Consider the following 53,687-nt stretch of genomic DNA (forward strand, 5'->3'; position numbering starts at 1 on the left):
AGAGGAACTCAGAAAAAAAATTGGCCCTAAGACAGCGATGATTTATATTGACGCTGAGAAGGAATCATTTTTGCCCCTTGAGGTCATTTCAAAAATTGCCAAACCTTTAAATGTTCCGGTTTTTGTAGATGCTGCGGCACATATATTGACATTCCCCAATGATCATTTGTCAAGAGGGGCTGATGTTGTTGCTTTTAGCGGGGGAAAGGGTCTTAAGGCTCCCGGCAGTTGCGGACTTCTTTTGGGAAGAAAGGATCTTTTGATGTCGACATGGCAGGCAGCAGCCCCGCATCATGGGCCGGGTAGGGATAATAAGGTTGCCCGGGAAGAGCATATCGGAATGCTTGCTGCAGTTGAAACCTGGGTTGATATGGATCATAAGAATGAAATGCAAAACTGGGTTAACTGGTTGGAAAATATTGGTAAACAAGCAGCAACAGTGAAGGGTGTTAGTTATCGTATCAGAATGCCCGATCCGAAATTGATTCATCATGTTACACCTTATTTATTTATTACATGGAATCCTGATGAACTTCATGTAACAGGTCAGGAGGTTTCTGAAGAATTAGGAAATACCTTTCCACGAGTAGGTGTTGCCATTTATAGAGATGAACCAGGTTTGACCGGTATCAGTTTGGTAGGCTATATGATGGTTCCAGGAGATGATAAGATAGCGGCTTCGCGGATAAAGGAGGTAATTGCAAGGAAAAGAAGTCCGAAGCCTGCTGTAGCATTGAAAGCACCTTCTGTTAATATGCTGGGGCGCTGGGATTTAGAAGTTCAGTTTTATAACAGCACAGATAAACAACATCTGTTTATCGACCAGCAGGATGGAAATTATTTTTCAGGAGTACATATATCTGATTTTTCAGAGCGTGAAATAAATGGCACAATTGAAGGTAATGAGATTAAAATGCAAAGCACCTGGGTCGTGCCAGGTGATAGGATTCAAACCACATTTAAAGGGATAGTTAGTGCTGAAACAGTTTCCGGGGATATTGATATGCATGAATTTCTCTCAGCTAAGTTTAGCGCGAAAAGAACTAAATCTGAAATAATCAAAAAGCCTGTTATTTATCCAAAAGGAAGACCACAGGGTGGTAATTTTTTGATTTAGCTTTTATTTTTCCTGTATTCTGGTACTTCCCCTATAAAAAATCATGATTTTTTTTTGGAGTTTATGTAATTGAATTATTCTTATATTGGTCTTAGAATAATCCTGGGAATCTTGAACTATAAGTCTTCATCCGATAAAGAATTACTTGAATATTTAAAAGAAGGCAGTCAGGGAGCGTTTACAGAGATCTATGATAGATACTGGAAACAAATGCTTGCAATAGCCTACAATTTTAGTAAGGACAAATCTGTATCTCAGGATATAGTTCAGGAAATATTTGCCAAATTATGGGCCAGACAAGCTGAACTTAATATCGAATATCTAAATACCTATCTTGGTTCGGCAGTCAGATTTGCGGTTTTTAAGCTAATTTATAAACAGAAAAGGAGGCTGGAGATTGAATCCCAGAATGTTGTGGAGGAATTTTCTACCCTTACGGAGGAACAAATTGATACCAGATTCATTCAGGAGTATATAAATAAAGTAGTTGAAGACCTGCCTGAAAACTGCAGAATGGTATTTAATTACAGCCGGAATTATGGCTTGTCCACGACAGAAATTTCAACGGAACTTGGTATTTCCAAGAAAACAGTAGAAGGCTACCTCACAAAAGGCTTGAAAATTATTCGCCTGAATCTCAAAAATGCCATGAACATGTTCCTGTTTTAAGTTCATGTAAATTTTTCGTTAAATCTTTTTTTCATTTTTTCAAGGGTACTTGTCGGCTTATGGCACTATATACTATATAAGCCAAAATCGGTGATCTATGCAACAGGAAGAAATCCAAAAATTAGTTGAAAAGTATCTTCATAACACTGCTTCTACCGAAGAGATTGAAAAGTTGTTTCAGTGGTATCGCACTGAAATGAATACAGATTCAGAATGGAATTTTGACGATCAGGAGGATGAGGAAAATCTGAAATCATTTATTTTTTCAAAAATTGATGTCCCTGATCTGGTAGAAAGGCAAATACCGGTTTATCGCAGATATTATTCTCTGGCAGCCGCCGCCTCTGTCCTTATTTTTTTGGTAAGCGGATTATATTTTTATTTAAATAAGGATCAGATTCAAACTTCTCCGGTTCCTGTAAAGGTAGCTGTAAAGCAAAAAGTTAAAGATATTCAACCGGGTGGGATTAAAGCAATTCTCACTCTTTCTGATGGAAAAAAGATTGTATTGGATGATTCACAAAATGGAGTTGTAATTAATCAGGGAGGAATTAAGATTCATAAGAATTCGGAGGGTGTTATTGAATATACACTTATTAACTCCTCAAATGAACAAAAGGCAAGCCAGAGGAGAGAAAATCAATTAGTATATAATACCGTTCAAACACCTGTTGGCGGTAAATTCCAATTAAATCTGGCAGATGGTAGTAAGGTTTGGTTGAATTCAGCTTCTTCCCTACGTTTCCCGGTATTTTTTAGTGGAGATACACGCGAAGTCGAGTTAAAGGGAGAGGCCTATTTTGAAGTCTCCAAGAATGATGATAAAAAATTCTCGGTACGATCTGGAAATCAAACAGTAGAAGTGCTTGGCACTCATTTTAACATCAATGCCTATTCTGATGAACCTTCTATCACTACTACTTTGATTGAAGGGGCTGTCCGGGTAATAGAGCTAAATTCAAAGAAATCTCAAATACTCAAACCAGGTGAGCAATCAAAAGTTGACCGGGATATCAGAATACAAAAGAAGGATACTCAGGCTGAAGTGGCCTGGAAAGAAGGCTATTTCTATTTTGAAAATGCAAGTATTGAAACAGTTATGAGACAATTGGGAAGGTGGTACGGGATAACTGCCAGATATGAAGCGGCATTACCTGAACATCACTTTGAAGGTGCTATAGCCACAAATCTGACACTTTTGGAAGTGTTGGAAATATTGGAGAAAAGTAATATTCACTTTAGACTGGAAGGGAAGGAGGTTGTTGTTATGCCTTAAACTTAAACGGTAGAAGGCAGAAAAAAACCAGAAGCGTTGACGCGCTCCTGGCTAGAGTCTGGCCTTCGAATAAAAATATTGAGATAGATTATTGATCACCAAACCAAGCAAATTTATGAATTTATTTACTAAAACCGAGGGCTCTCTAAGTCATGTCACAACTTTAGACTTAAAGCCGACAATTACTGGCGGAATTCGATTCTTTACGTATAGTAACAGCCAGTGGATTTCATTTAATTCAATTCTCCTTGTGATGAAGCTGACATTCATTTTATTATTAGCCTTAATCTTAAATGTTCGTGCAGAAGGATACTCTCAAAAGGTTACCTATAGTGGCAAAAATGTTCCCATTGAAAAGGTATTTTCAACAATTAAGAAGCAGACGGGTTATGGATTTTTCTTTCAGAAGGAACTGATCAGTTTAGCGAAACCGGTAACCATCAATGCCGTTGATGAAGATCTTTCCGATGTTTTGGCTACTTTATTTAAAGACCAGCCATTAGAATTCAGTATTAAGAATAAAACAATACTGGTGTTAAAAAGGACGGCTTCAGTCATGATTCCTGAGAGCAATCTCATTAATATTTCAGACTTATTAGAAGTGAAGGACATTGTGGTTAAAGGTCAGATTACTGATGCCCAGGGTGTGACTTTACCGGGAGTAAGCATCAAACTTAAAGGCACAACAGTTGGTGCAACTACGGATATTGACGGACGGTTTACCATTAATGTTCCGGATAATAACAGTGTACTCGTTTTTACCTATATCGGTTACCAGACTCAGGAAGTAACAGTAGGCAGCAGAACAACTTTAAATATTAAACTGGAAGCTGCCAATACAGCGCTTACTGAAGTAGTAGTTACGGCATTGGGTATTTCGAGAGAGAAAAAAGCACTTGCGTATTCAGTAACAGAAGTAAAGGGTGAAGAGTTTACTCAGGCGAGGGAGAATAATATAGCAAATGCATTTACGGGTAAGATTGCCGGTGTAAACGTAACCGGTATGTCTTCAGGCCCGGGTGGTTCCAGTCGTGTCATTATCAGAGGTAACGGTTCATTGAGTGGTAACAACCAGCCATTGTATGTAATCAATGGTTTGCCGATGAACAATACCGCAAGGTCACAAGCTCAGGGTGAAGGTTCAACCATATTGGACCGTGGAGATGGTATCGCGGCAATTAACCCCGATGATATTGAAACAATTAACGTTTTAAAAGGTGGACCTGCTGCGGCACTTTACGGAAGCCAGGCATCCAATGGTGTAATTCTGATTACAACCAAAAGTGGTAAAGCTCAAAAAGGAATAGGAGTAGAATTCAATAGCAACTTCACGGTTGGAAGTCCGTCAATGTATCCTGATTTTCAGTATGAGTATGGACAGGGTCTGGATGGTGTAAAACCCACCACAAGAGCTCAGGCAATCAGTTCAGGTCGGTTATCTTTTGGTGCCAAAATGGATGGTCAGCCTTCTATTCAGTTTGATGGGGTGATGCGCCCTTATTCTCCGGTTAATGTTAAAGACAACTGGAAAAATTTCTACAGACCAAGTACAAACTTAACAAACACATTGGCATTTTCAGGTGGTAGCTCTCCTTCACTTACTTACAGATTGTCTATATCAGATCTGGAGGCTCAGGCGATGGAACCAAAATCAAGTTATAACAGACAAACAGGAAACCTGAGTTTACGATCAGTCCTTGGTAAAAGGATTATTGTTGAGTCTACATTACAGTATAATGTTGAAAATGGCAAGAACCGTCCGGGTAACGGATACGCTGATAACACTACCTCGTGGGCAACAAACCTTTTAGCCAATACTGTGGATATCCGCAATCTGGCTCCTGGTTATGATGCGAATTTCAATGAAGTTCAGTGGCAACAGGTTCCTGAAGCGCAAAACCCTTATTTCGTTATTAACCGTATGGGAAATACGGATACAAAGAACCGTTTCATGGGACAATCAAGTATCCAGTATAATATTCTGGATGAACTGTCACTTAAGTTGAGCGGAATGAGAGATATAGACCGTTTTGAGTCAATGGATTATATGCCGATAGGTACTGCAAAGAGACCAAGAGGATTGTTTAATTCAGGTACTTCTTTTGTTACTAAAACAACCGCACAGGCTTTATTGAATTACAATAAAACATTCTTTGAAGATTTTCAAATTAGTGCAATGGTAGGAGGGAATATTGAAAGAAACAAATCTGAATCAACTTCGAATACCGGAGCGGAATTCATTGTTCCGGATTTTATTAGTTTCTCAAACCTTGCATTACAGTCAGCAAGTGTCGGTTTAAGCCGATTCGGACAAAATTCAGTATTCGGATCTGCAGATATCGGTTACAAGAGCTTGCTTTATTTTACCTTTACCGGAAGACAGGATTGGTTCTCAACCTTGAATCCTGGTAATAACTCTATTTTTTATCCCTCATTTGGTACCAGTTTTATTCTATCGGATGCGATTAAATTACCTTCATTAATCAGTTTTGCTAAGATCAGGGCATCATGGGCTCAGGTTGGGGGTGCAACTGTAAATCCTTACCAGATCAATCAGCTGTATTACTTTGCACAGGGAGGGCATTTAGGCCGTCCGGTTCAGATGACCAACCCTAATCCAGCCAGTAGTGCATTTGCTTTATCCAATCCGGACCTGAGACCACTTACCTCAACTACCTACGAGGGAGGTATTGATATGCAATTCCTGAATAATCGTTTAGGTATAGATTTTACTTACTACAACCGTAAAACAACGGATGATATTCTGAGTACTTCAATTGCGGCATCTTCAGGTTATACTTCAGCACTTTTAAATGTTGGTGAGTTAAGTAACAAAGGGGTCGAGCTCCTCTTAACCGGTACTCCGATCAAGTCGAATAATTTTACCTGGGATGTGAGCTACAATGCAGCCTACAATAAAAGTGAAATTGAGAAGCTGGCACCGGGTCTTAGTACTGTAGGTGGTGCAGGTGTTGGAAGGCCTTACAATACTATCAGAGGAAGGACATACTTGACCAATGCAAGCGGAGTACGCGTATATAACAGGATTAGTGGTTACGAAGTTCAGGGGCCTGAAATTGAATATGGTCAGGGTGTTCCGCCATATACCATGGGATTGACCAATAATTTCAGGTACAAAAACTTCTCCCTGAATGTTCTTCTTGATGCCAAATTCGGAAATATCGTTCAATCCGGACTTAGCCGTTATATGTACCGCTTCGGATTATTGAAAAATACACTTCCGGGCAGAGAAAATGGTTTAACTGTAACAGGGGTTGATCAGGCAGGCCTGCCATTCACTAAAACCTGGCCGGTTGATCAGTTAGATACCTATTATAATAACCAGGCAAGTTTAAGTCCGCTGGAGACTTCTGTATTTGATGGAGATTTTATTAAACTTCGCAGCGCTGTACTGAGCTATAGATTGCCTGTAAATAAACTGCAATCCCTGAAGATTCAGTCAGCAGATATATCTCTCGTGGCCAGAAATCCGTTTATTCTTTTTTCACATATCACGGACTTCGATCCTGAATCTGCCTATACTATCGGTAATAATCAGGGACAATCTTCAAATACAATTCCAAGAACCCGCGAGTTTGGGCTTAATTTAATTGTAAGGTTTTAATTAATGTTATCTAAAATTTTAAGATGAAAAAATCATGATTTTGCTATAACCCGCAGGGGCTAAGATGATTAAATCATGATTACTTCATCACCATTAAAAACCAAAAAAATAAAAAGATGAAAAATCTAAGTTTTAAACCTATATATACGGCTCTAATTTTAGCAATAACCTTATCATCATGTACCAAGGATCTTGCAGAGCTGAATAAGAATCCAAATGCTTACGAAAGTGTAAATGCTGATTTCCTATTTACCAGATCACAATTGACGGCTATCGGATTAAATCCTGGTGGAAATCGTTTTATGAATATGCAGGCATTGCAGCAGGAAGCTACATACAGTGAGGTAACAGCACCCGGTGATAAGTATTTTGCTGAGGGTGCTGTGAGAAATAACTGGACGGCTTATTCAACCTGTCTGAGTCAGATTCAGTTGGTAATCAACGACTCAAGGAAGGACCCTGCAAATATTAATAAACTGGCAGCTGCAAGGATCTGGAAAGTTTATATCATGCATCATCTCACGGATCTGTATGGAGATGTACCATATTCAGAAGCGTTGCAAGGCCTTGAAGGCAAGTATCAGCCCAAATATGATCTTCAGTCTGATATCTACAAAGATATGTTCAAAGAGTTGGAAGAGTCTATTGCGTCCTTTGATGCCTCCAAACCTACTTTTGGAGCTTCTGATCTGTTTTATGATGGTAATACCATAAAATGGAAAAAGTTTGCTTTTTCAATGATGCTGAGATTGGGAATGCGTTTGACAAAGATCGATGCAGCACTTGCGAAAACCTGGGTAGAAAAGGCGATTGCTGGTGGCCCCATTGTGGATGATGCTGACCTCGCAAGAGCGCCATATGCTGATGGTGGATTATTAAGTAACAGAAATCCTTTCTCTGAGCACCATAGAGTTTTGGATTATGTAGATGGTCAGAATCCTTTAAATGTTCAGGGCTCAAAAATTGCCCAGCGTTTTATTGACCATCTGAAGGGCAATTCAACAACTACAAAAGATCCGCGTTTGAATGTAATCGCAGTTTTATGGGTGAAACAGCCTTCTGGTGGCTATGTTGCTGATACCGCAACTGCTTTACAGAAAGGAATGAAAAATGCGCAGTATAACGGATACCCGGCTGATTTTGAAACTTATTCTGAGCCAAATCCAAACACTGTTATGAGATACGATGCTCCGGTTATCGTATTTGGTGCTGCAGAAACTCATTTCCTTATGTCTGAAGCTTCAATCAGAGGCTGGTATTCAGGAAATGCTGCAACATCTTATAACAATGGGGTCACTTCTGCGATGAAGCAATGGTCGCTTTACGGTGCGGGGGGCGCAATTTCTGCCATCCAGATCACTACTTACCTGAAATATAATCCGTTCCTTGCCGCAGGCACCTTTGAGCAAAAGCTTGAGCAAATATCTACTCAGCGCTGGGTATTGGGTTATCTGGACCAGATCGAAAACTTCTCAAACTGGAGGCGTACTGGATATCCGGTATTAATTCCAACAAACTATCCTGGGAATATCACAGGTGGAAGAATTCCACGCCGTTATATTGTGCCTGAATCGGAAGAAACCCTTAACAGGGAGAACTTCCTGGCTGCTAAAGCAAGACAAAGTGGTGATAATACACTATTAAGTCGTGTTTGGTGGGATAAAGAGTAATTTTTTATGATCAAAGAGGGGAAATTTATATCTTAGGATGTAAATTTTTCCTCTTTGTATTTTAAATTTAATTCATAGTCAAATATTCCTTTTTCAAAAGAAATGAAGCGCAGAGAACTTATTAAATACCTCTCAGTTTTACCGGTAAGCGGTGCTGTTGCGGGTGCAGTTTTACCTTTCCAGTCGCTTAAGGCTGAAGAAACGCCGGATTTTAAGGCTGCAGTTCAATCAGGGCCTAAGCGCCTTGCAGCTATTATAACTGAATATCGTCCCAATTCACATGCCGATGTGATTATCGGAAAGTATCTTGAAGGTTTTAATCAGGATCAAATGGCCCCTTATCCGGATTCAAAGATCGTTTCGATCTTTACCGAACAGGTCCCTGATAACGATATGAGTCGCCCATTAGCAAAGAAATACAATGTTCCAATCTTTAGAACTGTAGCAGATGCATTGACTTTGGGTGGTGATCAGCTTGCTGTTGATGGGGTCATCTTAATCGGTGAACATGGAGTATATCCGATGAATGATAAAGAGCAAAAATTATATCCAAGATTTGAAATGTTTCTGAAAATTACCGATGTATTCAGACAGTATAAAAAATCGGTTCCGGTATTCAATGATAAACATCTTTCATGGAGCTGGCGTCAGGCCAAGCGTATGGTTGAGATTTCCAAAGAATTGAAATTTCCAATGCTCGCCGGATCTACTATTCCTGTTTCCTGGCGTATTCCGGCAATAGATACTCCTTATGGTGTCAGGCAAAAATATGCGGTAGGAATTTCATTCAGCGGACTTGACATCTATGGCTTTCACTTATTAGATGGCCTACAGGCCGTTGTTGAAAGAAGGAAAGGTGGTGAAACAGGTGTGCGTGCAGTTCAGTGTCTCGAAGGACAGGATTGCTGGAACTACATAGATCAGAATGAATGGGTAAAACGGCTTTTTGATCAGGCAATTTCTCATAGTGAAACAAGGGTAGCAGGGGATATGAGGGAGCTTGTTAAAAAGCCAGCAGTATTTATTGTCGATTATAATGATGGGTTGAAGGCTGCAGCATTTCTGCTTACCGGCCTGGTTCAGGATTTCACCTATGCTATTGATCTTGAAGGTCAGCAAAAACCATTTTCTACACTCATGAAATTGCAATCCGGGAAACCGCATTATCATTTCGGATGCCTTGTTAAAAATATGGAAATCATGTTCAAAACAGGCAAAGCTCCTTATCCGGTTGAGCGTACAATGCTCAGTAGTGGTATCTTGGATTTTGCGCTTGAATCTCGTATCTTGGGATACAAAATATTGGAAACACCTGAATTGTCACGGGTGCGATACCACAGCTCTCCTGAGTCATATTTTTTTACAAAAGGATGGGACAAAAATGGGAAGCGAATAGACTGATTATCATTCAGGTCTTCTGTTAACTGGCATTATTAAATTTATTCAATTATCATTCTTAAACATTTAGAATCAACATTAAAATGAGGAAGTTCAGTATTTTCTTTGTAAGTATCCTATTACCAATTGCGCTTTTTGCTCAAACAAAACCTTACAACATTATTATCAAGGGGGGGCATGTTATTGATCCAAAAAATAACATAAACCGTGTTATGGATGTTGCCATTAAGGATGGTAAGATCGCAAAAGTAGCTTTAAGCATAAATGCTTCTGAGGCAAGTAGTGTGGTGAATGCTGCAGGAATGTATGTAACTCCTGGTCTGATTGATATTCACGGACATGTTTTTGCAGGAACAGAGCCAAACCATATGTATAGCAATGGATTCAATAGTGTAATGCCTGACGGTTTTTATCAGCGCGTTGGTGTAACCACTGTTGTGGATGCCGGAGGCTCAGGCTGGAGAGATTTCCGCACTTTTAAAACGAATATTATTGATAATTCTCAAACGCGGGTTCTGGCATTCCTGAATATCGTAGGCAATGGTATGCGCGGCGGCATTATTGAGCAGAATACGACTGATATGGATCCGCAAATAGCCGCTAAAGCGGCCCTTGCTTATAAGGAACATGTTGTGGGAATCAAGGTAGCTCATTTTACGAGCCCTGATTTTACGAATGTGGATCGTGGTGTGGAAGCAGGAAAATTGGCCAATATGCCTGTAATGATTGATTTTGGTGGCACAAAACCACGTCTTTCATTATATTCACTCTTAATGGAACGCCTGCGTCCCGGTGATATCTTTACCCATACTTTTGGCGAATTACTTGATACAAAAGAAGCGATTGTGGATACAGCAAAACAAACTTTAAAGCCATATGTATTGGCCGCTCAGAAAAGAGGGGTCATTTTTGATGTGGGTTATGGTGGCTCCAGCTTCAGATATTCCCAGGCAATTCCTGCAGCAAAAGCCGGTTTCCACCCGAATACAATCAGTACAGATCTACACATCAGCAGTATGAAGGGTTCAATGAAGGATATGCTTTTGGTTATGTCTAAATTCCTGAAATTGGGGATGGATCTTCCTGCAGTGATCAATGCGAGTACCTGGGCGCCGGCTAAGGCAATTAACCGTCCTCAATTAGGCCATCTTACTGAAGGTGCTATCGCAGATGTCGCCATTCTTGGTATGAGAAAAGGAAAATTTGGTTTTTACGATATGCAGGGATATAAAATGGACAGTGATGAAAAGCTTGAATGTGAAATGACCATATTTGGAGGTAAAATTGTTTATGACCTAAATGGTCTCGTAAACCCACTTCCCGACCTAACTAAATAATGAGTATTTATATATTGGATAAATGAAGCGCAGGGAAATTCTCAAAACCTTAAGCATATTGCCGCTTGCAGGCGCGATAGGGAATTCCGGTTCATTGGTAACTACCGCTCAGGCGGCACCTGCAGCAAAACGTGATTTGTTCAAGGAGTTTGGAATACACACATTCATCAATGCTTCAGGATATTTTACTAGCCTCAGCGGTTCTCTGATGCAGCATGATGCTGCTGATGCTATACGTGAAACTGCTACATCTTTTTGCAGGCTCGAAGAAGTTCAGGATAAAGTTGGAGAGAGGATTGCAAGTCTGTTACATGCAGAATCGGCAATGGTTACTGCGGGTGCATTTTCTGCTCTGATGCTTGGGATGGCAGGAGTACTTAGTGGAACTGATCAAAAAAGGGTTTCTCAAATCCCCAGGCTTGAAGGTACAGGAATGAAAACAGAAGTGATCCTGCAAAAGGCTCATAATGATGGTTATGCTCATGCACTTAGCAATTGTGGTGTAAAGTTAATCACGGTAGAAACAGTCGAAGAATTAGAGAATGCAATCAGCGAAAAGACTGCCATGATGTATTTTATTAATTATCAGTCTTCTTTGGGTAAAATACAGCATAAAGAATGGCTCGATATTGCCAGAAAGCATCAGATACCTACTATGATTGATATGGCTGCTGATCTTCCACCTAAAGAAAATTTATGGAAGTTTCATGATCTTGGCTTTGATTTGGTTTGTGTTTCAGGAGGTAAATTTATGAGAGGCCCCCAAAGTACAGGGATCCTCAGTGGAAAGAAAGAACTTATTGCAGCGGCAAGAATGAGCGCCCCTCCACGGGGATCAAATATTGGCCGTGGCATGAAAGTTAATAAAGAAGAAATATTTGGTTTATATATCGCTTTAGAGCATTTTATTAAAACGGATCAGGATAAGGAATGGAAAATGCTTGAGGACAGAATAGCTGTTATTGCAAAGGAAGCTGCTTCAGTTCCCGGAGTAAAAGCAGGATTACTTCCTCTGCCATTGATAAATCGTGTTCCAACCCTGAATATTTCATGGGATAAATCAAAGATCAAATTGGAAAATCTGGCTGCCAGCCTGAGGAATGGTAACCCTTCTATTGAAGTTATGGGTGGTCCGGGAGGAAGTATAAATGTAACTTCACATATGCTGAAAAAGGATGAAGTAAAAATTGTAGCATCAAGGATAAAAGAGGAGCTTTTCAAAGCACAGGTTTAGGCAATAATCCAGATAAATTGGTTTTCTATATTTCGTATTTCTATAGCAAACTGAGCCTAAAATTATATAAGCCTCCTGTATCAGGAATATTAAATAATTAACAGTAAATAATTACAATAATGAAACGCAGAGAAATTTTAAAATCCCTGACCCTGCTTCCGCTGGCTGGCGGGATTACAGCAACTGCTGCACCATTGAACAATATGCTTTCGGCACCGGCGGCTGGCCGCGATTTATTTAAGGAGTTGGGTATCAGAACCTTTATAAATGCAGCAGGTAATTACACGGTTATGTCGGGTTGTCTGATGCCACCGGAAGTAATGGATGCAATCAATGCAGCCTCTAAGAAGTTTGCACTGATTGATGATGTACAGGAGAAGGTTGGTGAACGTATTGCACAAATTTGTCATGCCGAAGCTGCATTGGTATCTGCAGGTTGCTGGTCAGCATTGATGCTTGGAATGGCAGGAGTTCTCACCGGAATGGATACAAAACGGGTTAGTCAGGTTCCAAATCTTGCAGGAACCGGCATGAAATCAGAAGTGATCCTACAAAAGAGTCATTCAATGGGCTACGATCATTCACTTACTCAGGCTGGAGTAAAGCTTATTAAAGTTGAAACCAGAGCAGAAGTTGAAGCTGCAATTAATGAAAATACAGCCATGTTATGGTTCCTTAACAGGGAAGTACATGTCGGCCAGATCAAGCATGCAGAATGGCTTGAACTGGGTAAAAAGTATAATCTTCCAACAATGATTGATATTGCTGCTGATGTACCTCCGGTTGAGAACCTGTGGAAATTCAATGATATGGGCTTCGATTTAGTTGTGATCTCTGGTGGAAAAGCTATGCGTGGTCCTCAGAGTGCCGGTATATTAATGGGTAAAAAGAAGTATGTTGATGCTGCCCGTCTCAGTAATAACCCAAGAGGTGGTATCGGCCGAGGCCAAAAGGTTAATAAGGAAGAAGTATTTGGAATGTTGGCTGCTCTTGAGCGTTTTATCAATCTGGATCATAAGAAGGAATGGGAGATGTGGGAAAGAAAAATAGCCTTTATCGCAAGCGCAATTAAATCTATTCCCGGGGTCACTACCGGAACCCATATTCCATCAACAGAAGATAATAAAATGCCTACTCTTAAAGTTACCTGGGATCCAAATAGAATTAAACTAACTAATACAGAAATGGGGGAACGTCTTCGTAATGGGAACCCATCTGTCGAAGTAATATCCTGGGAAGCCCCTAATACTCTCCGCTGTGGAATGCATGTTCTTGAAGCTGGAGAAGAAAAAATTGTCGCAAGTCGCTTGAGGGAAGAACTCTTGAAGGCTTCAGTTTAAATTAATAATCATAAATCAATAAAAATGCAAAAACGTTTTTTCTTATTAGCAGCACTTTTTTTACTGGCTAATTTTTCAGTTCAGGCCCAAACTTATCAAACCCTGCTGAAAGGCGGGCACCTCATTGATGCAAAGAACAATATTAATAAAGTAATGGATGTTGCTATTCAGGATGGTAAAATAGCAGCAATTGCAGTCAATATTGATCCTAAATTAGCTAAACAGGTGATTGATATCTCCGGAAAATATGTGACACCCGGATTAATTGATATTCATGGGCACGTTTTTGCAGGCACTGACCCTGAGGGCCAGCTTGAGAATGGATTTTCATCACTTCCTGCTGACGGATTTACTTTCCGTGTGGGTGTGACAACACTCGTGGATTGTGGTGATTCAGGAGCCGAAACATTTGAATTGTTTAAGAAAAATGTAATAGATAAATCTCAAACCCGTATTCTGGCATTTTTGAATATCTCTAAAAAGGGAATGTATGGTGATGAAAATTCATTGGAGCAGCAAAATAACAGCTTCTTTGATCCAGTAATGGCGGCAGATGTGGCCAAACATTACAGTGAGTATATCGTAGGTTTTAAGGTAGCACACTACCACAAATCTGATTGGGTTGCTGTTGATAGAACTATCGAAGCAGGCAAAATTGCAAATAAGCCAATCATGGTCGATTTTGGGGGAGCAATCCCGAGACTATCCCTCGAAGAGCTTTTCCTTAGAAAAATGCGTCCGGGTGATATTTTTACACATACCTACGGACAGTTAATTAAAACAAAAGAGACAATTGTAGATCTGGAAACAAAAAAATTATATCCTCATGTTATTGAAGCTAGAAAACGAGGGATCATTTTTGACGTAGGCCATGGTGGTGGAAGTTTTACCTTTTCACAAGCTATTCCGGCCACCCAGCAGGGCTTTTTCCCTGAAACAATTAGTACCGATTTGCATACTGGCAGCATGAATTCTGCCATGAAGGATCAATTGAATGTGATGTCTAAATTTATGGCGATTAACATGCCATTGGCAGACGTTGTAAAAGCCAGTACCTGGGCAGCAGCAAAAGCGATTAAACGTGAAGAACTTGGGCATCTTTCTGTTGGTGCAATTGCCGATGTTACTGTATTAAATCTACGGGAAGGTAAATTCGGATTCTATGACGTTGCCAGATTTAAGAAGGAAGGAAAAAATCTACTGGAATGTGAAATGACAATTAAGGGAGGAAGGGTTGTTTATGACCTGAATGCTATGTCGATTCCGCTCACTAACTAATCAAACACAAGAAAACTCAATAATTAAAAAAATAAACTATTTTAAATAACATGAAAAAGCAAATCATATTTATCCTTTTTATACTCTTAAGTATCTCTTTTGTATCCAATTCTGCAAATGCTCAATCTGTTGCTAAAGATCCGGAAACAAGGATCAGAGAACTTGGAATTAAATTAAGGACTCCTGGGCCGCCTTCAGCGAATTTTTTGGGGGCAGTAAGAGTTGGTAATCTGGTATATCTTTCTGGGCAGGGTCCATTAAAAGAGGATGGGACATTTATGATCGGAAAGGTTGGTAAAGAGTTCAACTTTGAAGAGGCAAAATATGCTGCACGTTTAACAGGAATTAACTTATTGGAATCATTGAAAGCTGAAGTAGGTAATCTGAATAATGTAAAGCGCATTGTAAAGGTGTTGGGTATGGTGAATGCAGTACCTGAATTCGATAATCACTCTCAGGTAATCAACGGATTTTCTGATTTAATGGTTGAAGTATTTGGAGAAAATGGCAAGCATGCACGCTCAGCAATTGGGCTTGGATCTTTACCGAGAAATATTCCGGTTGAGATTGAGATGATCGTTGAAATGAAAGACTAATTTTTCTTTGTTATAAATTATGATCAATTGAAAAAACAAATCACATTTATCCTAGTATTATTATCCTTAAGTGTTTTAGGGCTTAATTCTGTTCAGGCACAAGCTATTGCAAAAGATCCTGAAACAAGAATTCAGGAACTGGGTATCAAATTAAGGTCTCGTGGGGGGACTTCTACCGGGAGTTTTATTGGAGCTGTCAGGGTGGGTAATTTGGTATATCTTTCCGGTCAGGGTCCATTAATAGAGAATGGTAAATATATAATTGGTAAAGTTGGTAAGGATCTCAATTTTGAAGAAGCTAAAAATGCTGCCCGTTTAACCGGTATTAGTATGTTGGAAGCATTGAAAGCCAGTGTTGGAAATCTGAATAATGTAAAGAGAATTGTAAAAGTTTTGGGTATGGTGAATGCTGTTCCAGAATTTGATAATCACTCTCAGGTAATCAATGGATTTTCTGATCTGATGGTTGAGGTATTTGGAGAGAATGGCAAACATGCACGTTCAGCAATTGGACTGGGATCATTACCTAGAAATATCCCGGTAGAGGTTGAGATGATCGTAGAAATGAAGGACTGATTTTTTTAATATTTAAAAATTATAAATATGAAACGTAGAGACGTCATTAAATTTTTATCCGCTGCCCCACTGGCAGGTGGAATTATTGGTACCGGTTTAACAGTTCAGCCGGCAGCTGCCGAAGAAGCAACATCCGCTATTGCTGGACGAGACCTTTTCAAAGAGCTTGGACTCAAAACATTTATAAATGCATCATGCGTTTGTACAACTTTGACAGCTTCTTTGATGCCACCAGAAGTTACCCAGGCTATTGCAAAAGGGGCCGAAGAGTTTGTTTTGCTGAATGAGGTTCAGGATAAAGTTGGCGCTAAGATAGCTGAGCTTTGTCATGCAGAGGCAGCTACAGTTACTGCAGGTTGCTGGTCGGCATTGGTGCAGGGTCTTGCCGGTGCGATGACTGGCATGGACCGTAAAAAGGTTATGCAGCTTCCAAATGTAGAAGGTATGAAGTCCGAAGTAATACTTCAGAAGTCTCATGCCAATGGATACCATCAGGCATTGACTAATACAGGGGCTAAGCTTATAATCGTAGAAACATTGGAAGAAGTTGAAGCAGCGATTAATGAAAAGACTGCAATGCTTTGGTTTTTGAACAGGGAATTAAACAAAGGTAAATTGAACTATGAGCAATGGCTTGCCCTGGGTAAAAAGCATAATATACCAACTATGATTGATATTGCTTCGGATGCACATCCTGTAGATAATCTCTGGAAATTCAATGATATGGGCTTCGATCTTGTTGCAATTTCGGGAGGAAAGGCGATGAGGGGACCTCAAAGTACCGGGATACTCATGGGTAAAAAGAATTTGATTGATGCATCACGTTTAAGTGCTCCACCAAACAGTGGAATATGCCGGGGTCATAAAGTGAATAAGGAAGAAATCCTGGCCATGTATGTTGCATTGGAAAGACATATCAAAATGGATCATGTGAAGGAATGGAAAATGTGGGAAGCCAGCATGGCAGTGGTAGTGAATACCATCAAAAGTATAAACGGAGTAGCCACCGAAGTTTTCATTCCTGAGATCGCCAATAATACCCCAACCTTACACCTATCCTGGGATGATACTAAGATAAAAATGACCGGCCGGCAACTTAAAGAGCGTTTATGGAATGGTAATCCAGGCATTGAAGTAATGGGCGGTGGTACAATGGGCGGAAAGCGGGATGGGATTGAACTTTCTGTATGGCAATTAAAACCGGGTCAGGAGAAAATCGTTGCTAACAGAGTTAAAGAAGAGTTATTAAAAGCATCTGTTTAATCTTTTTATACACTAATTTTTTATCCGATCCGATTTAATGAATAAGAATTCTGTTCCCAGGCTCCTGATGGGCATTTCAATACTATGTCTGTTGATCGCCATGTACATGGCTTTCAATGGTAATATAGCAGATGCAGGGCCATTTGTTATTGCTTTTTTATTATTACTCGCCATTAGTTTCAGGGGTTTTCCTGTTCTGCGAGGTCTTACATTTACTACCTCAATCCTTGCGGTGGTTGCAACCTCATTGTATTATCCTCAATATTTCAAAGAATATAATGGGTTTGAATTTGCAACTTTAATTACTCCACTGATCCAGGTGATTATGTTTGGAATGGGTTGTTCGATGGGTCTGAAGGATTTTATTGCATTGGCAAAATCTCCTAAATCGGTTATCGTCGGTGTAATTAGCCAGTATACAATTATGCCATTACTTGGCTTTACACTAGCTACTTTCACTAATTTTCCGGCCGAAATCTCAGCTGGTATCATATTACTGGGATGTGCTCCAACATCTGTTACTGCAAGTGTAATGTGTTATCTGGCAAAAGCAAATGTAGTGCTTGCCATTACAATTACTGCCATTACAACCTTACTTGCTCCTTTTCTAATTCCCCTGTTGATGAAAGTACTGGCCGGTGGATTCATAGAAATAAATGTAATGGAAATGATGTGGGGTATCGTTAAAATGGTGTTCATACCTATTGGTGCCGGACTTATTTTCAATAAGTTCCTGCATGGGAAAGCAAAGTGGCTTGATGATTCGATGCCACTTGTATCAATGATTGGTGTTGCATTTATTGTGGCTATAATTATGGCAGCCGGCAGGGATAGTATTCTGAATATTGGACTCGAATTGATCATCGTAGTTTTTCTGATGATTCTTTTTGGTTTTTTCTTTGGTTACTGGCTGGCAAGACTTTTCAAATTATCTGAATTTGATTGCCGTACAATTTCAATTACAACCGGAACCCAGAATGCAGGCCTGGTTTCAGGGATTGCAAAAGTTATGGGTAAGATTGCAACTGTAGGACTTGCAACAGCTGTTTGCGGGCCGATTATGGGTTTTTCATCATCAATCCTGGCTTCATACTGGAATAGTAATCCACCAAAAGCGGAGGCTTCAGCCGGTATGGGAGAAGCTTAAATTTTGAATTTTATTATTAGAATACAATATCATGTCTTTTAGAATAGCCCTAATGGGGATCTACCACGAGTCAAATACCTTTGTTCCACAGGCAACAACTACTGCCGACTTCAGGAACGGAAAATATTTTACGGGTGAAGCAATCAGAAAAGAGTATCAAACCGCCCATAATGAAGTAGGCGGGATGCTCGAAGTAATGGACAGGGAAGGAATGGAAGTTATTCCAATCTTGTTTGCATCTGCAACCCCCGGTGGTGCTCTTTCTGCAAATACATATAATGGATTGTTAAAAAATATGATGGATGAACTTGAAAAAGTTCTGCCTGTTGATGCATGTCTGGTTATACCTCATGGTGCCGGAGTTTCAGAAGAATTTCCTGATATGGACGGGCATTGGTTAAGTCTGCTGAGAAAGAAAGTAGGGGATAAAGTGCCCATTTTCGGAACACTTGATTTACATGCCAATGTCAGTCCGCTCATGGTGTCATCCACCAATGCATTGGTGGCCTATAAAGAGAATCCGCATATTGATATGAGGCAGCGGGGTATCGAAGCAGCTAATTTGCTGGTAGATTTTTTAAAGGGAAAAACTAATCCGGTACAGGTATTGGTGCAGGTTCCACTTGCCATCAGTATTGAACAGCAGTTAACTGCCAATGAGCCCTGCAAAAGTCTTTATTCTTATGCCAATGAATTAAGCCATGATCCGGAGATATTATCCCTCAGTATTCAGCATGGCTTTCCTTATGCAGATGTTGAAGAAATGGGAACCTCGATTATCGTGGTAGCTGATGGAAACCAGGAAAAAGCGCTTGAAACGGCTAAGAAATTAGAGAGCTATATTCTCGAAAGAAGGGATAGCTTCCTAGGTGTTAAAAACGATATTCAAACTTCTCAGGATCTGATTGATTTAAGTGAAAAGCCGGTTTTACTGTTAGATATGGGGGATAATGTTGGTGGAGGAGGTCCTGCAAATAATTGCTGCATTCTGGAAGCTTTCGAAGAAAGTAAAAAGTATAAGTATTTCGTTTGTATCTATGATCCTGAAGCTGTACGAATGGCCGATAACCATCAGCCGGGAGAGTGGTTTGAACTGATTTTAGTTGGAACAGGTAAGGATGGTATAAGAACCTATAGGATCAAGGTGAAACTGCTTCGCGTAACAAATGGTGAATTCCAGGAAAGCAATCCAAGGCATGGTGGACAGATCAATTTTAATATGGGTAAAACAGCAGTAGTTGCCACTGAACAAGGTAGTGTGATTATGCTGACCACCTTAAGAGTAATGCCCTTCAGCTTACAGCAATTAATTTCTCAGGGTGTTCAGCCTTCAGAATTTGATGCAATTGTTGCCAAAGGTGTAAATGCGCCGATTGCAGCTTATGCTCCGGTTTGTCCGACTGTTATTCAGGTGAATACACCCGGAGTGACCCAGGCCGATATGACCTTGTTTAAATTTGAACACAGGCGAAAACCTTTATTCCCATTCGAAAAATAATTAATCTTTAAAATAATATTTCAACTCCTAATAATATTTCTACCCTTCGGAAAAGTATAATTTAAACTAAAAAAAATGAATAGACAGAAAATTAGCACAAGCAGAACAGTAATTCTGGTCTTTGGAATGGCAACATTTCTTATCCTGCTGAACCTACAGGTATATGCTCAGGCAGCAAAAGATAATCTTCGTCCGGCAGCACTTGGAAAGAATGGTATGATTGCTACAGCGAATCCTCTGGCAACTCTTGCAGGTCAGAAAATTTTAGTTAAAGGAGGAAATGCTATTGACGCAATTGTTGCTGCCGCCGCTTCTCTTAATGCTGCAGAACCTTATATGTCTGGAACTGCAGGTGTAGGATATATGCTTTTCTACTCTGCTAAAGAAAACAGGGTAAGATCACTGGTTTTTGGAGGCTGGGTACCTGAAACCTTCAGAATCACAAAGTTTAAGATAGATGTTAAAGTTGCAGATGGTGCCGGGCACGGTGCAATGGAAAGTATTGGACCCAGAATTGCTTCAGTTCCGGGAAATCTTGCCGGTTGGGCAAAGGCATTGAAAGATTATGGAACAATGCCTCTTTCTGAAGTTTTTGAAAGCGCAATTGATTATCTTGAAAATGGGGTTCCAATCACTGAATTTGATCAGGCTATGTGGGCCGGAACGGTAAAGAGGATTGCTCCACATGCTGAATCAAGAAAGATTTTCTTTAAAAATGATAAAGATCCTTATGTTATAGGTGATTATTTTTCAAATAAGCCTTTGGCGAAAACGATGAGACGGATTGCTACCGAAGGTATTGACGTTTTTTACAAAGGTGAAATTGCAAAAGAAATGGCCGCAGCTTTTGCCCGTGATGGTGGCTTTATCACAGAAAAGGACCTTGCTTCTGTACCTGAAAAAGTTCAGTGGGTAGATCCAATCTCTATTAAATACCGTGATTATACAGTTTACAACAACCCTCCTCCCGGAATGGGGCTCCAGCAATTACAAACACTTAAAATCATGGAAGGGTTTGATCTGCAAAAGATGGGTCATAACAGCGTGGATTATCTCGCTCATTTACTGGAGGCGGTAAATCTGAGCAGAATAGATACGGATAAGTATATCGGTGATCCTAAATTCGTTACAGTTCCGGTTGATATGTTACTTTCTGATGCATATATAGCCAAACAACGAGAAAAGGTTATTGCTAAAGTAAAAGAAAGAAAGGCCGGGTTGAAGCCAGAGACCTCCCAAAACATTAGTCCGGACCCTGCTGACGATTCTAATGCGTCCAAATACAGATATGCAACTACAAGTCTTTCAGCAGTTGATAAATGGGGAAATGCAGTGGTAATTATTCAAACTCATGGCGGAGGTTTTGGTTCAGGCTATGTGGCCGGAAATACAGGTGTGGTGTTTAACAGTGCACTGGATTGGATGACACTTGAACCAGGTAAAGCAAATACTGTCGCTCCCGGCAAAGCTGTTGGCTGGTGTATAGGTGGAATGATGCAATTCCATAAGGATGGTAAACCTCAGTTGATTGTAGGTTCACCGGGTAGTTTTGGGATTTTACAATCTGTTCCCCAGGTAGCTATGAATAACATAGATTTTGGAATGAACATTCAGGATGCAATCAGTGCACCCCGCTTCAGATGGAAAGATGAGTTGGGCTCTGTACCAGCAAAGGAGATCATCATGGAAACCAGAGTGCAACCAGGCGTTATCAAAACATTAAGAGGGATGGGTTATGTGATAGACACGAGCCTTGGCGACTGGTCAATGACTGTAGGAGGAGCTCAGGGAATTACCATAGACCAGAAAACAGGCTGGCTGATGGGTGGTGCCGATCTGAGAAGAAATGGTTATGCCGTAGGTTGGTAATCCTTTTGAACGTTAATTTTTTTACATAAACATATTGAAATGAAAGTAAAAAGTACAAATCCCAGAAGGGACTTTATAAAAAAAACAGTTCTGACTGCGGCCGGTATGAGCATTGTTCCCGGGTTTGTGATGGGTGAAAATGGAAACATCACTTCTATAACTGAAGAGCTATCAAGAGCTCTTGCAGGTCAGGATGGGATTAAGAAAGTCGCGTTCATTACCCATATTTACAGAAATAGTGCACATGCCGATGTTATTGGTACCAAACTTTTTCTTGGTATTCCTACTGATGAGGGAATGGTGGCTCCTCAGATAAAAATTGCTTCAGTATATATCGAACAGGTGGGTGAAAATGACACAGGTATCAGAATCGCCAATATGAATAATACCCCGGTATATCCCACAGTTGAAGAAGCACTAACCCTTGGCGGTGATAAACTTGCTGTGGATGCAGTAATTTATGTCGGTGAACACGGTGAATATCCTTATAACAGACTGGGTATGAAATTATATCCCCGCATGAATTATCTCGAAAGAATATTCAGGGTTTTTGATGCATCTAAAAGATCGGTGCCTGTGTTTACAGATAAAGCGCTATCTTACAGTTGGTTAGATTCTAAATGGATATATGACCGCTCAAAAGAATTAGATGTTCCAATGATGGCCGGATCATCATTACCTTATTGCTGGAGAGATCCGAACCTGGTTCATCCTATAGGTGTCAAAATATCGGAAGCTGTGGCAATTGGTTATGCATCATTAGATGCTTACGGATTTCACGTAACTGAAATTCTACAATGTATGGTAGAACGGAGAGCAGGTGGTGAAACCGGTGTTAAAAATGTAGAGGGCTTAAAAGGAGATGACGTCTGGAAAGCGATTGACTCAGGCAAGATTTCACAGAAGTTGGTTGATGCAGCTTGTGATGCCATAAAGGATAAGATGAGCGGAAATATGCGTGAGATTGTTCCCATACCTTATGCTGTTATTGTTAATTATTCAGATGGAACTAAAGGTACAATCCTGATGCTCGACAAATATGTTAAGTCAGGCTGGGCTTATTCTGCAAAGACCTCAAAAGGAATTGTTGCGAGTGATTTTGTACTCGCTGGTGGTCCAAATTACTCTCATTTTAGTTATCTGACTTTAAACATTCAGAAATTTATTGTAAGCGGGCCTGTTGCACCGTTTGAACGAAACTTATTGACAAGTGGAATCATTGACATGGGAATACGTTCACTTGCTGAAGGTAAAGTGAAGCCGACGCCTTTTTTGAATATTAAATATTCTGCAGCCGGATATGATCCGATCAGGCCTACTGCACCTCGTCCAACCGGACAAAGTATTAGTCGTTTTCACCCTAAAGAATATGACTTTATGATTCCGGATGCTTTTAAGAATAAATGATACTCATTTCAAAAAAAATTATTTTAATAGCATATACTTTTTTTAAAATATACCAGAAATAATACGCGTTTAATTTGGAAAATCAGTAAAAAGTCAAGAATATGCACATTATTTAAACAACACCCAATTTAAAAGCAAAATTCGATAAAAATGAAAGTCAATTTTAAAATTTTATACCGGGCTAGTCTTCGCACAAAGCTAATTGCTTTTTCAGGTCTGGCATTTCTGGTCACAATCAGTTTTATTAATTCAGGAGGTAATGGAGGCCTTCCACAGGGCGATCCTGATAATGGCGGTCTTGCACTTCCCGGTGATTTTGAAGCAGTAGTCGTGGCTGATTCCATCGGCCGTGCCAGGCATCTTGCAGTCAATAAGAATGGAGATATTTATGTTAAATTAAGAGTGCCTGATGCCCAACAGCGTGGAAGCGTAGCCTTAAGAGATAATAATAATGATGGTAAGGCAGATATCATTGAATATTTCGGAAGTTATCCTGATACGGGAAACTACGGAACAGCTATGCGAATTCACAAGGGTTATCTGTATTTCAGTACTGCGGGTGAGGTATTAAGAACTAAACTGACTCGTGGAAAATTAGTGCCTCAGGGTAAAACAGAAACTATTGTTGTTGATAACTATAAAAGAGGAAAATATTCTCATATCGCTAAGCCCATTGCTTTTGATAATAAAGGAAACATGTACGTTCCTTTTGGTTCACCAAGTGATGTTTGCCAGATTGCCGACAGACAGCCGGGTTCTTTGGGTCAAACACCTTGCGCTGAATTGAAGGAGCATGGAGGTGTTTGGAAATTCAGTGAGAGTAAATTAAACCAGAAACAAAGTGACGGTACTATGTATGCCACAGGTATTCGCAGTATTGTAGGTATGGAATGGAATAAATTGGAAAATTCCTTATATGCAATGCAGCATGGACGTGATGATTTATCCAGAACATGGTCTGATCTCTATACGTCATGGCACAGTGCTTTATTGCCTGCTGAAGAGTTTTTGAAAGTGCCTGAAGGTTCTGATTCAGGATGGCCATACTATTACTATGACTTCATGCAGGGTAAGAAATTATTAAACCCTGAATACGGTGGTGATGGTAAAAAAGAAGGTGATGCGGCCAAATATAATATGCCTATCATTGGATTTCCAGGTCATTTCGCGCCAAACGATTTACTTTTCTATACTGGAAATCAATTTCCTGAACGTTATAAAAATGGAGCATTTGTTGCATTTCATGGTTCAACTATCCGCGCACCTTATCCTCAGGGAGGTTATTGTGTTGCCTTTGTTCCATATATTAATGGAAAGTTTTCAAGCGAGTGGGAATTATTTGCAGACGGATTTGGTGTTGTAGATACAATCGTTTATACTTCTGACGCTAAATACCGTCCGATGGGCCTTGCACAAGGTCCTGATGGCTCCCTTTATATGAATGATAGTGAAAAGGGAAAAATCTGGAGAGTGATGTTTAAAGGTGATAAGAAAAATTTTGGCACCAGTCAGCTTGCCGGAATGGCAGCCCGTAAATTAACTTCTCCAAACGTGAAGAATCCTGACTTCGATAAGGATAATTTGATGAAAGGTCAATTGGTTGCCGGTGCAAAATTATATAATACCTATTGTGCATCATGCCATCAGCAGAATGGTAAAGGTGATGGAACACGATTCCCGCCCGTTGCTGAATCTGAATGGGTAAATGGTGACAGGAGAAGATTAATTGAATTGGTACTTAATGGTCTTTCAGGTCCAATTACAGTTAAAGGGGTAGGATACAATGAAGCTATGCCTCCTCATAGTTATCTGAAGGATACAGAAATTGCACAGATTTTAACTTATGTCAGATCCAGCTTTGGAAATAATTCAAATGCTATTACTCCAAATGAAGTATCCAGATATCGCGCTGGACGACGATAGATAAAAAAGAGCATGAAATTTATCACCTATTTGTTATTTATATCTCTGCCTTTCTTAATGAAGGGCGGAGATATTCTATCTCCTGAGAGACCTAAGTCATCAACAGTTGGTAACTCTTTTAAGAATCCTGCAGATAAAAGCTATAAGGTCTCTAAATTAAAGAGTCCCCTAAAGATTAATGGGGATTGGAATAAGGCGCAGTGGAAGAATATAGAAACGATAAAAATCGAAAACTATATGGGACAAATTCCGCCTTTTAAACCGACCGTTGAAGCTAAAATGATGTACGATAATGATAATGTATATGTGATTTTTCGTGTAAAAGACCGTTTTGTTCGGAGTCTGGTTCAGGAATATAATGGAAATGTTTCAGGTGATTCCTGTGTTGAATTCTTCTTTGCTCCTGATTCAAACTTACCATTAAGTTATTTCAATCTGGAAATTAATGCCGGAGGTACACCTTTGATTTTTTATATTAAGCATCCTTATCCTGCGACTCCTTACGTAAAACTTCAGGCAAGTGAAATTAAAGAAATTGAAATAGCACATTCTTTGCCTTCAAAAGTTGATCCTGAGATTACGGAACCGGTTACCTGGACTATTGAATACAGAATCCCATTATCAATGTTAGCCAAGTTCTCAAATGTTAGCCGTCCGGCACCTGGTGTCATTTGGAAGGCCAATTTTTATAAAACAGGTAGTCAGACATCAAACCCCAATTATATTACCTGGAATTTTGTGGATAATCCCAGACCGAATTTTCATCTTCCCCAGTTTTTCGGAACGTTGATCTTCCAATAATTAAGTGATTGTGCCGGGTTCAAATGAGATGGAAAAACTGGCTATAATAGGCTTTGGTACCATGGGACATTCTATTGCTCTTAATGCTGCCTGGCTGGGCATGCAGGTGAAGATATATGGTGTTGATGAAAACGATATTAAGAAGGGACTGGCGGCCGTCACAGCCAAATTAAATACACTGCTTGAAAATGATCTGATTACCAGGGATCAGCAAAGTCATATTTTCGATAGGATTGCCGGAACAGATTCACTTTCTGAGACTGTTAATGGGGCAACTTTTATAATTGAGTGTATCCCTGAAGTTTTGGAGCTCAAAAACGATCTTTTTAGAAAACTTGACGAAATGTGCAGCAAGGAGGTTATTCTGGCAACAAATACTTCCGGACTAAGCCCAAGTCGTATCGCATCGAAATTAAAGCATCCCGAGAGGACATTAGCCACACATTTTTGGAATCCTGCTCATCTTATACCTCTAGTGGAAGTATTAAGATCAGAATTTACGGATGATAAAACCTTCAATCGGGCGATAGAGATGTTAAAGTTCATGAATAAAAAGCCGATTGAAGTGAAAAAGGAAGTACCCGGTTTGGTGGGTAACCGTCTTCAGTTTGCCCTTTTCAGAGAGGCTCAATATCTCCTGGAGCAAGGCATCGCAAGTAAGGAGGATATTGATGCTGCGGTGACCTACAGTATCGGTAGAAGGTTACCAGTAAGTGGCCCGCTGCTCTCTGCAGATATGGGTGGACTTGATGTTTTCGCTTCTATCTCTGATTACCTTTTCAAAGATCTGAGTAATGCTGATCAGTCATCTGAAAAATTGAAGGAGCTGGTTGCCCAGCGACATTTTGGCCAGAAAAATGGAGAAGGTTTTTATTCCTGGGATGAGAAGTTTTCGGAAGAGATGAATCACAAAAGGGAAGAACAGCTCATTCGATTTTTAAAAGAAGATATTAAATAACACAGAAACATATATTATTAGGTAATGTGAATCAGTGTATTCATATTCTGTAAATTAACATTAAAAGCTACATGAAAAGTTTAGACTATTCCAAATCGGCCGAATTACTTGGAAGGGCAAAGAAAGTACTTGCCGGGGGCGTTTCTTCAGAATTCAGAAAATACAATCATCCGCATGCGATATTTTATACCCATGGTAAAGGAAGCCACTTATTTGATGTGGATGGGAATGATTATCTGGATTTTACCTTAAGTCAGGGTCCACTGATTCTGGGTCACTCTAACCCTCATGTATTAAAGTCGGTAAATGAATATTCTGAGCTTGGACAGCTTTATGCGGGTCAGCATATCAAGGAAATTGAACTTGCTGAAAAAATTAATAAGCTGATTCCTTCTGCAGAATTAATGCGTTTTTGTCTCGATGGTTCTGAAGCAGTACAAACTGCATTCAGGGTTGCCAGAGCCAAAACAGGGAAGCAAAAATTTCTCCGCTTTGAAGGACATTATCATGGATGGCTGGATAATGTGGCCTGGGGAATCTCTACTCCATCTTCCGAAGCACTTGGAAGCAGAGAGAACCCGAATGTTTATCCCTGGTCGGCAGGAATACCAGAGCATTCTAAGGATGAGTTCATCATACTTCCCTGGAATGATATCGAACTGGTGAAGAAAACTCTTGCAGAGCGCCATGGGGAGATTGCAGCGATAATTACTGAGCCAATTATGTGTAATAATGGATGTATTATGCCTGAGGAAGGCTTTCATGCCGGTTTGCGCAGTTTATGTGATCAATATGGTATTGCACTTATCTTTGATGAGGTAATCACCGGTTTCAGAATGAGCCTTGGTGGTTCTCAGCAATATTTCGGTATTACTCCGGACATGTCAATTTTCGCGAAAGCAATGGGTAGCGGATACCCGATAAGTGCTATTGTCGGAAAAAGAGAATGGATGGGGCTAATCGAAGAGGGAAAAGTAATTCATGCAGGAACAATGAACTCAAGTAATCCAACAATCGCAGCCGCTCTGGCAACGATTGAGGTACTTGAGCAGGAAAATCCGTACGAGAGAATGTTCAGACTTGGGAACAAGCTAATCAATGGCCTCAGAGAGGCAGCTACAGGAAATAATCAAAATTTACTTGTTCAGGGTCCGGGCCCGATGTTCAATATCGGTTTTACTGATCTTAAGAAAGTAAAAGATTATCGCGATACCCTGACTTACGATAAAGCAAAGCTGGGCAAATTCATTTCTGCAATGCATGATGAGCGGATCAGAATAATCGGCAGAGGCTTATGGTATATCAGCACTGCCCATACTGAGGCTGATATTGATCATGCGATTGAGGTATCTCAGCGGGTTTTGAGTACTATTTAAAATAATAGCTTTTCTTAGGGATTTGTATTCCATTAGAAATTCTTCAACTTAGAGGTCTAAACGAAAAATATGGATATTGGTAAGCTTTTGGAAGCTATTCTGCCAAAAGAACGAATAAAATGCCGCTTAATCGACCTGGTGGCATATGCATCTGATGCGGGTTTTTACTATCTGAGGCCAAAAGCAGTTGTGCAGCCTGTTAGTGAAAAGGAAATTATCTCATTGCTTGAATTTTCTCACCGAAACAAAATTCCGATGACATTTCGGACAGGTGGTACAAGCTTATCCGGTCAATCAATAAGTGATGGTATTCTCGTAGATTTGAGCCAGTACTGGAATCATTTACTTATTGAAGACAATGGAGGCCTGGTACGGGTACAGCCCGGAATTACGGGTTCGATGGTTAATACCTACCTTAAAAAGCACAGGCGAAAAATCGGACCTGATCCATCCAGCATCGACTCAGCAATGATTGGTGGAATCTTGTCGAATAACTCGAGCGGGATGTGCTGCGGAGTTAGTCTCAACTCCTACCATACCACAAAACACATTCGTTTTATTCTGCCTTGTGGCAGGAGTTTTTCAACTGAGATCAAGGCAGACTACCTTCGCTTTAAGGAAGAATGTCCGGAAATCTATTCCACCCTGTTAAATTTAAAAAATCAGATAGCTGAGAATTCTGTTCTTTCGCAAAGAATCAGAACTAAATATCTCACAAAAAATACTGTCGGATATTCCCTGAATGCGTTTATTGATTACTCTGACCCTCTCGATATTCTTTCTCACCTTCTTATTGGTGCTGAGGGTACACTTGGCTTCATCGCAGAGGCGGTTATGGAGACCGTGCCCGATTATCCGTTTAAGTCTACTGCATTCATCTACTTTGAAACAATATACTCTGCCTGCCAGGCTATTGGCCCATTGACAGTTTCGGGAGCTGAAGCTGTTGAATTAATGGATAGGGCATCATTAAGGTCGATTGAGGATTTGAAGGGTGCCCCTAAGTTATTAAGAACATTACCAGAAACGGCTGCAGCACTATTGGTTGAATATCAGAGTAACAGCAAGGAAGAATTACAGGCTAAAATTGACAGCCTTCTGCCTCATACCAGTTCATTTTTACTGCTGGAACCTATTAGCTTTACTGAGGATCCCTATATTCAGGCCTTTTACTGGAAGCTTCGTAAAGGAATGTTTCCTGCGGTTGGTGCTGTCCGCGCCAGCGGGACTACCGTAATTCTTGAAGACATTGCCTTCCCGGTAGCTAAACTGGGCGATGCCATTCTCGATTTGCATGTGCTCTTCCAAAAGTATGAATATGAAAATGCGATCATTTTTGGCCATGCCAAGGATGGCAATATTCACTTCGTAGTAACACAATCCTTTAATTCTGCAGAGGAAGTTGTACGCTACGATAAGTTTTTAAGGGAAGTTGTTGAGCTGGTGGTCGATAAATATGATGGTACCCTGAAGGCTGAACATGGCACCGGTAGAAACATGTCGCCATTTGTCGAAACTGAATGGGGCGCTGAAGCTTATCAGATCATGAAGAGCCTGAAGCAGGTCGTAGATCCTCAGAACCTTCTGAACCCGGGAGTCATTATCAATGAACATAAAAATGCACATTTACACGATCTGAAATCCTTACCAAGTGTGGAACAGGAAGTCGACAGATGTATTGAGTGCGGCTATTGCGAGCATAAATGTCCGAGTCGAAACGTAACCCTTACGCCAAGGCAAAGGATAGTTGTCAGACGTGAGCTTGCCTTATTAAAAGCCAAAGGTGACCACGGTACGCATGCCGAACTTGTTCAGCAATTTCAATACGATGGACTTGATACCTGTGCTGTTGATGGCCTGTGTGCTACGAGCTGTCCGGTGGATATAAATACCGGCGACCTGGTTAAACGATTAAGAAGGGAAAGCCATTCGGGTTTTTCAAATCAGGTAGCACTTTTTGTCTCCAGGAATTTCCGTTTGGTTACTTACATTGTAAATTTTGCACTCGAGGCAGGTACATTTATCAATAAGGTCTTTGGCAAGAATTCGATGAACCTTATGACCAGGGGAATAAAAAAGATCATTCCTCCATTTCCACTATGGAGCAATCAATTAATTGTAAGTGGTTCTATTTTAGGAAAATATGATAAATTTGTTAATTCTGAAACCAATAATGGACCGGCTGTAGTTTATTTCCCAACCTGTATTTCAAGGGTAATGGGAGGGGCTATAGGTAAAAAGAATATCCCGGATACCTTCTTAAGCGTATCATCCAAATCAGGAATTCAGGTCATCATTCCTGAGGGAATTGAATCGCTTTGCTGCGGACAACTTTTTTCTTCAAAAGGATATAATCCCGCTTATACGGATAAGGTTAATGAGACCATTGAAAAACTTTGGACAATTACCAATGAAGGTATGTTGCCGGTAATTCTGGATGTAACATCCTGCTCCCATACACTACAACAATGTCGCCCGGTTTTGAATGATAGCAATAAGGAAAAGTATGATCGTCTGAGCATTTTGGATAGTATTGATTACCTCCATGATTATGTGATTCCGGCCTGCGGACCTGTTGAAAAGAAGGGAACTGTGGTACTTCATCCGGTTTGTTCATTACAGAAAATGGGACTTGAGAGGAAGTTTGTGGCAGTGGCATCTCATTTTAGTAATACTGCGGATGTTCCGGTGCATTTGGGATGCTGCGGAATGGCAGGAGACCGTGGTTTTATATATCCCGAACTCACTGCTTCGGCTACTGCTCCAGAGGCAATGGAAGTCAAAAAGGGTACTTATGAAGGCTACTATTCTTCAGGTAAGACCTGTGAGATTGCAATGTCTGAAGCTGTGGGTAAGAATTACGAGTCTGTTCTTTACCTTGCGGATGAATGCATAAAGGAATAATTCAGATATCCATATAAGAGGATTATATGAAAGTCAAGAATGTTTTAATCACCGGAAGTACCAGCGGTATCGGCCTGGCTATTGCTACCGCATTTGCAAAATCAGGATATAACCTTGTTTTTCATGGTTTGGAAAAGGATGGTGCTGAGCTTGCTGCTGAGATTGGAAAGCAAAATCGAATCAACACTTTTTTCTCCTCAGCAAACCTGCTTGATTCTGATGAGATCTCAGCAATGGTAAATGAGGCAACTGCCCACTTGGGGGATATAGATATTCTGGTGAATAATGCCGGGATTCAGTACGTATCGCCTGTTGAAGATTTCCCATTGAATAAATGGAACGATATCATTGCTGTGAATCTTACCGCTGCGTTTTGTACGTCTCAGGCTGTTTGGAAGGGTATGAAAGCCAAAAAATGGGGGAGGATCATTAATATCTCATCTGCCCATGGTTTAGTGGCATCAGAAAACAAATCTGCCTACGTAGCATCCAAACATGGTGTTGTTGGTTTGACCAAAGCACTGGCACTGGAAGGTTCAGGCTATGGAATTACAGTAAATGCCATTTGCCCGGGTTTTGTTAAAACCCCATTGGTAGAAAAGCAAATCAAAGATCTGGCTCAGCAGCAGGATATTACCGAAAGCGAAGTAATTCAGAATAATATATTGCAAAAACATGCGGTCAAGAACTTTGTCAGTCCTGAAGAGATCGCTGCCCTTGCCTTGTTTTTAGCGTCTGAAAGCGCTTCAATGATTACAGGTACTTCGATGCCTGTAGATGGGGGATGGACTGCGCAATAATCCCGTCCCGCACAGGATCAAGTCCGGTATGACGCGTGTTGTGTCATGTATTAATACCAGTACGTTTGCTCCTGAAAACCGCATCCTTACCCGGAGCTAAAGCACCGGGCTATTGAACGATACGATTATCCCAAGGCTCATTATTTTATTTAATCATGTATCATTATGGTTCTCTATAGGCCCCAGCTTTAGCTGGGGTTAATGAGATTGCTCGTTGTCGGGCCAGTCCGAACGGAGTTCATCCGGGCGGGCTTCAGCCCATAGACTACGCTAGTTGAAAGTTTTGGCATAATAAAAATTCGGGTTAGGGAATGGTAGATGTGGAATATTTATCGGCATTTTGGCGCTGAAGCACCAGTATTTGTACCGTTCTGGTCACTTAGGTTTTGGGCTGAAGCCCGCACTAAAAACCGTATCCTTACCCGGAGCTAAAGCACCGGGCTATTGAGTGATATGTCTGTCCCAAAAAAAGGCTCTCGCAAAGACGCAGAGACGCGAATTATCCCCTGTAATTGCGGATCCTGATCCGCAATTACAGGGGACTACGACCCTGTCATTTCGGGCAAGGCCCGCAACTACCTCAACCTTTCCGTCGATTTAATCAGTTTCTCATCATTTCTGATGCCCCTGAGCGCCAGAATAACGAACAATACACTCAATGATGGGAGTATGACACCAAGTCCGTAATTTTCTGTTTGCAAAGTGATATTTCCAAGTACCTGTTTTGCGGTTTGAACCATCCAGAAACTAAAACCCAGAATACCGGCGATGCAGATATAACAGAGCAGCATTTGCTTTTTCCTGTTTTTATAAAGAAAAATAGCCAGGAAAGGGATCAATCCAAGTATGACTGTTACTATGGTTAAGCCCATGAAAGGTTCCGTTTGAACAATATTGCCTGCTACGCTTTCATAGATGCCGGTTACTTTTACAGCCCTTGAAGTGCCATCAGGATTTATGACTTGCAGATATGGAAATAAAAACAGACTGAAAATAGCAGCGGTAGCAAAAAAAAGCCAGATGGTTTGTACTCGTTGTAGCATGGGTTGATAATTTGAAACAAATATAAATATTTTACACTTGTGATTATTCAATCGGGCAAGGTATTGAAGCAGCGGTTGAGTATCTTTGACATTTCAATATTAGCTTTAGAGATTGAACACAAGACAGAGATATTTCCTGGAACTGGCATACAATGGAACGGCCTATCATGGCTGGCAGATTCAGCAGAATGCCCTTTCGGTGCAGGAATTGATCAATAAGGCTTTGTCAACACTTTGCAGGCAGGAAATTGAAACTATTGGATGCGGACGCACCGATACCGGCGTACACGCCCGGCAGCTTTTTGCACATGCGGATATCCCTGCTGATATTGAAGTAGAAAATCCAAGGTTTTTGCTTAGTATAAATGCGATGCTTCCCTATGATATTGTGCTCAAAAGGTTCATCAAAGTTGCACCCGATGCTCATGCCCGTTTTGATGCAAGCTTACGTTCGTATGAGTATCACATACATTTTGCGAAAGACCCATTCCTTCATAATTTATCCTGGCTTTTGCGTGATAAACCTGATATGGTGTTGATGAATAAGGCTGCTGAATTGATGATGGAATATCGTGATTTCAGCTCTTTTAGCAAATCAAATACCCAAACATTTACCAATAACTGTATGATTAGCAGGGCGGAATGGCTTCCAACAGATAAGGGCATAGTTTTTCATATTTCTGCCGATCGCTTTCTTCGCAATATGGTTCGGGCAATTGTTGGCACTCTGGTTAGAATAGGGAAGAAGGAAATGAATGTGGAGGATATTCATGGTATTATTGAAAGTAAGGATCGCTCAAGTGCCGGCGAATCGGTTCCGGCTTGTGGCTTATTCCTCACCGAAGTGAAGTACCCCTATATTCCGGATGAATTTTAAATACCGGTTTTGTTTTAAAAAATTTGAGTAAAGATAAAAATGGCTAAGGTTAGCGGTAATGCAGTAGATATCAGCTTGTTGAGAAGGATATTCCGGTACGTTACTCCTTACCGTAATATATTTATCTGGTCAATAGTTTTAACTGTCTTGCTTGCCATTCTTGCTCCTCTTCGTCCATGGCTTGTTCAATTTACCCTCGACAGATATATACTTTTGAATGATAACAAGGGTTTAATTGACATGAGCCTCCTGATGCTTGGCTTGTTGTTAGTTCAAACAGTAGTTCAATATTTTCACACCTTTTTAACCAATATTTTAGGGCAATCGGTTATAAAGGATCTGCGGGTTAAAGTATTCAATCATATCAGCAGCCTTAGGCTTAAGTATTTTGACCGTACGCCTCTTGGTCAGTTGATTACCAGAACGGTTTCAGACCTCGAAACCATTGCAGATATATTTTCTGAGGGACTTATTGTAATTGTTGGGGATATTCTGCAGGTTATTGCCATCATTGCAGTGATGCTTTATGTCGACTGGGAACTGACCATGGTGGTATTGATTCCAATGCCTCTACTGATCATGGCTTCGCTGGTTTTTAAGGAAGCGATTAAATCGGCATTTCAGGATGTGCGCACACAGGTGGCTAATCTGAATACCTTTTTGCAGGAACATATTACCGGAATCAGAATCATTCAATATTTTGCCCGGGAAGATCAGGAGATGAAGAAATTCAAGCTGATCAACTCAAAGCACCGTGATGCCCATATCCGTTCTAACTGGTATTATTCCATTTTCTTTCCGGTAGTTGAGATTATTTCTGCAGTTTCTATCGGACTTCTGGTATGGTATGGATCGAAATCTATTCTTGCTGATGAGATCAGTCCGGGAGTGGTTGTTTCTTTCATCATGTATATCAACATGCTATTCAGGCCGATTCGCGAACTTGCTGATAAGTTCAATACACTGCAAATGGGTATGGTTGGTGCTGAGCGGATTTTCAATGTTCTTGATACTGATGAGCAAACTGTAGACAAAGGCACCTTGCATCCTGAAAAATTGACAGGCGAGATTGAATTTAAAAACGTTTGGTTTGCGTATAACGATGAGAACTGGGTATTGAAAGATATATCTTTTCATGTTAAACCGGGAGAAACGCTGGCACTTGTTGGGGCAACGGGAGCAGGTAAATCTTCCATAATTAATATTTTAAATCGTTTTTACGAGATTAACAAGGGTAGTATTCTTGTTGATGGAAATGATATCCGCGACTATAAGTTAAGTTATCTGAGGTCACATATTGCGACTGTTTTGCAGGATGTATTTCTTTTCTCAGATTCCATTGCCAATAATATCAATCTGAGTAATGAAGAGATTAGCAGGGAAAAGCTCATTCTGGCGGCAAAAGAGGTGGGGGCTTATGAATTCATTATGAAGCTTCCGGGAGGCTTCGATTATGATGTAATGGAAAGGGGAGCAACATTATCCGCCGGACAAGCACAGCTGATTTCATTTATTCGTGCAATGGTATATGATCCTCAGATCCTGGTACTGGATGAAGCCACGGCCTCGGTAGATACCGAAACGGAGGAGCTGATTCAGCATGCAATCAATAAACTGATGCAGGGCCGGACTTCGATTGTGATAGCGCATCGTCTTTCAACAATCCAAAATGCCGACCGGATAATTGTTCTGGATCATGGCGAAATCAAGGAAATGGGTTCCCATCAGCAACTTTTAAAATTAAATGGCTATTACAGGAAGTTGTATGAGCTTCAATTTAGTTCAGAAGGCATTGCAAAACCTTAATTTTTAGGTTTCTGATCCTGAAAAAAAATTTACCTTCGGTATAATGTTTATGTTCCCGATCTTATGAAGCGAGTTGTTTCCCATCTTACATTTCAGGTGCTTGTGGCAATCGTTATCGGCGTTCTCGTCGGTATGAATTTTCCAGCTTTTGCACCCACTGCCAAACTTATCAGTCAGACTTTCATCAATATGATCAGCATGCTGATCGCTCCGATCATATTTTTTACCATTGTACTTGGTATTGCCCAAATGGGGGATATGAAAAAAGTGGGAAGGGTAGGAGGCAAAGCACTACTCTATTTCGAACTGATTACTACTCTGGCAATCATCATAGGATTGCTGGTAGCTAATATATTTCAGCCTGGAAAAGGTGTTGATGTAAGTGCAACAAACGCTGATCCATCAAAGATTCAAACTTATCAGGATTCTGCTTCCGAAATGAACTGGCTGGAGTTCATCGCGCATATCGTTCCCAAAAATATTTTTGAGTCATTTGCCAAAGGCGATATTCTTCAGATTTTGTTCTTTGCTGTGCTTTTTGGTTTTGCCCTGAGCCGTATGGGATCAACAGGCAGCTCCCTGATTGTCACATTCGAAAAATTGTCGCAGGTGATATTCAATATCATGAAAATGATTATGAAGCTGGCTCCGTTTGGGGCGTTTGGGGGTATGGCATTTACTATCGGAACTTACGGATTATCAACACTTTATCCGCTTGGAAAGCTGATGATCGCTGTTTATATGACCATGGCACTGTTTATATTTGTGGTACTGAACCTGATCTGCTATCTGTACAAATTCAGTTTATGGCAGTTATTAAAATTTATCAGGCAGGAGATCGTAATTGTTGTGGGTACCTCATCTTCCGAGTCGGTGCTTCCAAGTATGATTGTGAAACTTGAAAAATTTGGCTGTTCAAAATCTGTTGTCGGACTTGTTGTTCCTACAGGCTATTCATTTAATCTGGATGGGACATCAATATATCTTTCGATGTCAGTTATCTTTTTATCACAGGTTTTTAATATTGACCTGAGTCTTGGCCAGCAGATAACCATAATTGGAGTTTTGATGGTCACTTCAAAAGGAGCAGCAGGCGTAACAGGAAGCGGGTTTATTGTATTGGCATCCACCCTTACAGCTTTAAAAGTAGTACCTATTGAGAGTATTGCCATTTTATTGGGAGTTGATCGCTTTATGTCTGAGGCCAGGGCTATCACCAATCTGATCGGAAATGGAGTTGCCTCAGTAGTGATTGCCAAAAGTGAAAATGAATTTGATCAGGAGGCTTATAAAAGAGCCATTAATCCCAAAACTGCCGATGATGTGATCAAGTCTTCTTATGAATAAATAACCATTGTTGTCCGGTTAAAATTAAACTTCTAGCTAAATGCCGTTAGCTACACTCGTAAAATTGGAATATATTCTCGTTTTTAAAAGCATGCCTCCTGTCTTATCAAAATTATAGAATCGGTAAAATGAGGTTTCAGCTTTCGCTCAATTTCATTATTTAAGGTGCAGAAGGTTCTGGCCTTCGCCAGAATGACAATGGATTTTTTTTAGTATTGAGGAGATCCTGAATTCGTCAGGATCGTAGTACTCCAAAAATCACCTTTAATGATAACACTCAGATTCCGGCGAAGGCCGGACTCTCCCTTTTCCCCCCTTCAGATTGTCATTCCAGCGAAAGCTGGAACCTCTTAAATTCATGAAATACTATTTCAAGCTTTTCCAAAACACTCGTGATAAAAAACAATAAAATCCTGTTAAAATTTGCATTGTAAAAATATTAGATGAATTTCAAACATGCTCTAAATCTTTTTCCTTTACTTTTTGACATTCTGAGCGATTCTCTTAGCTTTGCTGTACAAAAAAATATTCAATGAGTGTACTGGTTAATAAAGATTCAAAAGTAATAGTTCAGGGCTTTACAGGTAATGAGGGAACATATCATGCTTCCCAGATGATAGAGTATGGAACACAGGTTGTAGGTGGTGTAACTCCGGGAAAAGGAGGACAAAGTCATTTAGATCGCCCGGTTTTCAATACTGTTAAGGATGCCGTTGATAAAACAGGCGCCGATGTGTCAATTATTTTTGTGCCACCGGCTTTTGCTGCTGATGCAATCATGGAAGCTGCTGAGGCAGGTATAAAAGTTATTGTATGTATCACTGAAGGTATCCCTACAAAGGATATGATTATGGTGAAAGAATATATTTCAGATAGGGATTGCCGATTGATCGGTCCGAATTGCCCGGGTATCATCACTGCTGATGAAGCTAAGATTGGTATCATGCCAGGCTTCATCTTCAAAAAAGGTGGTGTAGGTATCGTTTCTAAATCAGGAACCTTAACCTATGAAGCTGTTGATCAGGTTGTTAAAGCCGGATTAGGAATCACTACCGCTATTGGTATCGGTGGAGATCCGATCATTGGTACACCAACCAGGGAAGCAGTAATGCTGTTAATGAATGATCCCGAGACTAAAGGTATTGTGATGATCGGTGAAATTGGTGGTGGAATGGAAGCTGAAGCGGCTTACTGGATCAAAGAAAATGGCACCAAACCGGTTGTAGGCTTTATCGCCGGACAAACAGCTCCTCCGGGACGCCGTATGGGTCATGCCGGAGCAATTGTAGGCGGTGCCGATGATACTGCAGCTGCAAAAATGAAGATCATGAGAGAATGTGGGATCCGCGTTGTTGAATCTCCCGCAGAGATCGGTGCAGCAATGGCTGAGGAATTGGCGAAATTGGGATAGGTAAGAGCCAGGAATCAAGAACCAGGAACCAAGACTCTGTTCTACTATGTAAAATATATACCGGCTGAGAGGCCGGTTTTTTTATGCCTTTTAGATAATGTTTGTCTTTTTCTGGCGCAATTTAAATTGAACCTTTGGTGTATAATTATTAATTTGGATTAGGGAATTGGGATTAGAATGGGGGTATTTAGTAAAGCGATTAAACTACCTAAACCCATCCTTATTGGATGACTTGTAGTGGTTTTGTAGCGGGCTAAATAAGTTAGCGGCAATTAAGAAAGAAAAAAGGTGAGTATACAACCCGATTGGTATCATTTTCAAGAAACGATTTGCAACCATTTCAATTCAATAGGTGCAAGGGCTCAAACTAACGTGACAGTTCAAGGCACAAGAACTTCTCATGACATTGATATTTTTGTAAAAACCAAATTTCTAGGACAAGACATTACTTGGGTTGTTGAAGCGAAAAAATGGAATCATAGAGTCAATAAACTTCATGTTTTAGCACTTCGAACAATAGTGTCGGATATAGGAGCAGATAAAGGTTTCATAATATCTGAAAAAGGGTTTCAATTGGGTGCAGTTGAAGCAGCAAGTGACTCCAACATATTATTGACAACTCTAAGCGACTTGAAAAGTCAAACTAAGCATTATATCCAAGATGAAATATTAAAAACGTATCAAAAGCGACTAATTCTATTAGAAAATAGGTATTGGTCACACTCCAAGAAAATCAGAAAACAATATGGCCTAAGGGGAGAGATTTGGGATTTTCCAGTCAATTTTTCCGGACACAATTTGCTCCAAACGGCTCATTGGGCAATAAATTCAGCTGTGAAGAATGATTATCCGATTGACTTGGAAACATATATGATTGAAAAGCAAGGTGAGCATACTGCTAATAACTTTCAGGAATTAACGAACTGGCTAAATCTCAACCTAAATTACATGGACGAAAAAATTCTTACTGCTGAAATGCAAATGATTAAAGATAAGAATTTTAACCCAGATTTATATCCCAGAGAAGATAATGAGTTGCCTATAAAAAACATGTTTACACATTTCGAAAAACCAAATGATGAATAATAAAAGCCGAAAACAGCACCTACCCAAAAGTGGCGGTTCAGTGGTTAAATCAAGCTTTGTGCTTCTATCAAAGTTTGTGCATGGTTGACAGTGAAGTGCTTCGAAATCGCCACCTTCGGGTAGCCGCAAACCGTTGCAGCTAGTGTACCCTCTCCTCCCACCCGCGAGACCTAGCGCACACGAGCGGACAACACACCTAAGTCTTTTTTTAACACTGAAAAGTATCCTATATTCAAAATTTTAATCAAATAAGGTTTTTTTAATAACCTTATTTGCTATATTTATTCCTGTTATGGCATTAAATCCTTTTTCAGAAGAACAAATTATAGCAAGGCTTCAATTTGAAAATCCCTGGTGGGCGACAGGTAGCTTGGATGGTTATTATCAATCGTTTAATCCCAGACTATATTTCAATCTGTTTTATCCATTGGTAAAAAGCACTACAGTACATAGAGCAGCTGTTTTAATGGGGCCAAGGCGTGTAGGAAAGACAGTAATGCTTTATCATACTATTCAACAATTAATTTCTGAAGGCGTCTCGCCACAAAAAATTTTGTATGCTTCAATTGAAACCCCTATATATAATAACATTCCATTAGACGAATTATTCACAATGGCCAAAAAAGCAACCGGAGACATGAGCTCAAATGGTTGGTACATCTTTTTTGACGAAATACAGTATCTAAAAGATTGGGAAGTCCACTTAAAAACATTAGTTGATGTTTATCATAACACAAAATTTATTGCCAGCGGTTCTGCTGCTGCTGCTTTAAAACTAAAAAGTAATGAAAGTGGGGCTGGTCGATTTACAGATTTTATGCTTCCGCCATTGACTTTTCATGAGTTTATTCACCTTAAAAATTTAGGAGTATTGATTAAGCCTGATACTATTAATTGGAAAGGAAATATTTCACTGTTTTCATCCACAACTAACATAACAGAATTAAACAAACACTTTATTAATTATGTAAACTTTGGCGGTTACCCGGAAGTCATATTTAACCAGGAAATACAAAGTAATCCGAGTAGATTTATGAGGGCTGATATAATTGACAAGGTATTACTTAGAGATTTGCCTGGATTATATGGAATTCAAGATGTTCAGGAGCTAAATTCCCTGTTTACTACAATAGCATGGAATAGTGGTCAGGAATGTAGCATAGATGAACTAAGCAAGAGTAGTGGCGTTAAAAAAACGACTCTAAGACAATATTTAGCTTATTTAGAAGCTGCATTTTTAGTTCATATTGTAAAACGAGTTGATCAAAAGGCTGGACGATTTCAACGAGAAAACTTCTTTAAAATCTTTTTAACTAATCCCAGTTTGCGAAGTGCACTGTTTGCTCCATTATCAGCGGAATCAGACGGAATGGGAGCTATTGTTGAGACAGCGATATTTAGTCAATGGATGCAACGAACCTCTTTTATACCATATTATGCAAGATGGAAAAATGGTGAAGTTGATCTGGTTAATATAAGTAGAAAAACTAACAGACCTGATTGGGCGGTAGAAATAAAATGGAGTAACAGGTACTTTGAAGCTCCAAATGAATTGAAAAGCCTTGCATCGTTTTGTGAAGAGAATAAACTTAAACAAGCACTTGTGACATCAATTGACAAATCAGGGATAAAGGAATATAATAATATTCAAATTCAATACCTACCAGCAGCAGTTTACGCTTACAATGTTGGAAAAAATACGCTAGAAAGCCAAAAATGATAATAATCCAATAGACAAGGAGCAAAAACACCAGCTATCTGCGGCTTCAAGATATAGCGGTCACAACTATTTGAAACTAACTGCTTTCTAACTAATTATATTTCCGGAGTTAGACCTGAACCTGAAATAAGAAATCAACTTGACCTGAACCAAAAAACCACTAAATTTGATAGGTAACATATAAAAATGAACAACACGATAACAGGCAACATTAAAGAAATTGCAGAGCGACTTGACTGTGGTTTTCGTGCTTTTATTCACATTAAAACAAGACAAATAATTTTCGTTCCAGACGACAACAACTTTTCAGACATTGACACAGAAGCGTGGGCTGAAGAATTTGAACAATTAGAAAACAACTTTACGGACTACTACGAAATAGACAAATGGACTTCGAGCGAAGCATTTGAAATCATGAGTGAATTTACTGACCAGTTAACAGACAATAACCTGCAAAGCCGACTCTTAGACGCATTAAGCAAGAAAAAGCCATTTAGAGAATTTAAGTTCGTAATTGACAACTCAGGCAACTTTAGACAACTGTGGTTTGACTTCAAAAATAAGTGGCAACAGGACTTTGTATCAAGACAGTTAAACCGAATAAAATCAATTGACGAATGAAAAGAACGGCAGCATCTAACAGCACCTACCCAAAAAGGCCGGCATTGTTGTTGCAAAGACAATTGAAAACAGAAAGTTTTGTCCTCCGAATGAACATTCATACTGAAAGTCCCACCCTTCGGGTAGCCGCAAAACGTTAGCTTCACTAAAAACCCAAAATGAATATCCTCAATTTCCACTCAGAAGTAATCAAAAACATCGAAAAAGGAGAGTTGAGTTCGCTTTCATCCTTACAACTCGATAAACCGGATTTCTTCAATTGGGTAGAAGACATTTTCTATCCGATGAATGTTTTAGAGCATGGAAATTCTGATGCCTTGATATGGAAATATAAAAACTCAAATGAAGTTTTTTCATTTGAAGCTATCTATCAATTATCAAATCAATTAGTTAATTATATCAGAAAACAAGGTGGACAACAGGGTAACATAATTTACTCGGTTTTGCCATTGATCCCTGAAAATTGGATCAGTTTATTAGCAACAATTAAAGGTGGATTTATCATCATGCCAACCGCCACAAATCTGACAGTTCACGATCTGTTGTATCGGTTTAATACCCTTTTACCTCAAATTATTATCGCGCACATTGGCCATGCAGACCTGATTGATGAAGCCGAAAAAAAGCTTGGAGCAAAAATAGGACTCAAGATCATTGTGGGAGGTCAAAAAGAGGATTGGAATAGTTTTGAAGATATTCATGAGGAAGAAACAGATGCCAGTCCGGTAAGAACTAAATCTGATGATCCTTTTTTGTATTTCTTTACCTCCGGAACAACGGGTTTACCAAAAATTGTTGTTCATACACATTTTACTTATCCTTTTGGACATTTAACTACTTCTTCCTGGCTGGGATGTAAAAGAGGGGACATCCATTATAATATTTCTTCACCAGGCTGGGCAAAATTTGCATGGTCCAGCTTTTTTGCTCCCTGGAATTGCGGTACAACGATATTTGCCAATCAAACAGACAGTTTCATTGCTAAAGAACAATTAAAGGCAATGGAAGAATTTAAGATTACAACTTTTTGCGGATCGCCTACAGTAATACGAATGTTGATTCAGGAAGATATCAGTAAATATAATTTAAGCCTAAGGTCTTGCTGTGCCGCCGGCGAGCCATTGAACCCCGATGTGATCGATAAATGGGAAAAAGCTACGGGCGTTGCCATTCGTGATGGTTATGGACAAACGGAGACCACTGCCATGATTTGCAATTTGCCGGGAAAGGACCTGAAACCCGGTTCAATGGGCAAGCCTACTTTTCTATATGATATCGGAATTTTTGATGATGAGGGTAATGAAGTCCCACCCCTGGAGGAGGGTGTAATTTGTGTGCGCTTAAACACCATGAAAAATAATGGACTGTTCATAGAATACCTGAATGATCAGGAAAGAACTTCATTGGTATTCAGGCATAATTTGTACTACACTGGCGATAAAGCATATAAAGATGAAGAGGGCTATGTTTGGTTTGTGGGTAGAAATGATGATATAATCAAAGCATCCGGATATAGAATTGGCCCTTTTGAAGTAGAAAGCGCCCTGATAGAACATGAAGATATTGTAGAGGCAGCTATAATAGCAAGTCCTCACCCAATAAGAGGGTATGTGGTCAAGGCATTCATTATGCTGAGAGAAGGAGTCAGTCCAGGTAGGAGCCTGGCAGATCACATATTTTCATTTGCTGAAAAACGATTAGCAAATTATAAGGTGCCAAGAATAATAGAATTTCCTGATTCCTTGCCGAAAACCATTAGTGGTAAAATCAGAAGGATAGAACTGAGGGTGAACGAAGCAAAGCATCGTCTGAATCCAACGATTAAGGAACATGAGCATTTCCACAAAAAATATTAGCACTTGCATGTGTAATATCGCGCCTGACCGCTTGTTTGAGGGCTTTATTTTCTACTCAATACAATTCAGCCAGATATCTGTCCAGTCCCGGATCAAATAGATTTTATTCATAACTACTTCATCAGGCATGAATATTGTGTAGTACATTTTCTACAGATGGGAACCAAAGAATATTTAAAAAGCTGTGTTTTATTGCCAATTTTGAGTGGGGATAAGCAACTGAGTTTGCTCATTCGGCTCAAAATGGCGACCTTTGCAGTAATTAACCAATAATTGAAGCAGGTGAAAACACTAATTTTTATACTCTTCAGCTTTATTTTAGTTCCCTCAGTTTTTGCTCAGCAGACAGATATAACGAAGTACAGTATAGAGAAAGATAGCATTTATGCAGATAGTATTCCCCCTCATAAAGTGCGTAATATCATTGGGCGTGCCACCTATTATGCCAGCAAATTTCACGGCAGGCGGACTGCAAACGGCGAAATATTCAATAACAGGAAAATGACAGCTGCCCATCTTAAATTACCATTCGGAACCTTTGTGACAGTAACTAATCTGGAAAATGGGCGTTCAGTAGAAGTTAGGGTAAATGATCGTGGTCCTCATACCAAAACCTTTATCATTGATGTTTCCCAGGCCGCTGCCAAAGAACTTGGGTTTTATGGTAAGGGCGTCGCAAAAGTTGAGATCTGTTATCAAATACCTAAGAACAAGAGTATTTAGTTCTAACTTGTATACGATTAGAATTAAGTTCTGAATAAAATAAGTTTTTATGTATTTCATTGAATGTTTTGACCAATTTTCAAAAGAAAGCCCCATCTTCAAAGACCGAAAAGCCCGATACGAAATGTAATGACAAGATTTAGAGTGTTTTAAACCCTATTGATTGTAATCCAGGTTGGAATCTTTCTAGTGACCCTGAAGGGGTCAAATGTTTATAGTCTATAAACATCCGAACCCTTTGGGGTCGAAGAACAAATGCTTTAACTGAACAATAATGATTTGGCATTAACTAGTTTAAATTGTATACTCCATGTCATATCTCCACGCAGTTTGATTCTTTCATGAGGCCTCTTTATATTTGTATTAAATGGAATACAATAAATTAACACCCGAAGAAGAATACATCATCCTTCATAAAGGCACTGAGAGGCCTTATTCAGGAGAATATCTCGAAAATCAGAAGTCGGGAGTTTACTGCTGCAGGCAATGTAATTCTCTGTTGTACCGTTCTGAAGATAAATTTGATTCTCATTGTGGATGGCCAAGTTTTGATGATGAAATTGAAGGTGCGGTTAAAAAAATATTGGATAAAGACGGGCACCGCGAAGAGATCATTTGCCAGAATTGCGGTGGACATTTAGGGCATGTTTTTAAAGGTGAAAAATTAACACCAAAAAACACCCGTCATTGTGTAAACTCACTTTCAATGAAATTTGTATCTGCAGAAGATCTGTCGGCCTTAGGTATTTCCTGAGTATCAGAAATGCTAAACTCCTTTTGTTGAAATTGTATTTATTTTTAAGAAATTCCTAATTTCACAGTTTAAACTCCATTATGAAATTACTTGAAGGAAAAATTGCCTTAATTACCGGTGCCTCAAAAGGAATAGGCCGTAAGATCGCTGAAAAATTCGCCGAGCATGGTGCTGATGTTGCTTTCACCTACCTATCATCTGTTGAGAAAGGCGAGGCCTTGGAACAGGAATTGCAAAGCTTTGGAACAAAGGTTAAAGGATATCGTTCTGATGCATCAAAATTTGATCAGGCTGAGAAATTGATCAACGATATTGTTGCTGATTTTGGTGGTCTGGATGTTGTGGTAAACAATGCAGGTATAACCAAGGATGGTTTATTAATGCGTATGACAGAAGAGAACTGGGATGAAGTTTTAAATGTAAACCTTAAATCTATCTTCAATGTAACCAAGGCAGCATCAAAAATTATGATGAAGAGCCGAAAGGGTGTTTTCATCAATATGAGCTCGGTTGTTGGAGTGCAGGGAAATGCCGGGCAGGCCAATTATGCGGCATCCAAGGCCGGGATCATTGGATTTTCGAAATCAGTTGCCAAAGAACTTGGTTCAAGAAATATCCGTTCGAATGTAGTCGCTCCGGGTTTTATCAGAACCGAAATGACCGAAGTACTCGATCCAAAAGTAGTGGAGGGTTGGGCACAGGCTATTCCTTTAAAGCGGGCAGGTGAAACGGAAGATGTCGCCAATCTATGCGTATTCCTGGGTTCAGATATGAGTTCATATATTACTGGACAGGTGATACCGGTTGATGGGGGGATGCTTTAGGCAATTGATAGTTGATAGTTGAGAATTGAGAATGAAAGTCGGTGGTATGCGGTATGAGGTGTGGGGTCTGAAATAGGAGGTATGAGGTCTGAGGACCGATAGTTGTCGGGCTTAGACGCTTCATCTTACTTTTTCCTTTATGCTTTCAGCTTAAAGCTGGTACAGAATTTGTCTGTATTGTTTATAATTAATTGCGTAAATTAAGCTCATGATAAACAATCGTTTCATTATTCCATTTGCCATTTTAGGATTCTCTTTGATTGTCTCAACCTTTATTTTTTCTGGTACATGGCGAAAGATCAAAAGCGAGAACCAAACGATTACTGTAACAGGCTCTGCCAAACAGGTTATTGTTTCTGATCTGGGGGTTTTACGCGGGACACTGAATGTTGAAGCTGCAACGGCTGTAGAAGCATATCGTTTACTTCAGGCTCAAAAACCGATATTGATGGAATATTTCAAGTCTAAAGGTTTTGCCGGTGATAAGGTAAATGTTCAAACGATTACCTCTTACCCTAATCATTCTTTTAATCAGCAAGGACAGAATACAGGAATCAGGTCATATAGTGCTTCCCAAATGATAGATATTTCAACTTCTGATGTGCAATTGATTAAAGCCATGTCTATTGAGGTCAGTTCACTTGTTGAACGGGGGGTTAACTTTCAGGTCAACCAGCCGGAGTATTATTATACCAAAATCGGTGATATAAAAATTGAAATACAGGCAGCTGCCGCAAAGGATGCCATGATTCGGGGAGAACGTATAGCAGAAGCTACCGGACGCGAATTAGGAGCCCTTAAAAGTGCAAGAATGGGGGTGCTGCAAATCACTCCTGAAAATTCAAACCTGATTTCGGATTATGGTGTGAATGATGTCAGTTCTATTAGAAAGGAGATAATTGCTGTGGTCAATGCCAATTTCGAGATCGATTAATATCTGCTGAAAGATTGAAAGCTTAAATTTAAAAAGGCATATTTGTATTAGCTATGCCGCTATTATTTCAAATTCAATTTACTTCAGTAAGCTATTTGTGGCTCCTGGCCTGTTTGGGATTAGGTATTTCCTACGCCTTTCTTTTATATAAACCATCCGGGCATCTTAATATAACCTTAAGATATTTTCTTTTCACCCTCCGGACCATTTCCATTGCTTTAATCGCATTTTTACTTTTTTCTCCTCTTGTTAAAACAATTAATCGAACAGTTGAGAAACCACTGATCATTCTTGCACAGGATAATTCAGCTTCAATCCTTCTCTCAAAAACCAAGGATTTCAATTGGCAAAATTATAATGATCAGCTTAAAAGACTCGAGAAAAATCTCTCAGCAGATTATGAGCTTCGTACGTTTAATTTTGCCGAAGAAATTGATAGCGGACTTAACTTAAAGTATGATGGCTCCCTGACGGATATTTCATCTGTTTTTAAACTGATAGATGATCAATTCACTAATCGGAATATTGGTGCTGTAATTATAGGCACAGACGGGATCTATAACAGAGGTCCAAACCCACAATATGAAATTAAGAACATCAAGGCACCGATTTATACCATTGCCCTTGGGGATACTATTGCCAGGCGTGATCTTCTGATTTCAAATGTGAATTACAACAATATTGTTTATCTGAATAATGAGTTTCAGATCGGGGTAAGTATAGAAGCATATCAATCGCAAGGGAGTGCTTCTTTACTGACAGTTAGTTCAGAATCAAGTATTCTCATATCAAAACCGGTATTGATAAATTCCAATGAATTCAGACAAACAGTTTTACTGAATTTGCCTGCTGAAAGAAAAGGGATTCAATCTTATACCATCCGGCTTGCAGCTCTTTCCAACGAATTATCCCTTATCAATAATACTCAAACCATCTTTGTTGAGGTAATAGACGGGAGAAAGAATGTCCTGATTATTGCAAATGCCCCCCACCCTGATATCAGCGCAATCCGGCAATCCATTGAGATCAATAAAAACTATTCAGTAAAGGTTCGAATGGGACAGGAGGCTAACCTTGCAGAAATTGAAGAAGCAGGTTTGCTGATTTTGCATCAATTACCTTCAATAAGTAATAATGCCAGGGATGTACTCAAGTTGGCAGACGCCAAGCCGAAATTCTATGTTTTGGGTGCACAGAGCAATATTCCTGTTTTTTCATCATCACAGAATGTAATTGCTATTACTTCAAACGGTATGCTGCAAGAAGCAACCGCAACCCTTAATAAAGATTTTTATGCATTTGCTCTTAGTGAAGGCAGCAGGTCAAAAATCAGTAATTTCGGCCCCTTGCTATCACCTTTCGGGAATTATGCCTTGAAAGGACCTTCCAGTTTGCTGATAAAGCAGCAAATTGGAAAATTGCCGACCGAAAAGCCTTTATTATTGTTTGGTGAAGATATTCAAGGCAGGGTTGCTGTGCTTGCCGGTGAGGGAATCTGGCGCTGGAGGCTGGAAGATTTTCAGGAAAATGCAAGTCATGAGGCTGTTGATGAATTAATTACAAAAACTGTACAATACCTGGTTAGCGCAGATGATAAGCGAAAATTCAGGGTCTACCCTTCAAAAAATACTTTTGATGAGCATGAACATGTCATTTTGAATGCAGAGTTATATAATGATGCCTATGAACTGGTAAATACTTCGGATGTTAATATAGTAATGAAGAATAAACAAGGTAAAAGCTATTCGTTCGTCTTTTCACGTTCTTTAAACTCATATCAGCTTGATGCCGGAGAATTAACAGCAGGGGAATATAATTATACTGCCACAACAGCGCTTGGGAACGTGAAACATCAGGCAGAAGGACAATTTATAATAGGCAGGCAAGAGGCTGAATATAAGCAGAGTGTAGCGAATCATCAATTATTATACACTATCTCAAAGCAGAATGGTGGTCAGATGCTTTCTCCCGAACGGCTTGAAGAAATACCTGAACTGATCAGAGCAAATGAACAGGTGAAAGCCGTATATTACGATAACCCCAGGTATAGTGAGCTTATAGATCTGAAATTTTTATTTTTTATGGTACTCGCGCTATTGAGCCTTGAATGGCTCTCAAGAAAACGAAACGGCGAAATATAATCTGATTGTTTTTAATATTCATCTCATGGAAGTAAAAAAAACTTTGTCTGTTTACAATAAGGTCAGAAAACTGACTAAAGATGGAAAACTGAATTGGAATGAGGAAGCTGATGGTAATACATTTTATACATCAATCAGTGACTTTAAGATTTATATTGGAAAAAGTGCAGGTACGATTTCCTTTGAACTCTTTAATAATTTAAACACAAAAATAGGGCTATTAGAGTTTGGCGGGTATTCGCCCGATATTGATGGTCTTGATTCTTTCTATAATCAGGTAAGGAATTTAACTATCAAAAATGATGATGGCCTTGACGATCTTCTCGATCAACTTGAACAGATCGACTAGTTAGCAGGTATCTGACTACCTATAATTTCCGGAAATTTCACCTTGCAGTGACCATTCTAATAATTGACCGAAACAGTATTGCCGTTAACCTCTCAGGATATACCGCATACTAATAAAATTTGCATTAAATTCTTGCTAAAAATCTTCTGGAGTACATTTATGTCGGTAATGGAAGTAAGAATAAGGGTAATTGTGAGCAATCTTTAGATCCTGCTGATCCCCTCTGCATTTGCAAAAATAATAGTTCTTCCTGATTACCGGGGATCTTAAATTTAATATTTCCTTAAATGTCAGTATCAGCCTGGAATGATCATCATGCAGCCCTAATTCACATTGGAAATAGGTGCCATTACTGCGTCGGTACCTCGATTATATATACTATCGTTCTATCTGCGACAATCATAATATTGAGTTTATTGCCTTTTATACCTATTCAAATCAGTATTAATAGTGGAGGTGTGATAAAGTCGTCCCGAGAGCGGACAGAGCTTGTTGCATCGGCTAGTGGAAGGATTGTTGAGGTTAGGATGAAGGATAACCAAAGTATATCCAAGGGGGATACAGTACTGCTTATTGATTCTTCTTTACCCCTACAACAAAGGAAAATTTTAAGCAGTCGGTCAAAACTACTCAAACAGCTCCTGGAGGATGTAATACTTATAATCAGCCAGACCAAGCATTTGGAAAAGACTTCGGCCCAGCCTGTATTCTTAACTGAGCAGTACAGAGCTTCCTGGTTACAGTTCTGTCAGGAGTTCAAAGACCGTCTCCTGAGCAGAGAACAGGCCGAACGAATTTTTAACAGGTATAATATCTTGTATGAAAATGGGGCAATAACTTTATTAGAAAGTGAAAAACTAAGGTTTGAATTTGATAAGGCTGTTTCTGAGCAGAACCTGCTTATAAACCGATGGAGATCGCAATGGGAAATGGAAGCAGGAGGCTACCGAAGGGAACTGAGTGATTTACTTTCCCGCGAAGCAGAACTAGAAGAGGAGAATAAACTGTTTACACTCCGGGCAACTGTCAGGGGTTCAATTCAAAACCTGGCAGGCATACAGGCTGGTTCTTATGTCTTCGCTAACCAAAAGATTGCTGAAATTTCACCTGATGATCAATTGATTGCACTTTGTTACGTGAAATCATCCGATATCGGCCTGGTCAGAAAAGGACAGTCGGTAAACTTTCAGGTTGATGCTTACAATTACAATCAATGGGGTTTGATATCGGGCAGAGTGACTGACATTTCAGATGATATCATTTATTCGGATCAGGGAGCTACGGTTTTCAAGGTACGTTGTATGCTGGACAGGGATCATTTGAAACTTAAGAATGGGTACAAAGGATACCTCAGAAAGGGAATGGGCATTACTGCCCGCTTTATGGTTGCCGAGCGCACTTTGTTTGACTTACTTTTTGATAAGCTTGATGACTGGCTAAACCCGAATCTAAGAGTTAGAACTCCTGAATCATGAATATCAATGTAAAACAACGTGATCTGTCTGATTGTGGGGCTGCCTGCCTTGCTTCAGTTGCGAGGTTTTACAATCTTGATGTTCCGGTCGCGAGAATCCGGCAGCATGCCGGAACAGATAAAAAGGGAACAAATATTGCCGGTATGCTTGAAGCTGCCACTCGACTCGGATTTGAGGCAAAGGGAGTTAAAGGAACAGTTGAAAGTCTTTTCAAAATTCCTCTTCCGGTTATCGCCCATGTCATTGTCAATGGTCAGCTACAGCATTTTGTGGTTATTTATAAGATAAATAAGCATAAGATCAGTTTCATGGATCCTTCAGTCGGGAAATTGCTTTCAAAAAAGCTAAGTGATTTCAGGGAAGAGTGGACAGGCGTACTTATTTTGATGGTGCCAAACAGTAGTTTTGTTACTGGTAATCAAAAATTAAGCTTTTCCAGCCGATTCCGTACACTATTACTACCTCATAGTACCATTCTTGTTCAGGTATTGTTTGGTGCAGTTGTTTACACCTTGCTAGGACTTTCGATGGCAATATTTGTACAGAAGATTGTAGATTTTGTACTGGTCGACGGAAACAGGAATTTGCTCAACCTCATGAGTGTGGGTATGTTCATCATTCTCTTGCTTCAGGTATTTATAGGAACCCTGAAAAGCATTTTTATTTTAAGAACCGGACAGATGATTGATGCCAGATTAATTCTTGGCTATTATAAGCACCTTCTAAAATTACCTCAGCGATTTTTCGACACCATGCGGGTAGGTGAAATTACTTCAAGAATTGGGGATGCTGTTAAGATTCGTTTATTTATAAATGATGTTTCTATCAACCTTTTGGTGAACCTTTTTATGCTGGCATTTGCTTTAGCGATGATGTTTACCTATTACTGGAAGCTTGCACTCTTTCTTTTGATCCTCATCCCACTTTATTCTGCCATTTTTCTGATTACCAACAGGCTCAATAAGAAGGTTCAGCGTAAGCTGATGGAGAATTCGGCTGAGCTGGAATCGCAACTTGTAGAGAGCTTGAATGCGGTTGAGACAATCAAGCGTTTCGGTCTGGAGGATTATGCGAATCAGAAAACTGAAGTACGGTTCATGAAACTCCTGGCTACGGTTTATAAATCAGGTTTGAATGCTGTTTTTTCAGGATATTCTACTGAATTGGTTTCCCATTCATTTACCATTCTATTGCTATGGGTCGGTGCCGGATTTGTATTAGATAAGCAAATCAGTCCGGGTGAATTACTCTCATTTTATACCCTGATCGGCTATTTTACCGGGCCTGTTTCATCCTTTGTTGGAATGAATAAAACTGTTCAGGATGCGATAATTGCGTCTGATCGTTTGTTTGAAATTATGGATATGGAGCAGGAGAATGAGGATCATAAATTTGAACTCGAAAGATCAAGCCTCGGAAATATCAGATTCGCTGATGTTTCCTTTCGGTATGGTACTCGGATCATGGTTTTTGATAAATTAAATTTGGAGATACCATATCAGAAAATGACAGGAATAGTCGGTGAGAGCGGATCAGGAAAATCTACCCTGATGTCTATCCTGCAAAACATATATCCGGTTCGTAGTGGTCATGTATTTATTGGTGATTATGAAATAAAACATGTTAGCAATAGTTCGCTGCGCAAGATCATCAGTGTAGTACCACAAAAGATAGATCTTTTTGCGACTGATATTAGCACTAATATTTCCATCGGAGATGATGAGCCGGATATAAAAAAAATTATAGGTATTTGTACTATGCTTGGAATTACTCAATTTATTGATGACTTGCCCAATGGATTTCAAACTCAAATTGGAGAAAATGGAGCAAGCCTTTCGGGTGGACAAAAACAAAGAATTGCGATTGCACGCGCCCTTTATCGGGATCCTGAAATCCTTATTATGGATGAGGCGAGCTCTTCTCTGGATCCGGTATCTGAAAAATATGTTCAGGAAGCCATAGAGTTTTTGCTTTCTGAAAAGAAGACTGTAATTGTGATTTCCCATCGCCTTAGCAGCATTCAAAAGGCCGGAAAGATCATTGTTTTAAAGGATGGTAAAGTTGCTGAGGAGGGAAAACATACTGACTTGATAGCTTACCAGGGAGAGTATTATCAGTTATGGTCTCAGCAAATGCCCATAGAATTTCAAAATTTAATTATTGCCAAATGAAGCTGCTGGAACAAATTGAGCGTATTAACCGACTTCATGAACTGATCAAGCATCGGCGTACAGGTACCCCAAGTCAGTTGGCTCAGCGACTGAATTTATCAACTTCGATGGTCTATAAATTAATGGATGAACTGAAACTGCGGGATGCACCCATAGAATATTCCCGTCAGTTGGGCACATATTATTATAGCAGAAGTTTTCAGATGAAGATATCTATTGATTTTAAAATGATCGCAGAGGAAGAATTGCCTGAATAGCTAAATAAGTGTTTAATGATCCTTTGAATTTTATACATGAAGATTTAAAAGTCAGGATTGTTGATCATTCCCAATTGACGATTATTGAACACTAGTGTCCGGGGAAATTGAAATCGTAAGATTAAAAATCAAATCTCATAATTTTCTCTCTACTTTTCCTGCAGCAGAAAAGTAGCAAAATGCCGCCGCTGCACCTGATGCTATTAAAGTTAATGCTTTGGCTTGGCCTA

Annotated in this window: 42 protein-coding genes; 41 read left to right on the forward strand and 1 reads right to left on the reverse strand. The window is 39.8% G+C overall.

What is annotated here, in order from left to right; translation table 11 throughout:
* From Q8S11_RS05135 to Q8S11_RS05245, 23 genes are all read left to right on the forward strand, one after another.
* On the forward strand, nt 1-1,117 hold a 1,117-nt coding region (locus Q8S11_RS05135; RefSeq protein ID WP_305661001.1), incomplete at its 5' end, for an aminotransferase class V-fold PLP-dependent enzyme.
* 111 nt (nt 1,118-1,228) lie between these two features.
* On the forward strand, nt 1,229-1,786 hold the full coding sequence (locus Q8S11_RS05140) for an RNA polymerase sigma-70 factor (RefSeq protein WP_305661002.1): 558 nt from the start codon (nt 1,229-1,231) through the stop codon (nt 1,784-1,786).
* A 97-nt stretch (nt 1,787-1,883) separates the two neighbouring features.
* Complete coding sequence (locus Q8S11_RS05145) at nt 1,884-3,062, forward strand: FecR family protein (RefSeq protein ID WP_305661003.1); 1,179 nt, start codon at nt 1,884-1,886, stop codon at nt 3,060-3,062.
* A 253-nt stretch (nt 3,063-3,315) separates the two neighbouring features.
* Nucleotides 3,316-6,687, forward strand: coding sequence for a SusC/RagA family TonB-linked outer membrane protein (locus Q8S11_RS05150; protein ID WP_305661004.1), 3,372 nt, complete (start codon nt 3,316-3,318; stop codon nt 6,685-6,687).
* A gap of 116 nt (nt 6,688-6,803) precedes the next feature.
* A complete protein-coding gene (locus Q8S11_RS05155) occupies nt 6,804-8,357 on the forward strand; it encodes a SusD/RagB family nutrient-binding outer membrane lipoprotein (RefSeq protein WP_305661005.1) in 1,554 nt (517 codons plus the stop codon).
* Between the two features lie 102 nt (nt 8,358-8,459).
* Nucleotides 8,460-9,758 carry a hypothetical protein gene (locus tag Q8S11_RS05160; RefSeq protein ID WP_305661006.1) on the forward strand — a complete coding sequence of 433 codons (1,299 nt, stop codon included), beginning with the start codon at nt 8,460-8,462 and terminating at the stop codon, nt 9,756-9,758.
* A gap of 80 nt (nt 9,759-9,838) precedes the next feature.
* Nucleotides 9,839-11,092 carry an amidohydrolase/deacetylase family metallohydrolase gene (locus Q8S11_RS05165; protein WP_305661007.1) on the forward strand — a complete coding sequence of 418 codons (1,254 nt, stop codon included), beginning with the start codon at nt 9,839-9,841 and terminating at the stop codon, nt 11,090-11,092.
* Nucleotides 11,093-11,114: 22 nt separating this feature from the next.
* Nucleotides 11,115-12,326 carry an aminotransferase class V-fold PLP-dependent enzyme gene (locus Q8S11_RS05170; RefSeq protein WP_305661008.1) on the forward strand — a complete coding sequence of 404 codons (1,212 nt, stop codon included), beginning with the start codon at nt 11,115-11,117 and terminating at the stop codon, nt 12,324-12,326.
* Nucleotides 12,327-12,445: 119 nt separating this feature from the next.
* Nucleotides 12,446-13,666: an aminotransferase class V-fold PLP-dependent enzyme gene (locus Q8S11_RS05175; protein ID WP_305661009.1), complete on the forward strand. Its 1,221-nt coding sequence runs from the start codon at nt 12,446-12,448 to the stop codon at nt 13,664-13,666.
* A gap of 24 nt (nt 13,667-13,690) precedes the next feature.
* Nucleotides 13,691-14,944, forward strand: coding sequence for an amidohydrolase/deacetylase family metallohydrolase (locus Q8S11_RS05180; protein ID WP_305661010.1), 1,254 nt, complete (start codon nt 13,691-13,693; stop codon nt 14,942-14,944).
* A 50-nt stretch (nt 14,945-14,994) separates the two neighbouring features.
* Entirely contained in the window at nt 14,995-15,540 is a 546-nt protein-coding gene (locus Q8S11_RS05185) for a RidA family protein (protein ID WP_305661011.1), read from the forward strand.
* A 27-nt stretch (nt 15,541-15,567) separates the two neighbouring features.
* Nucleotides 15,568-16,116, forward strand: coding sequence for a RidA family protein (locus tag Q8S11_RS05190; RefSeq protein WP_305661012.1), 549 nt, complete (start codon nt 15,568-15,570; stop codon nt 16,114-16,116).
* A gap of 27 nt (nt 16,117-16,143) precedes the next feature.
* Nucleotides 16,144-17,379, forward strand: a complete 1,236-nt coding sequence (locus Q8S11_RS05195) for a selenocysteine synthase (RefSeq protein ID WP_305661013.1) — start codon at nt 16,144-16,146, stop codon at nt 17,377-17,379.
* A gap of 37 nt (nt 17,380-17,416) precedes the next feature.
* Complete coding sequence (locus tag Q8S11_RS05200; RefSeq protein ID WP_305661014.1) at nt 17,417-18,526, forward strand: bile acid:sodium symporter family protein; 1,110 nt, start codon at nt 17,417-17,419, stop codon at nt 18,524-18,526.
* Nucleotides 18,527-18,557: 31 nt separating this feature from the next.
* On the forward strand, nt 18,558-20,024 hold the full coding sequence (locus Q8S11_RS05205) for a M81 family metallopeptidase (RefSeq protein WP_305661015.1): 1,467 nt from the start codon (nt 18,558-18,560) through the stop codon (nt 20,022-20,024).
* Nucleotides 20,025-20,099: 75 nt separating this feature from the next.
* Nucleotides 20,100-21,893, forward strand: a complete 1,794-nt coding sequence (ggt, locus tag Q8S11_RS05210; protein WP_305661016.1) for a gamma-glutamyltransferase — start codon at nt 20,100-20,102, stop codon at nt 21,891-21,893.
* 39 nt (nt 21,894-21,932) lie between these two features.
* The gene (locus Q8S11_RS05215) at nt 21,933-23,300 is read left to right on the forward strand and encodes a hypothetical protein (protein WP_305661017.1); all 1,368 of its coding nucleotides are present in this window, start codon (nt 21,933-21,935) and stop codon (nt 23,298-23,300) included.
* Nucleotides 23,301-23,450: 150 nt separating this feature from the next.
* Nucleotides 23,451-25,223, forward strand: coding sequence for a PQQ-dependent sugar dehydrogenase (locus tag Q8S11_RS05220; RefSeq protein ID WP_305661018.1), 1,773 nt, complete (start codon nt 23,451-23,453; stop codon nt 25,221-25,223).
* A gap of 12 nt (nt 25,224-25,235) precedes the next feature.
* A complete protein-coding gene (locus Q8S11_RS05225) occupies nt 25,236-26,024 on the forward strand; it encodes a carbohydrate-binding family 9-like protein (RefSeq protein WP_305661019.1) in 789 nt (262 codons plus the stop codon).
* Between the two features lie 28 nt (nt 26,025-26,052).
* Nucleotides 26,053-26,982: a 3-hydroxyacyl-CoA dehydrogenase family protein gene (locus Q8S11_RS05230; RefSeq protein WP_305661020.1), complete on the forward strand. Its 930-nt coding sequence runs from the start codon at nt 26,053-26,055 to the stop codon at nt 26,980-26,982.
* 71 nt (nt 26,983-27,053) lie between these two features.
* Nucleotides 27,054-28,358 (forward strand): aspartate aminotransferase family protein, encoded by a 1,305-nt coding sequence (locus tag Q8S11_RS05235; RefSeq protein ID WP_305661021.1) that lies wholly within the window; start codon nt 27,054-27,056, stop codon nt 28,356-28,358.
* 69 nt (nt 28,359-28,427) lie between these two features.
* Nucleotides 28,428-31,262 carry an FAD-binding and (Fe-S)-binding domain-containing protein gene (locus Q8S11_RS05240; RefSeq protein WP_305661022.1) on the forward strand — a complete coding sequence of 945 codons (2,835 nt, stop codon included), beginning with the start codon at nt 28,428-28,430 and terminating at the stop codon, nt 31,260-31,262.
* Nucleotides 31,263-31,288: 26 nt separating this feature from the next.
* A complete protein-coding gene (locus Q8S11_RS05245; protein ID WP_305661023.1) occupies nt 31,289-32,062 on the forward strand; it encodes a 3-hydroxybutyrate dehydrogenase in 774 nt (257 codons plus the stop codon).
* A 575-nt stretch (nt 32,063-32,637) separates the two neighbouring features.
* Here the strand turns inward: Q8S11_RS05245 and Q8S11_RS05250 are convergent.
* Nucleotides 32,638-33,105 (reverse strand): DUF4293 domain-containing protein, encoded by a 468-nt coding sequence (locus Q8S11_RS05250; RefSeq protein WP_305661024.1) that lies wholly within the window; start codon nt 33,103-33,105, stop codon nt 32,638-32,640.
* Between the two features lie 112 nt (nt 33,106-33,217).
* On the opposite strand from Q8S11_RS05250, the gene truA reads away from it, so the two are divergent.
* The 18 genes from truA to Q8S11_RS05340 all read left to right on the forward strand — a co-directional run bounded on the left by truA (nt 33,218) and on the right by Q8S11_RS05340 (nt 53,457).
* Nucleotides 33,218-33,982, forward strand: a complete 765-nt coding sequence (gene truA / locus Q8S11_RS05255) for a tRNA pseudouridine(38-40) synthase TruA (RefSeq protein WP_305661025.1) — start codon at nt 33,218-33,220, stop codon at nt 33,980-33,982.
* A 39-nt stretch (nt 33,983-34,021) separates the two neighbouring features.
* On the forward strand, nt 34,022-35,788 hold the full coding sequence (locus Q8S11_RS05260; protein ID WP_305661026.1) for an ABC transporter ATP-binding protein: 1,767 nt from the start codon (nt 34,022-34,024) through the stop codon (nt 35,786-35,788).
* A gap of 63 nt (nt 35,789-35,851) precedes the next feature.
* The gene (dctA, locus tag Q8S11_RS05265) at nt 35,852-37,135 is read left to right on the forward strand and encodes a C4-dicarboxylate transporter DctA (protein WP_305661027.1); all 1,284 of its coding nucleotides are present in this window, start codon (nt 35,852-35,854) and stop codon (nt 37,133-37,135) included.
* A gap of 532 nt (nt 37,136-37,667) precedes the next feature.
* A complete protein-coding gene (sucD, locus tag Q8S11_RS05270; RefSeq protein ID WP_305661028.1) occupies nt 37,668-38,546 on the forward strand; it encodes a succinate--CoA ligase subunit alpha in 879 nt (292 codons plus the stop codon).
* A gap of 288 nt (nt 38,547-38,834) precedes the next feature.
* Complete coding sequence (locus Q8S11_RS05275; protein WP_305661029.1) at nt 38,835-39,632, forward strand: restriction endonuclease; 798 nt, start codon at nt 38,835-38,837, stop codon at nt 39,630-39,632.
* A 292-nt stretch (nt 39,633-39,924) separates the two neighbouring features.
* Entirely contained in the window at nt 39,925-41,352 is a 1,428-nt protein-coding gene (locus Q8S11_RS05280) for an ATP-binding protein (protein WP_305661030.1), read from the forward strand.
* 186 nt (nt 41,353-41,538) lie between these two features.
* Entirely contained in the window at nt 41,539-41,973 is a 435-nt protein-coding gene (locus Q8S11_RS05285) for a UPF0158 family protein (protein ID WP_305661031.1), read from the forward strand.
* Entirely contained in the window at nt 41,970-42,113 is a 144-nt protein-coding gene (locus Q8S11_RS05290) for a hypothetical protein (RefSeq protein ID WP_305661032.1), read from the forward strand. Before Q8S11_RS05285 ends, Q8S11_RS05290 begins: the two co-directional genes overlap by 4 nt.
* 18 nt (nt 42,114-42,131) lie before the next feature.
* Nucleotides 42,132-43,829 carry an AMP-binding protein gene (locus Q8S11_RS05295; protein ID WP_305661033.1) on the forward strand — a complete coding sequence of 566 codons (1,698 nt, stop codon included), beginning with the start codon at nt 42,132-42,134 and terminating at the stop codon, nt 43,827-43,829.
* A 282-nt stretch (nt 43,830-44,111) separates the two neighbouring features.
* Nucleotides 44,112-44,552, forward strand: coding sequence for a septal ring lytic transglycosylase RlpA family protein (locus Q8S11_RS05300; RefSeq protein WP_305661034.1), 441 nt, complete (start codon nt 44,112-44,114; stop codon nt 44,550-44,552).
* Nucleotides 44,553-44,919: 367 nt separating this feature from the next.
* On the forward strand, nt 44,920-45,306 hold the full coding sequence (locus Q8S11_RS05305) for a methionine-R-sulfoxide reductase (protein WP_305661035.1): 387 nt from the start codon (nt 44,920-44,922) through the stop codon (nt 45,304-45,306).
* A gap of 80 nt (nt 45,307-45,386) precedes the next feature.
* Nucleotides 45,387-46,130, forward strand: coding sequence for a 3-oxoacyl-[acyl-carrier-protein] reductase (gene fabG / locus Q8S11_RS05310; RefSeq protein WP_305661036.1), 744 nt, complete (start codon nt 45,387-45,389; stop codon nt 46,128-46,130).
* A 208-nt stretch (nt 46,131-46,338) separates the two neighbouring features.
* Nucleotides 46,339-47,064, forward strand: a complete 726-nt coding sequence (locus tag Q8S11_RS05315; RefSeq protein WP_305661037.1) for an SIMPL domain-containing protein — start codon at nt 46,339-46,341, stop codon at nt 47,062-47,064.
* 53 nt (nt 47,065-47,117) lie between these two features.
* Nucleotides 47,118-49,205 (forward strand): hypothetical protein, encoded by a 2,088-nt coding sequence (locus Q8S11_RS05320; RefSeq protein ID WP_305661038.1) that lies wholly within the window; start codon nt 47,118-47,120, stop codon nt 49,203-49,205.
* Between the two features lie 25 nt (nt 49,206-49,230).
* Nucleotides 49,231-49,554 (forward strand): hypothetical protein, encoded by a 324-nt coding sequence (locus tag Q8S11_RS05325; protein ID WP_305661039.1) that lies wholly within the window; start codon nt 49,231-49,233, stop codon nt 49,552-49,554.
* A gap of 458 nt (nt 49,555-50,012) precedes the next feature.
* On the forward strand, nt 50,013-51,029 hold the full coding sequence (locus Q8S11_RS05330; RefSeq protein ID WP_305661040.1) for an HlyD family secretion protein: 1,017 nt from the start codon (nt 50,013-50,015) through the stop codon (nt 51,027-51,029).
* Nucleotides 51,026-53,200, forward strand: coding sequence for a peptidase domain-containing ABC transporter (locus tag Q8S11_RS05335; RefSeq protein WP_305661041.1), 2,175 nt, complete (start codon nt 51,026-51,028; stop codon nt 53,198-53,200). The genes Q8S11_RS05330 and Q8S11_RS05335 overlap by 4 nt, the downstream gene beginning before the upstream one ends.
* Nucleotides 53,197-53,457: an HTH domain-containing protein gene (locus tag Q8S11_RS05340; RefSeq protein WP_305661042.1), complete on the forward strand. Its 261-nt coding sequence runs from the start codon at nt 53,197-53,199 to the stop codon at nt 53,455-53,457. Before Q8S11_RS05335 ends, Q8S11_RS05340 begins: the two co-directional genes overlap by 4 nt.
* Nucleotides 53,458-53,687 lie beyond the last annotated feature (230 nt).

This window comes from Daejeonella sp., assembly GCF_030695525.1.
Classification (GTDB): domain Bacteria; phylum Bacteroidota; class Bacteroidia; order Sphingobacteriales; family Sphingobacteriaceae; genus Daejeonella.

Coding starts and splice junctions, on each gene's coding strand:
- sucD (WP_305661028.1), top strand. CDS start 37,668: ATGAGTGTACTGGTTAATAAAGATTCAAAAGTAATAGTTCAGGGCTTT.
- Q8S11_RS05200 (WP_305661014.1), top strand. CDS start 17,417: ATGAATAAGAATTCTGTTCCCAGGCTCCTGATGGGCATTTCAATACTA.
- Q8S11_RS05235 (WP_305661021.1), top strand. CDS start 27,054: ATGAAAAGTTTAGACTATTCCAAATCGGCCGAATTACTTGGAAGGGCA.
- fabG (WP_305661036.1), top strand. CDS start 45,387: ATGAAATTACTTGAAGGAAAAATTGCCTTAATTACCGGTGCCTCAAAA.
- Q8S11_RS05220 (WP_305661018.1), top strand. CDS start 23,451: ATGAAAGTCAATTTTAAAATTTTATACCGGGCTAGTCTTCGCACAAAG.
- Q8S11_RS05195 (WP_305661013.1), top strand. CDS start 16,144: ATGAAACGTAGAGACGTCATTAAATTTTTATCCGCTGCCCCACTGGCA.
- Q8S11_RS05250 (WP_305661024.1), bottom strand. CDS start 33,105: ATGCTACAACGAGTACAAACCATCTGGCTTTTTTTTGCTACCGCTGCT.
- Q8S11_RS05225 (WP_305661019.1), top strand. CDS start 25,236: ATGAAATTTATCACCTATTTGTTATTTATATCTCTGCCTTTCTTAATG.
- Q8S11_RS05150 (WP_305661004.1), top strand. CDS start 3,316: ATGAAGCTGACATTCATTTTATTATTAGCCTTAATCTTAAATGTTCGT.
- Q8S11_RS05335 (WP_305661041.1), top strand. CDS start 51,026: ATGAATATCAATGTAAAACAACGTGATCTGTCTGATTGTGGGGCTGCC.
- Q8S11_RS05165 (WP_305661007.1), top strand. CDS start 9,839: ATGAGGAAGTTCAGTATTTTCTTTGTAAGTATCCTATTACCAATTGCG.
- ggt (WP_305661016.1), top strand. CDS start 20,100: ATGAATAGACAGAAAATTAGCACAAGCAGAACAGTAATTCTGGTCTTT.
- Q8S11_RS05260 (WP_305661026.1), top strand. CDS start 34,022: ATGGCTAAGGTTAGCGGTAATGCAGTAGATATCAGCTTGTTGAGAAGG.
- Q8S11_RS05305 (WP_305661035.1), top strand. CDS start 44,920: ATGGAATACAATAAATTAACACCCGAAGAAGAATACATCATCCTTCAT.
- Q8S11_RS05315 (WP_305661037.1), top strand. CDS start 46,339: ATGATAAACAATCGTTTCATTATTCCATTTGCCATTTTAGGATTCTCT.
- Q8S11_RS05155 (WP_305661005.1), top strand. CDS start 6,804: ATGAAAAATCTAAGTTTTAAACCTATATATACGGCTCTAATTTTAGCA.
- Q8S11_RS05170 (WP_305661008.1), top strand. CDS start 11,115: ATGAAGCGCAGGGAAATTCTCAAAACCTTAAGCATATTGCCGCTTGCA.
- Q8S11_RS05145 (WP_305661003.1), top strand. CDS start 1,884: ATGCAACAGGAAGAAATCCAAAAATTAGTTGAAAAGTATCTTCATAAC.
- dctA (WP_305661027.1), top strand. CDS start 35,852: ATGAAGCGAGTTGTTTCCCATCTTACATTTCAGGTGCTTGTGGCAATC.
- Q8S11_RS05290 (WP_305661032.1), top strand. CDS start 41,970: ATGAAAAGAACGGCAGCATCTAACAGCACCTACCCAAAAAGGCCGGCA.
- Q8S11_RS05285 (WP_305661031.1), top strand. CDS start 41,539: ATGAACAACACGATAACAGGCAACATTAAAGAAATTGCAGAGCGACTT.
- Q8S11_RS05295 (WP_305661033.1), top strand. CDS start 42,132: ATGAATATCCTCAATTTCCACTCAGAAGTAATCAAAAACATCGAAAAA.
- Q8S11_RS05245 (WP_305661023.1), top strand. CDS start 31,289: ATGAAAGTCAAGAATGTTTTAATCACCGGAAGTACCAGCGGTATCGGC.
- Q8S11_RS05340 (WP_305661042.1), top strand. CDS start 53,197: ATGAAGCTGCTGGAACAAATTGAGCGTATTAACCGACTTCATGAACTG.
- Q8S11_RS05215 (WP_305661017.1), top strand. CDS start 21,933: ATGAAAGTAAAAAGTACAAATCCCAGAAGGGACTTTATAAAAAAAACA.
- Q8S11_RS05160 (WP_305661006.1), top strand. CDS start 8,460: ATGAAGCGCAGAGAACTTATTAAATACCTCTCAGTTTTACCGGTAAGC.
- Q8S11_RS05240 (WP_305661022.1), top strand. CDS start 28,428: ATGGATATTGGTAAGCTTTTGGAAGCTATTCTGCCAAAAGAACGAATA.
- Q8S11_RS05185 (WP_305661011.1), top strand. CDS start 14,995: ATGAAAAAGCAAATCATATTTATCCTTTTTATACTCTTAAGTATCTCT.
- Q8S11_RS05325 (WP_305661039.1), top strand. CDS start 49,231: ATGGAAGTAAAAAAAACTTTGTCTGTTTACAATAAGGTCAGAAAACTG.
- Q8S11_RS05230 (WP_305661020.1), top strand. CDS start 26,053: ATGGAAAAACTGGCTATAATAGGCTTTGGTACCATGGGACATTCTATT.
- Q8S11_RS05280 (WP_305661030.1), top strand. CDS start 39,925: ATGGCATTAAATCCTTTTTCAGAAGAACAAATTATAGCAAGGCTTCAA.
- Q8S11_RS05180 (WP_305661010.1), top strand. CDS start 13,691: ATGCAAAAACGTTTTTTCTTATTAGCAGCACTTTTTTTACTGGCTAAT.
- Q8S11_RS05175 (WP_305661009.1), top strand. CDS start 12,446: ATGAAACGCAGAGAAATTTTAAAATCCCTGACCCTGCTTCCGCTGGCT.
- Q8S11_RS05320 (WP_305661038.1), top strand. CDS start 47,118: ATGCCGCTATTATTTCAAATTCAATTTACTTCAGTAAGCTATTTGTGG.
- Q8S11_RS05205 (WP_305661015.1), top strand. CDS start 18,558: ATGTCTTTTAGAATAGCCCTAATGGGGATCTACCACGAGTCAAATACC.